The 57,671-nt window shown below is 73.5% G+C and carries 39 protein-coding genes (1 of these 39 running past the window's edge); 11 read left to right on the top strand and 28 right to left on the bottom strand.

Annotated elements, in window-relative coordinates; translation table 11 throughout:
• Window positions 1-713: the 3' portion of a PucR family transcriptional regulator gene (locus RM572_RS07820; RefSeq protein ID WP_311672548.1), read on the top strand. Its footprint begins 619 nt before the window's first position; 713 of the gene's 1,332 nt are visible here — the last part of the coding sequence; its start codon lies beyond the left edge, outside the window; the stop codon is at window positions 711-713.
• A 73-nt stretch (window positions 714-786) separates the two neighbouring features.
• Here the strand turns inward: RM572_RS07820 and serA are convergent, their stop codons facing one another.
• The 6 genes from serA to RM572_RS07790 form a co-directional block, all read right to left on the bottom strand.
• Window positions 787-2,376, bottom strand: coding sequence for a phosphoglycerate dehydrogenase (gene serA / locus RM572_RS07815; protein ID WP_311672547.1), 1,590 nt, complete (start codon window positions 2,374-2,376; stop codon window positions 787-789).
• A 294-nt stretch (window positions 2,377-2,670) separates the two neighbouring features.
• The gene (gene ilvC / locus RM572_RS07810; RefSeq protein ID WP_311672546.1) at window positions 2,671-3,669 is read right to left on the bottom strand and encodes a ketol-acid reductoisomerase; all 999 of its coding nucleotides are present in this window, start codon (window positions 3,667-3,669) and stop codon (window positions 2,671-2,673) included.
• Between the two features lie 122 nt (window positions 3,670-3,791).
• The gene (ilvN, locus tag RM572_RS07805; RefSeq protein WP_027764919.1) at window positions 3,792-4,316 is read right to left on the bottom strand and encodes an acetolactate synthase small subunit; all 525 of its coding nucleotides are present in this window, start codon (window positions 4,314-4,316) and stop codon (window positions 3,792-3,794) included.
• 20 nt (window positions 4,317-4,336) lie between these two features.
• Window positions 4,337-6,193 (bottom strand): acetolactate synthase large subunit, encoded by a 1,857-nt coding sequence (locus tag RM572_RS07800; RefSeq protein ID WP_311672545.1) that lies wholly within the window; start codon window positions 6,191-6,193, stop codon window positions 4,337-4,339.
• Window positions 6,194-6,457: 264 nt separating this feature from the next.
• The gene (locus RM572_RS07795) at window positions 6,458-9,838 is read right to left on the bottom strand and encodes a putative bifunctional diguanylate cyclase/phosphodiesterase (RefSeq protein ID WP_394813547.1); all 3,381 of its coding nucleotides are present in this window, start codon (window positions 9,836-9,838) and stop codon (window positions 6,458-6,460) included.
• A gap of 294 nt (window positions 9,839-10,132) precedes the next feature.
• Entirely contained in the window at window positions 10,133-11,122 is a 990-nt protein-coding gene (locus RM572_RS07790; protein ID WP_311672544.1) for a 2-hydroxyacid dehydrogenase, read from the bottom strand.
• Window positions 11,123-11,205: 83 nt separating this feature from the next.
• On the opposite strand from RM572_RS07790, the gene RM572_RS07785 reads away from it, so the two are divergent.
• The 3 genes from RM572_RS07785 to RM572_RS07775 all read left to right on the top strand — a co-directional run bounded on the left by RM572_RS07785 (window position 11,206) and on the right by RM572_RS07775 (window position 13,795).
• On the top strand, window positions 11,206-12,201 hold the full coding sequence (locus RM572_RS07785) for an aldo/keto reductase (protein ID WP_311672543.1): 996 nt from the start codon (window positions 11,206-11,208) through the stop codon (window positions 12,199-12,201).
• A gap of 99 nt (window positions 12,202-12,300) precedes the next feature.
• The gene (locus RM572_RS07780; RefSeq protein WP_394813546.1) at window positions 12,301-13,488 is read left to right on the top strand and encodes a PQQ-dependent sugar dehydrogenase; all 1,188 of its coding nucleotides are present in this window, start codon (window positions 12,301-12,303) and stop codon (window positions 13,486-13,488) included.
• Window positions 13,489-13,558: 70 nt separating this feature from the next.
• On the top strand, window positions 13,559-13,795 hold the full coding sequence (locus RM572_RS07775) for a DUF6191 domain-containing protein (RefSeq protein WP_311672542.1): 237 nt from the start codon (window positions 13,559-13,561) through the stop codon (window positions 13,793-13,795).
• 56 nt (window positions 13,796-13,851) lie between these two features.
• Here RM572_RS07775 and RM572_RS07770 read toward each other — a convergent pair whose 3' ends face one another.
• The 13 genes from RM572_RS07770 to RM572_RS07710 form a co-directional block, all read right to left on the bottom strand.
• Window positions 13,852-16,944, bottom strand: coding sequence for an ATP-binding protein (locus RM572_RS07770; RefSeq protein WP_449657212.1), 3,093 nt, complete (start codon window positions 16,942-16,944; stop codon window positions 13,852-13,854).
• An 83-nt stretch (window positions 16,945-17,027) separates the two neighbouring features.
• A complete protein-coding gene (locus RM572_RS07765) occupies window positions 17,028-17,213 on the bottom strand; it encodes a hypothetical protein (RefSeq protein ID WP_027764926.1) in 186 nt (61 codons plus the stop codon).
• A gap of 179 nt (window positions 17,214-17,392) precedes the next feature.
• The gene (locus tag RM572_RS07760) at window positions 17,393-19,645 is read right to left on the bottom strand and encodes an MMPL family transporter (RefSeq protein WP_311672540.1); all 2,253 of its coding nucleotides are present in this window, start codon (window positions 19,643-19,645) and stop codon (window positions 17,393-17,395) included.
• 189 nt (window positions 19,646-19,834) lie between these two features.
• The gene (locus RM572_RS07755; protein WP_311672539.1) at window positions 19,835-21,094 is read right to left on the bottom strand and encodes an AAA family ATPase; all 1,260 of its coding nucleotides are present in this window, start codon (window positions 21,092-21,094) and stop codon (window positions 19,835-19,837) included.
• Window positions 21,095-21,222: 128 nt separating this feature from the next.
• A complete protein-coding gene (gatB, locus tag RM572_RS07750) occupies window positions 21,223-22,731 on the bottom strand; it encodes an Asp-tRNA(Asn)/Glu-tRNA(Gln) amidotransferase subunit GatB (protein WP_311672538.1) in 1,509 nt (502 codons plus the stop codon).
• Window positions 22,732-22,746: 15 nt separating this feature from the next.
• Window positions 22,747-22,998 carry a hypothetical protein gene (locus tag RM572_RS07745; RefSeq protein ID WP_027764929.1) on the bottom strand — a complete coding sequence of 84 codons (252 nt, stop codon included), beginning with the start codon at window positions 22,996-22,998 and terminating at the stop codon, window positions 22,747-22,749.
• Window positions 22,995-24,488, bottom strand: a complete 1,494-nt coding sequence (gene gatA, locus RM572_RS07740) for an Asp-tRNA(Asn)/Glu-tRNA(Gln) amidotransferase subunit GatA (RefSeq protein ID WP_311672537.1) — start codon at window positions 24,486-24,488, stop codon at window positions 22,995-22,997. The genes RM572_RS07745 and gatA overlap by 4 nt, the downstream gene beginning before the upstream one ends.
• Before the next feature lie 5 nt (window positions 24,489-24,493).
• Window positions 24,494-24,790 carry an Asp-tRNA(Asn)/Glu-tRNA(Gln) amidotransferase subunit GatC gene (gene gatC / locus RM572_RS07735; RefSeq protein ID WP_136182247.1) on the bottom strand — a complete coding sequence of 99 codons (297 nt, stop codon included), beginning with the start codon at window positions 24,788-24,790 and terminating at the stop codon, window positions 24,494-24,496.
• 224 nt (window positions 24,791-25,014) lie between these two features.
• Complete coding sequence (locus RM572_RS07730) at window positions 25,015-27,114, bottom strand: putative bifunctional diguanylate cyclase/phosphodiesterase (RefSeq protein ID WP_394813544.1); 2,100 nt, start codon at window positions 27,112-27,114, stop codon at window positions 25,015-25,017.
• Window positions 27,115-27,362: 248 nt separating this feature from the next.
• On the bottom strand, window positions 27,363-29,555 hold the full coding sequence (gene ligA, locus RM572_RS07725; protein WP_311672536.1) for an NAD-dependent DNA ligase LigA: 2,193 nt from the start codon (window positions 29,553-29,555) through the stop codon (window positions 27,363-27,365).
• Window positions 29,556-29,587: 32 nt separating this feature from the next.
• Complete coding sequence (locus tag RM572_RS07720) at window positions 29,588-30,634, bottom strand: methionine synthase (RefSeq protein ID WP_311672535.1); 1,047 nt, start codon at window positions 30,632-30,634, stop codon at window positions 29,588-29,590.
• Window positions 30,631-31,338, bottom strand: coding sequence for an SDR family oxidoreductase (locus RM572_RS07715; RefSeq protein ID WP_311672534.1), 708 nt, complete (start codon window positions 31,336-31,338; stop codon window positions 30,631-30,633). Before RM572_RS07715 ends, RM572_RS07720 begins: the two co-directional genes overlap by 4 nt.
• 14 nt (window positions 31,339-31,352) lie before the next feature.
• Window positions 31,353-31,877, bottom strand: a complete 525-nt coding sequence (locus tag RM572_RS07710) for an LOG family protein (protein WP_311672675.1) — start codon at window positions 31,875-31,877, stop codon at window positions 31,353-31,355.
• A gap of 94 nt (window positions 31,878-31,971) precedes the next feature.
• Between RM572_RS07710 and RM572_RS07705 the strand changes: the two genes are divergently transcribed.
• On the top strand, window positions 31,972-33,939 hold the full coding sequence (locus RM572_RS07705; RefSeq protein ID WP_311672674.1) for a potassium channel family protein: 1,968 nt from the start codon (window positions 31,972-31,974) through the stop codon (window positions 33,937-33,939).
• 58 nt (window positions 33,940-33,997) lie between these two features.
• On the opposite strand, the gene RM572_RS07700 is transcribed toward RM572_RS07705, so the two are convergent.
• On the bottom strand, window positions 33,998-35,683 hold the full coding sequence (locus RM572_RS07700) for a glycine/sarcosine N-methyltransferase (RefSeq protein WP_449657211.1): 1,686 nt from the start codon (window positions 35,681-35,683) through the stop codon (window positions 33,998-34,000).
• A gap of 218 nt (window positions 35,684-35,901) precedes the next feature.
• On the opposite strand from RM572_RS07700, the gene RM572_RS07695 reads away from it, so the two are divergent.
• Window positions 35,902-36,378, top strand: coding sequence for a Dps family protein (locus RM572_RS07695; RefSeq protein ID WP_311672532.1), 477 nt, complete (start codon window positions 35,902-35,904; stop codon window positions 36,376-36,378).
• A gap of 93 nt (window positions 36,379-36,471) precedes the next feature.
• Window positions 36,472-37,650 carry a cysteine desulfurase family protein gene (locus RM572_RS07690; RefSeq protein WP_311672531.1) on the top strand — a complete coding sequence of 393 codons (1,179 nt, stop codon included), beginning with the start codon at window positions 36,472-36,474 and terminating at the stop codon, window positions 37,648-37,650.
• Window positions 37,651-37,678: 28 nt separating this feature from the next.
• Here RM572_RS07690 and RM572_RS07685 read toward each other — a convergent pair whose 3' ends face one another.
• The 5 genes from RM572_RS07685 to RM572_RS07665 form a co-directional block, all read right to left on the bottom strand.
• On the bottom strand, window positions 37,679-38,539 hold the full coding sequence (locus tag RM572_RS07685) for a class I SAM-dependent methyltransferase (protein ID WP_311672529.1): 861 nt from the start codon (window positions 38,537-38,539) through the stop codon (window positions 37,679-37,681).
• Between the two features lie 88 nt (window positions 38,540-38,627).
• The gene (locus RM572_RS07680; RefSeq protein WP_311672528.1) at window positions 38,628-39,551 is read right to left on the bottom strand and encodes a carbohydrate ABC transporter permease; all 924 of its coding nucleotides are present in this window, start codon (window positions 39,549-39,551) and stop codon (window positions 38,628-38,630) included.
• Window positions 39,548-40,663, bottom strand: a complete 1,116-nt coding sequence (locus RM572_RS07675) for a carbohydrate ABC transporter permease (protein ID WP_311672527.1) — start codon at window positions 40,661-40,663, stop codon at window positions 39,548-39,550. Before RM572_RS07675 ends, RM572_RS07680 begins: the two co-directional genes overlap by 4 nt.
• Window positions 40,660-41,895 (bottom strand): sugar ABC transporter substrate-binding protein, encoded by a 1,236-nt coding sequence (locus tag RM572_RS07670; protein ID WP_311672526.1) that lies wholly within the window; start codon window positions 41,893-41,895, stop codon window positions 40,660-40,662. The genes RM572_RS07675 and RM572_RS07670 overlap by 4 nt, the downstream gene beginning before the upstream one ends.
• 32 nt (window positions 41,896-41,927) lie before the next feature.
• Window positions 41,928-42,974 carry a LacI family DNA-binding transcriptional regulator gene (locus tag RM572_RS07665; protein ID WP_311672525.1) on the bottom strand — a complete coding sequence of 349 codons (1,047 nt, stop codon included), beginning with the start codon at window positions 42,972-42,974 and terminating at the stop codon, window positions 41,928-41,930.
• A 116-nt stretch (window positions 42,975-43,090) separates the two neighbouring features.
• Here RM572_RS07665 and RM572_RS07660 point away from each other — a divergent pair, with 116 nt between their 5' ends.
• Both RM572_RS07660 and RM572_RS07655 read left to right on the top strand, forming a co-directional pair.
• On the top strand, window positions 43,091-45,199 hold the full coding sequence (locus tag RM572_RS07660; RefSeq protein ID WP_311672524.1) for an amylo-alpha-1,6-glucosidase: 2,109 nt from the start codon (window positions 43,091-43,093) through the stop codon (window positions 45,197-45,199).
• Between the two features lie 358 nt (window positions 45,200-45,557).
• Window positions 45,558-46,469 carry an aminoglycoside phosphotransferase family protein gene (locus RM572_RS07655; RefSeq protein WP_311672523.1) on the top strand — a complete coding sequence of 304 codons (912 nt, stop codon included), beginning with the start codon at window positions 45,558-45,560 and terminating at the stop codon, window positions 46,467-46,469.
• A 420-nt stretch (window positions 46,470-46,889) separates the two neighbouring features.
• On the opposite strand, the gene RM572_RS07650 is transcribed toward RM572_RS07655, so the two are convergent.
• Entirely contained in the window at window positions 46,890-47,612 is a 723-nt protein-coding gene (locus tag RM572_RS07650) for an N-acetylmuramoyl-L-alanine amidase (protein WP_311672522.1), read from the bottom strand.
• A gap of 62 nt (window positions 47,613-47,674) precedes the next feature.
• Here RM572_RS07650 and mnmA point away from each other — a divergent pair, with 62 nt between their 5' ends.
• On the top strand, window positions 47,675-48,880 hold the full coding sequence (gene mnmA / locus RM572_RS07645) for a tRNA 2-thiouridine(34) synthase MnmA (protein ID WP_311672521.1): 1,206 nt from the start codon (window positions 47,675-47,677) through the stop codon (window positions 48,878-48,880).
• 23 nt (window positions 48,881-48,903) lie between these two features.
• Window positions 48,904-49,719 carry a thioesterase family protein gene (locus RM572_RS07640; RefSeq protein ID WP_037792040.1) on the top strand — a complete coding sequence of 272 codons (816 nt, stop codon included), beginning with the start codon at window positions 48,904-48,906 and terminating at the stop codon, window positions 49,717-49,719.
• 19 nt (window positions 49,720-49,738) lie between these two features.
• On the opposite strand, the gene RM572_RS07635 is transcribed toward RM572_RS07640, so the two are convergent.
• Both RM572_RS07635 and RM572_RS07630 read right to left on the bottom strand, forming a co-directional pair.
• A complete protein-coding gene (locus RM572_RS07635; RefSeq protein WP_311672520.1) occupies window positions 49,739-51,280 on the bottom strand; it encodes a condensation domain-containing protein in 1,542 nt (513 codons plus the stop codon).
• Window positions 51,277-57,522: a MupA/Atu3671 family FMN-dependent luciferase-like monooxygenase gene (locus RM572_RS07630; RefSeq protein WP_311672519.1), complete on the bottom strand. Its 6,246-nt coding sequence runs from the start codon at window positions 57,520-57,522 to the stop codon at window positions 51,277-51,279. Before RM572_RS07630 ends, RM572_RS07635 begins: the two co-directional genes overlap by 4 nt.
• Window positions 57,523-57,671 lie beyond the last annotated feature (149 nt).

Below are 57,671 nucleotides of genomic sequence, written 5' to 3'. Positions count from 1 at the left end.
GCGGGCCTGCGGCGTGGCCCGGCGTGGCGGCCCACTGCCTTATGCCCGGCGCCGGTGGCGTCCGGACGGGTGACGTGCCGAGCGGCACCGCAGGCGGGTCCGGGGCCGGGGCGACGGGCGCGGCGGAGGCCGGGACGGCCGGGGGCGCGCTGGCCGTGCTGACCCGTCTGCGTGCCGCCGCCGTACTCGCGCCGGCGCGCGCGGTCGGGCGGCGCCTGCTGGGTCTCCCGCCCTCGGACGACGTGGGCCCGGCCGCGCGCCCGGCGTCCCCGGAGCGCTCGCCGGGCCCGTCCCGTCGGGCCGCCGGAATCGGGGCGGTGCGGGGCGAGTTTGCCGCAGCGGCTCCCACCGCCTGGCGAGAGGCGCTGGTCGCCGCACGGGCGGCGGCGGCCGAACCGGAGCGATTCGGCTCCGTCGCCGAATGGGCGGACATCGGGCCGTACCGCCTGCTCGGACGGCTCCCCGTGGGCACGGCACCGGACCCCTCGGTGCGGGAACTCCTGGAGCCGGCGCACCGCGAGATGGCGCGCACGGCCGAGGCGTTCCTCGACCGCGCCGGTCAGGCCGGCCGGACGGCGGCGGACCTGGGCATCCACCGGCAGACGCTGTACTACCGGCTGGGGCGGGTGGAGCGGCTGACCGGGCTGGATCTCGACGACGGCGCCGACCGGCTGCTGCTGCACGTCGCGCTGAAGGCGGCCCGGCTGTCCTGAGGCGGACCTCCGGAAACCTGACGAGGGGCCGACGCGCTCGCGCCGGCCCCTCGTCAGGCGGGAAACCGCGTGGTCAGTCCTGCAGATTGACCGTGCGGGCGGACGTGGCGCCGATCTCCTCGGCGATCTCCGCCAGCACCGACGCCGGGACGGTGTCGTCCACGGTGAGCGCGACGAGCGCCTCCCCGCCGGCCGCCGACCGGGACACCTGCATCCCCGCGATGTTCAGGCCCGCCTCGCCCAGGGCCCGGCCGACCGTGCCGACGACGCCGGGGCGGTCGCCGTAGCGCAGGAAGGCCATGTGGTCGGCGAGGGCCAGGTCGATGTCGTGCTCGCCGACGGCGACGATCTTCTGCAGGTGCTTGGGGCCGGACAGCGTGCCGGAGACGGAGATCTCCTCCCCGCTGCCGAGGGTGCCGCGCACGACCACCACGTTCCGGTGCTCCGGGGACTCGGAGGAGGTGGTCAGCCGCACCTCCACGCCGCGCTCCTGCGCGAACAGCGGCGCGTTGACGTAACTGACCGTCTCGTCGACCACGTCCTCGAAGACGCCCTTGAGGGCGGAGAGCTCCAGCACCTTCACGTCGTGCTGGGTGATCTCGCCGTAGACCTCGACGTCGAGCCGGTGGGCGACCTCGCCGGCCAGCGCCGTGAAGATGCGGCCCAGCTTCTCGGCGAGCGGCAGCCCCGGGCGCACGTCCTCGGCGATGACGCCGCCCTGGACGTTCACCGCGTCCGGCACGAGTTCACCGGCGAGCGCGAGACGCACGGACTTGGCGACCGAGATGCCGGCCTTCTCCTGCGCCTCGCCGGTGGAGGCGCCGAGGTGCGGGGTGCAGACGACCTGGTCGAACGCGAACAGCGGCGAGTCGGTGCACGGCTCGCTGGTGTACACGTCGAGTCCGGCGCCCGCGACACGGCCCTCCTTGAGGGCGGCGAACAGAGCGTCCTCGTCGACGATGCCGCCGCGCGCGGCGTTGACGATCCGGACCTCAGGCTTGACCTTGCGCAGCGCCTCGTCGCCGATCAGGCCGAGCGTCTCCGGGGTCTTGGGCAGGTGCACGGTGATGAAGTCCGACACCGCCAGCAGTTCGTCCAGGGTGACGAGCTTGACGCCCATCTGCGCGGCCCGGGCGGGCTGCACGTACGGGTCGAAGGCCACGATCTTCATGCCGAACGCGGACATGCGCTGCGCCACCAGCACGCCGATGCGGCCGAGGCCGACCACGCCCAAGGTCTTCTCGCTCAGCTCGACGCCGGTGTACTTGCTGCGCTTCCACTCGCCGTTCTTCAGCGCGGTGTTGGCCTGCGGGATGTTGCGCGCCGTCGCCACCAGCAGGCCGCAGGCCAGCTCGGCGGCGGTGACGATGTTGGACGTGGGGGCGTTGACCACCATCACGCCGGCCTTGGTGGCCGCGGAGACGTCCACGTTGTCCAGGCCGACGCCGGCGCGGGCGACGACCTTCAGCCGCTTCGCGGCGGCGATGGCCTCGGCGTCGACCTTGGTCGCGCTGCGAACGAGGACGGCGTCGACGTCGGCGATCGCGGGGAGGAGTTCGGCGCGGTTCGCGCCGTCGCAGTGACGGATCTCGAAGTCCGGTCCGAGCGCGTCGACGGTGGCCGGGGAGAGCTCTTCGGCGATGAGTACTACGGGCTTGCTCACAGGGGTCTCAGTCCTCACTTGTCCTCTGCGGACGGTGTCCTCGCAGACGGCCGATCCCGACGGCCGAAGGCGGTGGAGGGTTGGCAGCCGCGTAAGACACACGACGCTGTGAGCCTGTGACGCGTTTCTGCTTCGCAGTGTAGCCGCGGCGGGGCGGCTTGTGCCGCTCCTCCGGCCGAAGATCACCCGCGCGTGCGACCCCGGGACTTCGCCCGGGACCGTCCGTCGCGGAAAGGGCGGGGCGCACCGGAGCGGTGTGCCCCGGTGCGCCCTCGGCCGGCGGGCCGGAGGCCGTCAGGCCTCGTCGTCGACCCAGCTCATGAGCTTGCGCAGCTTGCGGCCGGTGGTCTCCAGCAGGTGGTCGCCGTCGGCCTTCTTGTACTCGTTGTACTTCGGCAGACCCGCGTTGTACTCCTTCATCCAGTTGTTGGCGAAGGAGCCGTCCTGGATGTCGGTGAGGACCTTCTTCATCTCCGCCTTGGTCTGGTCGTTGATGATGCGCGGGCCGGTGACGTAGTCGCCCCACTCCGCGGTCTCGGAGACGGACCAGCGCATCTTCTCCAGGCCGCCCTCGTACATGAGGTCCACGATGAGCTTCAGCTCGTGCAGGCACTCGAAGTACGCGATCTCCGGCTGGTAGCCGGCCTCGACCAGCGTCTCGAATCCGGCCTTGACCAGCGCCGAGGCGCCGCCGCAGAGCACGGCCTGCTCACCGAAGAGGTCGGTCTCGGTCTCCTCGGTGAAGGTGGTCTTGATGACGCCGGCGCGGGTGCCGCCGATGCCCTTGGCGTAGGAGAGCGCCAGCTCGAACGCCTTGCCGGTGGCGTCCTGCTCGACGGCCGCGATGCACGGAACGCCGCGGCCCTCCTCGTACTGGCGGCGGACGAGGTGGCCGGGGCCCTTCGGGGCGACCATGCAGACGTCCACGCCGGCCGGGGGCTTGATGAAGCCGAAGCGGATGTTGAAGCCGTGGCCGAAGAAGAGCGCGTCGCCCTCCTTGAGGTGGGGAGCGACGGACTCCTCGTAGACCGTGGCCTGGACCGGGTCCGGCACGAGGACCATGATGACGTCGGCTTCCTTCGCGGCCTCGGCCGGCGTGGTCACCTTCAGGCCCTGCTCCTCGGCCCTGGCCCGGGACTTCGAGCCCTCGTGCAGGCCCACACGGACGTCCACGCCCGAGTCGCGCAGCGACAGCGCGTGGGCGTGCCCCTGGCTGCCGTAGCCGAGCACGGCGACCTTGCGGTTCTGGATGATGGACAGGTCGGCGTCGGCGTCGTAGAACAGCTCGGCCACTTGGGGTCTCTCCTTGTTTCTTCCTGGTGGGTGCCGCCTCACCGTACGGCGGGGCGGCGGTCGACGGGCGGGGCCGCCCGCAGCGTGGACGGGGCGCTGCGGACGGGGCACCCGGTCCGGGGTCAGGCGCTGCGTTCGAGTGCGCGCAGCGAGCGGTCGGTGATGGAGCGGGCGCCGCGCCCTATGGCGATGGTCCCGGACTGCACGAGTTCCTTGATGCCGTACGGCTCCAGCATCCGCAGCATCGCCTCGAGCTTGTCGCTGCCACCGGTGGCCTCGATGGTGACGGCCTCCGGGGAGACGTCGACGGTCTTGGCGCGGAACAGCTGCACGATCTCGACGATCTGCGAACGGGTCTCGTTGTCGGCCCGCACCTTCACCAGAACGAGTTCGCGCTGGATGGCGCCGCCGGGCTCCAGCTCGACGATCTTCAGCACGTTGACGAGCTTGTTGAGCTGCTTGGTCACCTGCTCCAGCGGCAGGTCCTCGACGTTCACCACGATGGTGATGCGCGAGATGTCGGGGTGTTCGGTGACGCCGACGGCGAGGGAGTCGATGTTGAAGCCGCGGCGGGAGAACAGCGAGGCGATCCGGGCGAGGATGCCGGGCGTGTTCTCCACCAGGACGGACAGGGTGTGCTTGGACATCGCTTGCGTGGCTCCGCTCGTCACTCGTCGCTGTCGCCGAAGTCGGGGCGCACGCCGCGCGCCGCCATGACCTCGTCGTTGGAGGTGCCCGCCGCGACCATCGGCCAGACCATCGCGTCCTCGTGGACGACGAAGTCGACGACGACCGGGCGGTCGTTGATGGAGTTGGCCTTCTCGATGACCGCGTCGAGCTGCTCGGGGTCCTCGCAGCGGATGCCGACGCAGCCCATGGCCTCGGCCAGCTTCACGAAGTCGGGCACCCGGGTGCCGCGGCAGGGCTCACTGCCCTCGCCGTCGTGCAGCTTGGTGTTGGAGTAGCGCTGGTTGTAGAAGAGGGTCTGCCACTGGCGGACCATGCCGAGGGCGCCGTTGTTGATGATCGCGACCTTGATGGGCACGCCGTTGAGCGCGGCGGTGGCCAGTTCCTGGTTGGTCATCTGGAAGCAGCCGTCACCGTCGATGGCCCAGACGGTCTTGTCCGGGACGCCGACCTTGGCGCCGAGCGCCGCCGGCACCGCGTAGCCCATGGTGCCCAGGCCGCCGGAGTTGAGCCAGGTGGCGGGCCGCTCGTAGTCGATGTAGTGGGCCGCCCACATCTGGTGCTGGCCGACGCCGGCGGCGTAGACCGTGCCCTCCGGGGCGAGTTGGCCGATGCGCTGGATGACCTGCTGCGGGGCGAGGGAGCCGTCCTCCGGCAGGTCGTAGCCCAGCGGGTAGGTATCCCGCCACCGTTCCAGCAGCTGCCACCAGGCGGTGTGGTCGCCCTTGCGCCCGCCCTCGTGCTCGCCCTGGACGGCGACGATCAGGTCGGCGACGACCTCGCGGGCGTCACCGACGATGGGCACGTCCGCCGCGCGGTTCTTTCCGATCTCGGCCGGGTCGATGTCCGCGTGGACGATCTTGGCGAGCGGGGCGAAGGAGTCCAGCTTGCCGGTGACACGGTCGTCGAACCGGGCTCCGAGGGCGACGATCAGGTCGGCCTTCTGGAGCGCGGTGACGGCGGCGACGGTGCCGTGCATGCCGGGCATGCCCAGGTGCTGCGGGTGGGTGTCCGGGAAGGCGCCGATGCCCATCAGGGTGGTGGTGACCGGAGCGCCGGTCAGTTCGGCGAGCACCTTCAGCTCCGTGGTGGCGCCGGCCTTCAGGACGCCGCCGCCGACGTACAGCACCGGGCGCCGGGACTCGGTGATCAGCCGGGCGGCCTCGCGGATCTGCTTGGAGTGCGGCTTGATGACGGGACGGTAGCCGGCCAGATCGTGCTGCGGCGGCCAGGAGAACGTCGTCCGAGCCTGAAGCGCGTCCTTGGCGATGTCGACGAGGACCGGGCCGGGGCGTCCGGTGGAGGCGATGTGGAAGGCCTGGGCGATCGTCCGGGGGATCTCGGCCGGGTCGGTGACCAGGAAGTTGTGCTTGGTGACCGGCATGGTGATGCCGCAGATGTCGGCTTCCTGGAAGGCGTCGGTGCCGATCGACCGGGAGGCGACCTGCCCGGTGATGGCGACCAGCGGCACCGAGTCCATGTGCGCGTCGGCGATGGGGGTGACGAGGTTGGTGGCGCCGGGGCCGGAGGTGGCCATGCACACGCCGACGCGGCCCGTGGCCTGGGCGTAGCCGGTGGCGGCGTGACCGGCGCCCTGCTCGTGCCGGACGAGGACGTGGCGCACCCGGGAGGAGTCCATCATCGGGTCGTACGCGGGCAGGATCGCGCCGCCGGGAATCCCGAATACCGTGTCGGCGCCGACCTCTTCCAGGGACCGGATGAGGGACTGCGCGCCCGTCACGGTCTCGGGGGTGGGCGCCGGTGCGCCCGGCTGCTGCTGTCCGCCGGTACGGGGCCGCGGCTGCGGTTTGGGGGCCCCGGTGGCCTGCTCGGTCATCGGTTCTCTCTTCCCGGAGAGTGAGGGTGGTGGCGCTCGTGGTGTGGGTGTTGCCGGTGGGTTTTGCTAACGGTCTGTGCCGGGTGGGAGGGGTTTGCTCCCGGGCACCGGTGCAACAAAAAACCCCTCGTGCCGTGAGGCAGGCGAGGGGAGCGCGTCGGTGAGGGTCGCGGGGTCTTCGAGGCCCCGTTCAGCCGACGCGCTTGCCAAGTACGAGAATTCGGGTGCGCATGGCATGACCTTCCTCCTGGCCCCCTCGGAGTGTCAAGTGGGTGGGACGGGTGTCTCAGTATGTGAACTGTACGGTGGTCCGCCGGAGGGGCCGGCGGACGGTGCGCCCGGGGAGCCGAGCGCGGAGTGGTGGGTGAGCGGGTCGGGACCGCTCAGGCCGCCGCGACGGACCGGCAGCCTGCCCGCCGCGACGACGGGACGGTTCCCCCGCGGGTCACCGCCTCGCGCGTCACCGGTTCGCGGTTCACCCCGGCGCGGCTCCCCCGGGCGCGTGTCCGCTCCCCCCGGTTCACCCGTGTGCGCCCCGCCCGCCCCACCCACCCCGCTCACGGACGGCGCGGGGAGCGGATAGCCGCCGACGGTCAGGGCGCGGCGCAGCCGGTGCTCGTCCAGCGCCCCGGAGAACGCGGCGCCCCGGCCGTGGGTGCAGCCCATCGCGCGCAGGGCGAGCACCTGCTCGGGGAGGTCCACGCCGTCGGCGACGGAGGTGAGCCCGAGGTCGTCGGCGATGCGCAGCAGGCCGGAGGTGATCTTCCGCAGGCGCGGGGACTCCACGAGCCCTTCGACCAGACCCTGGTCGAGGCAGAGCACGTCCAGGGGGAGGCGGCGGAGCGCGGCGAGCGCCGCGTACCCGCTGCCGATGCCGTCCAGCGCGACCCGGACGCCGCGGTCCCGCAGACCGGTCAGCCGGTGTGCCAGCTCGTCGAGCGCGGTGCGCGGGTCGCCGACGGAGATCTCCAGCACCAGCCCGCACGGCGGCAGGCCGTGCCGGTCGAGCAGCTCCTCGACGCCGCCGTCCGGCGGCGCGGCACCGGTCAGGCCGCGCGCGGACACCCGTACTGTCACCGGGGCGGTCAGGCCGGCCCGGTGCCGGTCGGCGGCCTGGGCGACGGCCTCCGCGAGCAGCCGCCGGCTCGCCTGCGGGGCGCGTTCCCCGGCCCTCTCCGGCCGGGGGCGCCCGTCGGTGCGCAGGTACTCGCCGGGGGTGAAGAGGATGCCCTGCGGTGAACGCCAGCGCGGCTGTGCCGCGACGGCGGTGACCCGCCCGGTGCTCAGCTCGACCACGGGCTGGTGCAGCAGGGCGAAGCCGCCGTCCCGGGTCGCGCCGGGGGCCGGGACGGCGGCGCCGGCGGGTGCCGCACAGGCGGGGCGTACGGCTGCCGACGCGACGGCCGGTACAGCGGCGGGAGTGGCGGCGGGACCGGTGGCCACGGGACGTTCGGGGCCGGGCTGCTGCGGGAGCAGCGGCACCCCGGAGGCTCGCGCTCCGGCCGCCGGTACTTCCGCAGCTGGTACTGCTGCGGCCTTCGGCTTCGCGGTCGGCGCCTCACCGGCCGCCGCATGACGGGTCGCCTCCGGAGTCTGCGGGCGGTGCAGCTCGACGCGGTTCTTTCCGGACTGCTTCGCGCGGTACATGGCGAGGTCCGCGTGGCGCAGCAGGACGGCCGGGGTGACGCCGGACTCCGCGAACGCGACGCCGATGGACGCGGCCACGCGGACCTCGGTGCCGTCGTGCACCCGATAGGGCTGGGAGAGGGTGAGCCGCAGCCGGTCGGCGATCTCCAGGACGCGGCGCTCGCGGGCCTCCGTGTCGTGCGCGGTGGCCGGATCGCCCAGGATCAGCGCGGCGAACTCGTCGCCGCCGAGCCGGGCCGCGGTGTCGCCGGCCCGCACCGACTCCCGCAGCCGCTGGGCGGCCTGGACCAGCAGTTCGTCGCCCGCGTGGTGGCCGACGGTGTCGTTGACCGCCTTGAAGCCGTCCAGGTCGATGTAGAGGACGGCGGTGTCCCCGTCCCCGCCACGGCGTCCCGCGAGCGCCTGGCGGACGCGGTCGGTGAACAGCGCCCGGTTGGGCAGGTCGGTGAGCGGGTCGTGCGAGGCGTTGTGCTTCAACTGGTCCTGGAGCCGTACGCGTTCGGTGACGTCGCGGCTGTTGAGGATGAGCCCGCCCTGGTAGCGGTTGACCGTCGACTCGACGTTGAGCCAGTGGCCGGCGCCGTGCCGGAAGCGGCACTCGATGCGTGTGGAGTACTCGGACTCCGGTGGCGCGGCCAGGAACCGGCGGATCTCGTGCAGCACGCGCGCGAGGTCCTCGGGGTGGATCAGGGAGGCGAGTTCGGAGCCGACGAGCTGGTCGCCGTCCCGTCCGTAGACGCCGGCGGCGGCGGGCGAGACGTACCGCAGCACGCCGGTCGAGGCGGCGATCATGATGACGTCGCTGGAGCCCTGCACCAGGGAGCGGAAGTGGTTCTCCTTCTGGGCGAGTTCCTGCGTGAGGGTGATGTTGTCGAGCAGCATGATGCCCTGCCGCACCACCAGGGCGAGGACCACGGTGCAGCCGGTCAGGAGCACCACCCGGTCGACGGCGCGCCCGTCGAGAGAGTTGTAGATGATGCTGAGCGTGCAGACGGCCGCGGCCAGGTAGGGGGTGAGGGCCGCGAGGGAGCCGGCGAGGGGGCGGCCCTGCGGCTGACGTGCCTGGGCCGCGCGCCCGGCCCCGGTGTCCGTCCGCGCCGGTTCCCCGGGCTGCGGCGAAGGGGCGCACCCGGCGGCCGCGTCGGGAGCGCCCGCCGGGTGGCGGGCACCGACCCAGGGGGCGTAGGCGAGGAGCAGCGAGCCGGCGAACCAGCCGGCGTCCAGGAGCTGCCCGGAGCTGTAGTGCTCACGCAGCAGGGGCGAGGTGAACAACGCGTCGCACAGTACGGTCAGCGCCAGTGCGCCGATCGCGGTGTTGATCGCGGACCGGTCGGCGGCCGTGCGGCGGAAGTGCAGGGCCAGCACCATGCTGACGAGCACGATGTCGAGCAGCGGATAGGTGAGCGTGAGCGCCGCGTAGGCCACCGAGTCGCCCTGCGGGGAGGCGGTGTGGGCGAGTGCGAGGGACCAGGAGACGGTCAGCAGGGAGCCGCCGATGAGCCAGGCGTCGAGGCCGAGGCAGACCCAGCCGGCCCGGGTCACGGGCCGCTTGGCCAGCACCAGCAGACCCACCACGGCCGGCGGCGCGAAGAGCAGGAAGCAGAAGTCGGCAACGGACGGGTGCGGCACGGGCGCCGCGAGCACCACCTCGTACCAGCCCCACACGCCGTTGCCCAGCGCCGCCATGGCGGAGGACAGCGCGAAGAGGTACCAGGCGGGGCGGAAGCGGCCGCTGCGGTGCGTGCGGGCGTACCAGAAGCAGGAGACGGCGGCGAGCAGTGCGGCTGCGGCGAGGCCGAAGTCCCCCATGATCAGTGCCATACGGGGGGAGCCCCAGCCGAAGGCGGCGCCGGTGGCGTAGGCGCCGCAGACGGCGGCGAGCAGGAGTCGCGGTCCGGCGCCGCAGCGGGGGGCCGGACGGACGTCAGCGCAGTCCCCGCCGGCCGCGCCGTGCGCCTTGGGCCGCACCCGGGTGCCCGGGCCGCTCCGGGTGTTCACCGGTCCTCCCCGGACGGTGGATGCGTCGTCCCGTGCCGGAGGGGCGCTCGTCGTACTCCGCACTGCGCGTGCCGCCTTCGGCGGTTCGTCCCTCGGTCGCGCATTCGCCCGTCGCCCCCCTCGGTGTCCTGGTTCGGCCCCCGTCGGGACGATACACCAGATTCGTCACGCAGGGACATAGTTCCGATACAGAACGTGACGACCTGGGGTGATGAGCGGCTCCCGTGCTGCGGGACGTGATAAGCGCGCGGGCGCGGGGCGTCACCACGTCACCCCCCTCGCCCCGTCTCCCCGTCACCCCTCGCCCTGCTCCCTCCCCGCGGTGGCGACGACGTGCTCCACCGGCTCGCCGGCGACCCAGCGGGTCAGCTGGGCCCGCAGCATCCGCTTCGCGCGGGGCAGGAACGCGCTCGTGGGGCCGCCCACGTGCGGGCTGATCAGCACGCCGGGCGCCCGCCACAGCGGGTGCTCCGGGGGCAGCGGTTCCGGGTCGGTGACGTCCAGGGCGGCGCGCAGCCGACCGGACTCCAGCTCGACGAGCAGCGCCTTGGTGTCGACCACTCCCCCGCGCGCGATGTTGACCAGCAGGGCCCAGTCCCGCATGCGGCCGAGGAAGCCCGTTCCGGCCAGGCCGCGGGTCTCGTCGGTCAGCGGGGTGCACAGGATCACCACGTCGGCGCGCGGCAGCAGTTCCGCCACCTCGGCGAGCGCGTGCACCGGGCCGCGCGCCGTGGTGCGCGCCGTACGCGCGACCCGCAGCACCTCGGCGACCTCGAACGGCAGCAACCGGTCCTCGATGGCCGCGCCGATCGCGCCGTAACCCACGATCAGCACGGTCCGGTCGGCCAGCGCCGGGTAGATGCCCTGGAGCCAGTCGCCGGACGGCTGGGCGCGGACGAACTCCGGGATGCGGCGCAGCGAGGCCAGTGTGAGGGCGAGGGCGAGTTCGGCGGTGCTCGCGTCGTGCACGCCCCGGGCGTTGCACAGCACGGTGCCCTCGGGCAGCCCCGGGACGGCGGGCGCGACGTGGTCGATGCCCGCGGTGAGGGTCTGCACCACTCGGACGTGCGTCATGTCCGGCAGCGGGCGTGCGGCGACGACCGGGCCCTTCATGTACGGCACCACGTAGAAGCCGCAGCGCGCCGGGTCGGCGGGGAACTCCTCGGCGCCGTCCCAGAAGTGGTACGCCGGCCCCTCGGGCAGACCGTCGATCTCGGCGGGCGGTACGGGCAGCCACACGTCCGTGGCCTGCTGTGCGGTGGTCGCGGAGGTATCGGAAGCCATGGCCAGAGGCTATGCGAAACGTCGGCGGAGCCACCCGCTAGTTTGGTGCCGTCGGAGCGGACGCGGGGAGGAGTGGCGGCCAGGTGGAACGCAGGACGATCGGTGCCGCCGCACTGGAGGTGGGGGCCGTCGGGCTCGGCTGCATGCCGATGAGCTGGGCCTACTCCACCTCGGAGCAGGACGGCGAGTCGTCGCTGCGCACGGTGCACACCGCCCTGGACCGGGGGTCCACGCTGCTGGACACCGCCGACATGTACGGCCCCTTCACCAACGAGCTGCTGCTCGGACGGGTGCTGAAGGAGCGGCGCGGGGAGGCGTTCGTCTCCACCAAGTGCGGCCTGCTGGTGGGCGACCAGCACATCGTCGCCAACGGCCGCCCGGGGTACGTGAAACGGGCCTGCGACGCCTCGCTGCGCCGGCTGCAGACGGACGTGATCGACCTCTACCACCTGCACCGCGCCGACCCGGAGGTTCCCGTCGAGGAGACCTGGGGCGCGATGGCGGAGCTGGTGCGGGCGGGCAAGGTGCGGGCGCTCGGGCTCAGCGCGATGGGCGCCCGCGCCGACCGGCGCCCCGGCACGGGCATCCACGAGGCGACGCTGCGGCTGCTGCACCGGGTGCAGCAGGTCTTCCCGGTGAGCAGCGTGCAGGCGGAGCTGTCGGTCTGGTCGCGGGAGGCGCTGGACGCGCTGCTGCCGTGGTGCGAGTCGCGCGGGGTCGGCTTCCTCGCCGCGATGCCGCTGGGCAACGGCTACCTGACCGGCACGCTGACCACCGGCGGCGGTTTCGAGGCGGACGACGTACGCGCCCGGCACCCGCGGTTCACCGGCGAGATGATGGCCGCGAACCAGCCGCTGGTGGCCGGGCTCCGGAGGGTCGCCCGGCGCCACGGCGACGCGACGCCGGCGCAGGTGGCGCTGGCCTGGCTGCTCACGCGCGGACGCCACGTGGTGCCGGTGCCGGGGGCGAAGAAGGCGCGCTGGGCGGCGGAGAACGCGGCGGCCGCCGGTCTGCGCCTCACCGCCGAGGACCTGCTGGAGATCGACACGCTGCCGCCCGCGCAGGGCTCGTGGGACTGACGCGGCCCCGGCGCCGCGGCATGTGGTCTGCTGGAGGGGAAAGCGCTCACCGGTGACGGACCGTCGGTGACCGCCCGGCGACGTCAGGAGGCACTGATCGTGGGGACGCATCGACCGGCCGGACGGACGGTCCGGCCACGCACCCGAACGGCCTGCGCGGCCGCGCTCGCGGCGTTCACGCTGTTCGCGGCGGGCTGCTCCGCGGAGGACGGCGCGGACCCGGACGAGGGTCGCACCGGGCAGGGCGGGCCCACGACGTCCGGATCGGCGTCGCCGACCGGCGACGCGCCGCCGGCGAAGGGCTCCGTCGACGTCGGGAGCACCGTCGCGACCGGCCTGCGGTCCCCGTGGGGTCTGGCACCGCTGCCGAACGGCGATCTGCTGGTCTCCTCCCGGGACACCGGGAAGATCGTGCACGTCGACGGGGAGACGGGGAAGAAGACGCCGGCGGGCAGCGTGCCCGGCGCCGAACCGGGTGGCGAAGGCGGCCTGCTGGGCATCGCCCTCCCCCGCGACGACGCCCGCAGCCTGTACGCGTACGTGACGACGGCGTCCGACAACCGCGTGGTGCGGATGCGGTACGACGACGGCGCGCCGGCCGGCGAACGGCTGAGCGCCCCGGACACCGTCTACAAGGGCATCCCCAAGGGCTCCATCCACAACGGCGGCCGGATCGCCTTCGGCCCGGACGGCATGCTGTACGTCGGCACCGGCGAGACCGGCGACGAGGGGCTCGCGCAGGACGCGTCCTCCCCGGCGGGCAAGATCCTGCGCATGACCCCCGAAGGCGAGCCCCCCGCGAAGGGCAACCCCCGGGACGACTCGGTCGTCTACTCCTCCGGCCACCGCAACGTGCAGGGGCTCGCGTGGGACGAGGACGGCCGGTTGTGGGCCGCGGAGTTCGGACAGAACACCTGGGACGAGCTCAATCGCATCGAGGCCGGCGGCAACTACGGCTGGCCGGAGGTCGAGGGGAAGGCCGGCGAAGAGGGATTCGTCGACCCGGTCGCGCAGTGGCGTCCGTCCGAGGCGTCGCCCAGCGGTGTCGCCGTCGCCGAGGGCTCGGTGTGGATGGCCGGCCTGCGCGGCGAACGGCTCTGGCGCATCCCGCTGAACGGCGGGGAACCCTCGGCAGCCCCGCAGGCGTTCCTGGAAGGCGAGTACGGGCGACTGCGCACGGTCGTGGCCGACGGCGACGGCGGGCTGTGGCTGGTCACCAACGAGACGGACACGCGCGGCACCCCCGAAGAGGGTGACGACCGTATCCTGAGGTTGACGGTGCGCTGAGCGCGCACGAGACCGAGGACACGACCCGCGCACACGACGTTGCCCCGCAGCGGGCACCGGGAGGGCTTGCATGGACCTGGGTGCGGTCAACGAGCTGTTCAACCCGAGCGCCAAGCACACCGAGGACGAGCGGCAGCGGCTGGAGCACACCCGCGTCGCCGAGGGCGACCACGAGCCGGGCTGCGGTCCGGTCGACCTCGACTCCGGCACGGTCCTGATGGTGCCGTCGGACGTCGGCATGATCCTTCCACCGAAGGTACGGGTGGAGGAGCAGGCCGAGGAAGACGAGGACGAGCCGGAGGTCTGAACGGCCCGAAGCCGAACGCCCGGACGTCGGAACGCCCCGGCGTCCGAACGGCCCGGTCAGCGCCGTTCGGACGCCTCCGGTTCCGGCTCCGGCCCCACGAGCCGGAGCCGGTGCGCCATCGCTGCCGCCTCGCCGCGCCCTGCGACTCCCAGCTTCGCCAGGATGCGGGACACGTGCACGCTGGCCGTCTTCGGCGAGATGAACAGCCGCTCCGCGATCTGACGGTTGCTGCGCCCGGCGGCGACCAGTCCGAGCACGTCGCGTTCGCGGGCCGTGAGCCCGAAGGAGTCCGCGGGGTCGCCGGGAGCCGGGTCCTGCTCCTCCCCCCGGGGCGGGTCGCCGTCCACCGCGATGCGGGCCCGTGCGGCGAGCTGTGCGGTCTCCTCCAGCAGCGCCCGGGCGCCGAGGCGCCGCGCCGTTCCGTGCGCCGCGCGCAGCATCCGGGCCGCCTCGGCACGGTCTCCGCCGTCGTCCAGCAGCGCCTCGGCCAGCCGCTGGCGGGCCTGCGCCAGCTGGAAGGGGCGCTCCAGCGGCGCGAGCGCCGCGACGGCGTCCGCCCAGCGCCGCGGGTCCGAGCGGCCCTCCGCCCGGTCGAGTTCGGCGGCGACCAGCAGCGACCACGCCGTCCACACGGGCGCCGGATGCGGAAGCCTGCGTGCCGCGACCCGCAGCCGCGCCAGCAGTTCCGCGCGGCCGTCCTCGGCGTCCGGCAGCCCCAGAAGGTCCGCTTCCGCTCTGACTGCCGTGTGCAGCAGCGGCCAGACGTACGGGTGCGTCCCGACCGGGAGGCCCTCGTCCAGCACCCGGGTCGTCTCCGCCCGCGCGGCCCGCCAGTCGCCCCGGCCGGCGGCGAGGGCGAGGGCGAACCGCCGCAACGGCAGTTCGCTCTGGGGCTCCGGCCGGCGCTGCCGCGCGTACTGCTCGGCTGCGGTGCGGCGGGCGGCCTCGACCGCGGCCAGGTCGCCCCGGTCCAGGGCGAGTTCGCCCGCGTGCACCTCCTGCGAGGCGCGCGTGTGCGGCCACACCGCGAGCTGTCGCGCCTCCTCGACGACCTCTGCCGCCTCGTCCCACCGGCCCAGCGCGTGGAGCGACTCCGCCTGGTTGCCGAGGGCGAAGGCCCGCTGGTTCCGGCGTCCGTGCGCCGCCGCGGTGCGGGCCGCGTCGGCTGCGGCGGCCACGGCCTCCTCCGACCGCCCGACGTACTCCAGTTCGGCGGCCAGGTTGGTCCCCGCGCGGATCACCAGGCCGAACTCGCCCATCCCGGCGGCCCGTTCCTGCGCGATGCCGATCTCCGCCAGCCCCGCTCCCACGTCTCCGCCCTGCACCATCAGCACACCCAGGGTGATCCGGGCGTTCTGCTCGATGTGGCGGGCCCCGACGACGCGGGCGAGGCCGACGGCCTGCAGGGCGGTGGACAGGGTGTCCGGCCCGGGATCGTGCTTCATGCCCCAGCCGGCCGCCGAGGCGAGCACCTCCGCGTGCACCGCGGAGGGCGGCAGGCCGCGCACGAGTTCCTGGGCGCGGGAGATCTCGTCCCAGCCGTCGCCCCGCGCCAGCCCTTCGGCGAGACGGGCGCGCTGCACCCAGAACCAGGCCGCGCGCAGCGGGTCGCGGCCCTCGTCGAGCAACGCCAGAGCCCGCTTGGCGACGGCCAGGGCCCGCTCCAGCTCGCCGCCCACCCGGGCCGCGACCACCGTCTCGGCGAGCAGGTCCATGAAGCGCAGCGACCCCTCTCCCGGATCGCCCGCACACGGCGGATAGACCTCGGCGTGGTCGACGGGCCGCAGCGCGGCCCGTACGTCCTCCGGGACGTCCTCCCACAGCTCGACCGCGCGCTCCAGCAGCTGGTGCTGCTCGGCGAAGGCGTGCCGGGCGCGGGCCTCCACGGAAGCGGCCAGCACCGCGGGCAGCGCCTTCGCCGCGTCACGGCCCCGGTACCAGTAGTGGGCCAGCCGGGTCGCGCGCACCTCCGCGCGGACCAGCGACGGGTCGGCCTCGAGGGCGCGGGCGTACTGCCGGCTGAGCCCGGCGCCCTCGCCGGGCAGCAGGTCCTCGCTGACGGCCTCGCGCAGCAGCGCGTGCCGGAAGCGGTAGCCGTCGCCGTCATCCGTCGGTATCAGCACGTTCGCACCGACCACCGCGCGCAGCGCGCCGCGCAGTTCGTCGGCGGGCAGCCCGCGGACGGCGGCCAGCAGCGCGTGCTCGACCGCGGAGCCGCCCTGCGCCGCGACCTGCACCACCTGCTGGGCCTCCTCGGGGAGCGCCTCGACACGGACCAGCAGCAGGTCCCTCAGGGTGTCGCTGAGCGAGCAGGTCGCGCCGTGGTGGGTCAGCTCCTCGACGAAGTACGGGTTCCCGTCGGTGCGTGCGTAGACCGACGCGACGAGGTCGCGGGGCGGCTCGGCCACGCCCTGGATTCCGGCGATCTGCGCGCGCACCTCGTCCCGGTTCAGCCGGGGCAGGTCGATGCGGCGGACCGTGCGCAGCCGGTCGGTCTCGGCGAGGAAGGGCCGCAGCGGGTGCCGCCGGTGGATGTCGTCGGCGCGATAGGTGGCCAGCAGCACCAGCCGGGACGGCGCCTGGAGCGACCGGTAGAGGTAGCCGAGGAGTTCGCGGGTGGAGCGGTCGGCCCAGTGCAGGTCCTCCAGCGCGAGGACGACCGTGCGCTCGGCGGTGAGGCGTTCGAGCAGCTGGGCGGTGAGTTCGAAGAGCCGGGCCCGGCCGTCCTCCTCGTCCCACGCCTCCCGGAGGGCCCGCCCTTCCGCGGCCGCACCCGGATGCGCGGGGGCGAGGTCGGGCAGCAGCCGGGCGAGTTCGGCTTCGCGCCCGCCCGCCGCGACGCTCAGGGCGTCCGCGCCGAGGGTGCGGTGCAGGGCGCGCAGGGCCGTGGCGAAGGGCGCGAACGGCAGGCCGTCAGCGCCGAGTTCGAGGCAGCCGCCGACCGCTGTGACGGCGCCGGCGGCGCGGGCACGGGTGAGGTACTCGTCCAGCAGGCGGGTCTTGCCGACTCCGGCCTCGCCACCGACGAGCAGCGCCTGCGGCTCGCCGGACGCCGCCCGGGCGAGCGCGTCGAGCAGGGCGGCCAGCTCCTGGGAGCGGCCGACGAAGACCGGGCTCCCGGCGATGTCGTTCAGCACGGACCCCAGCATGACACCGGACGCCGGCATCCGGGTGAGCGCGGATGCCGGCGTCCGGTCGGGGGCGGTGGCGGGTGCGGCCGTCACGACGGGCCTCAGGCCGCGTGCACGAACCGGTCGCGCAGCCGCCTCACCCGCCCCTCCGCTTCGTCGCCGAGCCGGCGCTCCCGCCGGGCGGCGCGTGCCGCGTCGGCGCGGCGCTCGGCCTCGGCCCGGCGCCGGAGGTCGGCGGCGCGGAGCAGGTGTGCGTCGGCGTACGGGTCGTAGTCCTGAGCGAGCATGTCGGGCTTCCCTCCTGGAGTGCGGAGTCCGGTTCTCCCGGACGACCTCCAGCCTCCGCCGTGAGGGGGGTGCGGCACATCGGGCGATCGACGCGTTCCGGGGGCGCCGGGGGCCTTAGTTCCGCGGGCGGAGGTCTTAGGCGGGCTGCGGGGGGCCTCAGAGCGGGCGCGGGCGGGGCTCAGCCGGAGGAGACGCGGTCCCCGTCGCGCTGGTGCGGGACGAACGCCGGCTCGTCGGCGCCCGGTTCGACGGCCTGCGGCCGTTCCGGGGGCTCAATGGTGACCCGGGGCAGGATGCGGTCCAGCCACTTCGGCAGCCACCAGTTCGCGCCGCCGAGCAGGTGCATCAGCGCGGGCACCAGGAGGGTGCGCAGCACGTACGCGTCCAGGGCGACGGCCGTCGCCAGGCCGATGCCGAACATGGCGATGATCCGGTCGCCGCTGAGCACGAACGCGCTGAAGACGGCGATCATGATGGCCGCCGCGCAGTTGATCACGCGGCCGGTCTCGGCCAGCCCCACCCGCACCGAGCGCCGGTTGTCGCCGGTACGGCGCCACTCCTCGTACATGCGGCTGACCAGGAAGACCTGGTAGTCCATGGACAGGCCGAAGAGGACCGAGATCATGATGACCGGCAGGAAGGGCTCGATCGGCCCCGCGCCTCCCAGACCCATCGCCTCGCTGCCCCAGCCCCACTGGAAGACCGCGACCACCACGCCGAACGACGCGGACACGGCCAGCACGTTCATCAGCGCCGCCTTGACCGGGATGCCGATGCTCCGGAAAGCGAGCAGGAGCAGCGCGGAACCGAGGGCGACGACGACACCGAGGAAGAGCGGCAGCTTCTCCAGGATGGTGTCGGCGAAGTCGTCGTAGCTCGCGGTCAGCCCGCCGACGTGCACGGTGAGCGGCGCCCCGTCGAGGGCCCGGGGCAGCACGTCGGCGCGCAGCCGTTCGACGAGTTGCGAGGTCCGTACGTCCTGCGGGGCCGAGTCGGGCAGCACGGTGACGGTGCCGACACCGCCGCGCTCGCTCACCGCGGGGCCGGTGACGCCGGCGACGCCCTGCGCGTCGCGCAGTGCGCCCGGCAGCCGTTCGAGCGCGGAGCGGTCCTCGGGGCCGTCGATCTCGGCGACGAGGGTGAGCGGCCCGTTGATGCCGGGCCCGAAGCCGTCGGCCCTCAGGTCGTACGCCTGCCGGGTGGGGGAACCCGCCGGGGCGGTGCCGCCGTCGGCGGTGCCCAGGTGCAGGCCGAGCACCGGCAGGGCGAGCACCACCATGAGGGCGGCGGCGAGCGCGCCGAGCACGCGGGGGCGGCGTTCGACGAACGCGGACCAGCGCGCGGCCGGTCCGGCGGTCCCCTCCTCGGCCGCCGGACCGGACCACGCCAGCCTGCGCCGCTCGCGGCGGCTGAGGGCCCGCACACCGATGACGGAGAGGAGGGAGGGCAGCAGGGTGATCGAGGCGAGCACGGCGAGCAGCACGGTCACCGAGGCGGCGACCGCGACGCCGACGAGGAAGTCCAGACGCAGCACGAGCATGCCGAGCAGGGCGATGCACACGGTGGCGCCGGCGAAGATCACGGCCCGGCCGGCGGAGGAGACGGCGTCCTCGGCGGCCTCGGCGACGGTGAGTCCGCGGCGCAGCCCGCGCCGGTGCCGGGTGACGATGAACAGGGCGTAGTCGATGCCCACGCCGAGTCCGATCAGGGTGCCCAGCATGGGTGCGAAGTCGGCCAGCGTCATGACGTGCCCGAGCAGGCCGGTGACCAGGTAGGCGGTGCCGACGCTGACCACGGCGGTGATCAGCGGCAGCAGCATGGCCGCCAGGGAGCCGAAGGCGAAGAGCAGCACCACGGCCGCGGCGGCGACGCCGATGGCCTCGCTGAGGCGGGTGGAACCGGTGTCGGCCTCCGGGACGTTCGCACCGCCGACGGCCGTCCGGAGGCCGGGGACGTCCTCGGCCGCGGCCGCGGCCAGGTCGGCGACGCGTGCGGTGTCCGCCTGCGGCACCTCCTCCACGGCCGGGTCGAAGTGCACCGTGGCATAGGCGGTCTCACCGTCACGACTGATCCGGTCGTCCGCGCGGGGGTTCTCGGCGTAGGGGCTGGTGACGCCGGAGACGGTGGGGACGTCCGCGATCTGCCGGAGCGCCTGCCCCATCCGTTCCCGCACGGCCGGTTCGCGGACCCCGCCCCCGTCCCGGTCGGCGGGCACGTGCCACACCACGGTGTCGCTCTCGCCGGCGGTGTCGGGAAAACCCTGGCGCAGCAGGTCCTGGGCGCGGGAGGACTCGGTGCCGGAGACGCCGTAGTCGCTGGTGTACGCGGTCCCGACGGCGGTGACGGCGGCCGCGGTGCCGGCGAGGGCGAGGAGCCACAACGCGGCGACGACGAGGCGGCGTCGCAGACACCAGCGGGCGAGAGCGGCCATACCGTGTGCTTTCCTGGATTTTCCGATTGCGGTTCCCCAGGGTCGTACTGTGCCATCCGGACGTGATCGTTTGCGGCTTTCGTGCCGCTCGTCACACGTGCCGTCCGACACGGCTTCCCCCGGACCCGCACGGGGCGGAATCCGGGGGAAGACGGGCGAAGCCGGGCGAAGCGCCCCTTCCGGCGGAGGTCAGGCCGTGGCGCCGAGCTGGGCGATCGCCTCGTCGACGGAGACGGTCGCGTCCGCGTCCTCGCCGGGGCGGCGCCCGCGCACCGGGCGGGCGCGGGTGACCGTGGACACCGCATGCGAGTCCGCGTCGACGCGGGAGTCCTGCTCCAGGAAGACCAGCCCGCCGGAGGTCTCGTCACGCAGGGCCGAGAGCAGCGCGGGCGAGTGCGTGGTCGCGATGAGCTGGCGGAAGCCGCTGACCTGCGTGGCCCGGCGGGTCAGGTCGTCGTACTCGTCGACCCCGCGGCGCAGCCGCCGCACCAGCTCCGGCAGCCGGGACGGGTGCAGGCCGTTCTCCAGCTCCTCGACGGCCAGAACGCCGGCCCGCCGGGCGTCGTACCAGGCGGCGAGGAGCGCGAGCACGCGGAGCGTGCCGCCGGACAGCATCGGCGGCGACGTCCAGCCGGTGTGGCTGAACAGCACGTCGAAGTCGTACTCGCCGCGCCGCTCGTCGAACAGCGGCCGGATGCCGTCGGTCTCGGGGATCAGCGCGGCGAGGTCCGCCTCCATGGCGCTGCGCTCGTCACGGCCGACGCGGTGCAGCACGGCGGCCAGGTTGCCGCCGTCCGCCTGGAGCGGCGCGACCTCGCTGCCGCCGAACGGCCTGCGCAGCGCGGCCGGGTCGAGGGCGATGGGCTGCCAGGTGGCGCACTCGCGGTGCAGCAGGGCCAGCAGTTCGGCGCCGTCCCGGCCCGCCCCGGCGGACTCGGCGTCCAGCGACACCCAGTCGGTGCCGGTGCGCTTGAGGAACTTCTCGCGCGCCTCGGACAGCGCGGCCTTCAGCTCCTCGGGCATGCCCAGGCGGCCCATCCAGCCGGTGCGGTCCATGCTGCTGACCCAGACGCTGGCGCGCACCGGCAGCGGCGTCGCACGGGACGACTCGGGCGGCCGCGTGTCGCGCTCCACCTCCAGCCACACGACCATCGGCAGCGGACCGTCGGCGGACGGCACGATCATGCCGACCTTGATGCTCATCACGGTGGAGGAGTACGTGCCGTCGCTGCCGGCGGCGTGGTGGAACAGGTGCCGCGGGGCGAGCGGCGGGTCGGTGCCCAGCGACGAGGGGAAGCCGCTGGTGACGGCCTTGCGGACGAAGTCCAGCGCGTCCAGCAGGTTGGACTTCCCCGAACCGTTGGTGCCCATGAGCACCGTGCACGGGTGTACGTCCAACTCGAAATTCAGAAACGACTTGAACCCGTCGATCTCCACCCGGGTGATCACGTTTCCACCTCCTCCTTACGGACCTGCGCGGACAGCCACCGCCACCCTAGCCCCCGGAGTGGCGGAAGGGCGGCTCCGCTGCTGCGGAGCCGCCCTCGACCGGCGTTCTCGTACGCGTCGCCGAAGCGTCAGCCCTCGACTTCGAGCTTCTCAATGATCAGCTCGCGCACGCGCGCGGCGTCGGCCTGGCCGCGGGTGGCCTTCATGACCGCGCCCACGAGGGCCCCGGCCGCCGCGACCTTGCCGCCGCGGATCTTGTCCGCGATCGCCTGGTTGCCCTCGATGGCCTCGTCGACGGCCTTGCCCAGTGCGCCCTCGTCGGAGACGACCTTGAGGCCGCGCTTGTCCACGACCTCGTCCGGGCCGCCCTCGCCTGCGAGGACGCCCTCGATGGTCTGCCGCGCGAGTTTGTCGTTGAGCGACCCCTCGGCGACCAGCGCGCAGAGCCGGGCGACCTGCTCGGGCGTGATGGGCAGGTCGCCGAGTTCGGCCTCCTGCTCGTTGGCACGGCGGGCGAGTTCGCCCATCCACCACTTGCGCGCCTGGTCGGACGGGGCACCGGCGTCGATGGTGGCGACGATCAGGCCGACCGCGCCCGCGTTGAGCACCGACTGCATCTCGTGCTCGGAGATGCCCCACTCCTCGCGCAGCCGGTTGCGGCGCACGCGCGGCAGTTCGGGCAGCTCGGCGCGGAGCTTCTCCACCCACTCACGGGACGGGGCGACCGGGACGAGGTCGGGCTCCGGGAAGTACCGGTAGTCCTCCGCCTCCTCCTTGACCCGGCCGGAGGTGGTCGAGCCGTCCTCCTCGTGGAAGTGGCGGGTCTCCTGCACGATCGCCTGGCCGCCGCCGAGCACGGCCGCGTGCCGCTGCACCTCGAAGCGGACCGCCCGTTCGACGGACCGCAGCGAGTTGACGTTCTTGGTCTCGGAGCGGGTGCCGAACGTCTCCCGGCCGTGCGGGCGCAGCGACAGGTTGACGTCGCAGCGCATCTGGCCCATCTCCATGCGGGCCTCGGAGACGTCCAGCGCACGGATGAGTTCGCGCAGTTCGGCCACGTACGCCCTGGCGACCTCGGGGGCGCGCGCGCCGACGCCGGTGATCGGCTTGGTGACGATCTCGATCAGCGGGATGCCGGCCCGGTTGTAGTCCAGCAGCGAGTGCGAGGCGCCGTGGATACGGCCGGTCGCGCCGCCGATGTGGGTGGACTTGCCGGTGTCCTCCTCCATGTGGGCGCGCTCGATCTCCACGCGGAAGACCTCGCCGTCCTCCAGCTGGACGTCGAGGTAGCCGCCGAAGGCGATCGGCTCGTCGTACTGGGAGGTCTGGAAGTTCTTCGGCATGTCCGGATAGAAGTAGTTCTTCCGGGCGAAGCGGCACCACTCGGCGATCTCGCAGTTCAGCGCGAGACCGATCCGCACGGCGGACTCGACGCCGGTCGCGTTGACGACCGGCAGCGAGCCGGGCAGCCCCAGACAGGTGGGGCAGGTCTGGGTGTTGGCGTCCGCGCCCAGGGCGGTGGAGCACCCGCAGAACATCTTGGTCCTGGTGCCGAGCTCGACGTGCACCTCGAGCCCCATCACGGGGTCGAATTCGGCCAGGGCGTCCTCGTAGGACACCAGTTCAGTGACGGTCACGGAAATTCAAGCCTCTCAGTCGAGGACGTCGTCCACGACGTCTTCCAGGTCCAGGCGGCGCAGTTCGCGGACGAGCAGCGCGACGCCCGTGACGATGCCGGCGGCCGACACGGCCACGTCGACGAGCTGGAGGGTGTCACCCTCCGCGCGGGCCTGCTTGGCACGCTTCACGGTGCCCACGACGCCGAACAGCGAGGTGGCGATGGAGATGTACATGCCGGTCCGGGACTTCTTGAATCCCTTGGCCTTCTGCAGCTTTCCACTCACAGCGACGGAGCCTCCTCGAGCAACGGGTGTCCCCAACGTGCCTGGTACGCGGCCTCGACGGCGGCACCGACACGGTAGAGACGGTCATCGGCCATGGCGGGTGCGACGATCTGCAGCCCCACCGGGAGCCCGTCCTCCGGCGCCAGGCCGCAGGGCAGCGACATCGCGGCGTTGCCGGCCAGGTTGGACGGGATGGTGCACAGGTCCGCGAGGTACATCGCCATCGGGTCGTCGGCCCGTTCGCCGATCGGGAAGGCGGTGGTCGGGGTCGTCGGCGAGACGAGCACGTCGACCTGCTCGTACGCCTTGTCGAAGTCCCGCGTGATGAGGGTGCGGACCTTCTGCGCGGAGCCGTAGTAGGCGTCGTAGTAGCCGGAGCTGAGCGCGTAGGTGCCCAGCATCACGCGGCGCTTCACCTCGTCGCCGAAGCCGGCCTCGCGGGTCAGCGCGGTCACGTCCTCGGCGGAACGGGTGCCGTCGTCGCCCACACGGAGGCCGTAGCGCATCGCGTCGAAGCGGGCCAGGTTGGACGAGCACTCGCTCGGCGCGATCAGGTAGTAGGCGGCCAGGGCCTTGGTGAAGGACGGGCAGGAGACCTCGACGACGTCGGCGCCCAGTTCCTTCAGCAGCTCGACGGCCTCGTCGAAGCGCTGCATCACGCCGGCCTGGTAGCCCTCGCCGCGGAACTCCTTCACGACGCCGACGCGCAGGCCCTCGACGCCGCCGTTCCTCGCGGCTTCGACGACGTCCGGGACCGGCTGGTCGATGGAGGTCGAGTCCATCGGGTCGTGGCCCGCGATGACGCTGTGCAGCAGCGCCGCGTCCAGCACCGTGCGGGCGCACGGACCGCCCTGGTCGAGGGAGGAGGAGAAGGCGACCATGCCGTAGCGGGAGACGCCGCCGTAGGTCGGCTTGACGCCGACCGTGCCGGTGACGGCGGCGGGCTGGCGGATCGAGCCGCCGGTGTCCGTGCCGATCGCCAGCGGCGCCTGGTAGGAGGCGAGCGAGGCGGACGAGCCGCCTCCGGAGCCGCCGGGGATGCGGGTCAGGTCCCACGGGTTGCCGGTCGGGCCGTAGGCGCTGTTCTCGGTCGAGGACCCCATGGCGAACTCGTCCATGTTGGTCTTGCCGAGGATGACCACGTCCGCCTCCTTGAGGCGGCGGGTCACGGTGGCGTCGTACGGCGGGATCCAACCCTCGAGGATCCTGGACCCGACGGTCGTGGGGATGCCCGCGGTGGTGAAGATGTCCTTCAGGGCGAGGGGCACGCCGGCCAGCGGGCCGAGCTTCTCGCCGCGTTCCCGCTTCGCGTCGACCTCGCGCGCCTGGGCGAGCGCGCCCTCGCGGTCCACGTGCAGGAAGGCGTGCACCTTCTCGTCGACGGCGTCGATCCGGGCCAGGTGGGCCTCGGCGACCTGGACCGCGGTGACCTCGCCGGAGGCGATCTTCGCGGCGATCTCCGCGGCGGTGAGCTTGATCAGTTCACTCATGGCGGTCAGTCCTCCCCCAGGATCTGCGGCACCTTGAAACGCTGCTGCTCCTGCGCGGGCGCGCCGGAGAGCGCCTGCTCGGGCGTCAGGCTCGGACGGACCTCGTCCGGGCGCATGACGTTGGTCAGCGGCAGCGGGTGGGAGGTCGGCGGTACGTCCTCGTCGGCGACGTCGGACACGGCGGCGACGGCGCCGATGATGTCGTCGAGCTGTCCGGCGAAGTGGTCGAGCTCTTCGTCCTTCAGCTCCAGACGTGCCAGCCGGGCGAGGTGGGCGACCTCCTCGCGCGTGATGCCAGGCATGCGGATCCTCGAGGGTGAGTTGCGTGTGGTGGGCTCCGCCCAATCCTATGGCGACCGCGGCCTGTGGCCTAAACCGTTTGCCCCGGCGGCGGCTCCCCGACGTGGCGGGAGCGCCGTCGGCCGCCGGCGCGCACCGGGTGGCCGCCGCGGACACGGCACGTGCGCAGGTGCGGGTGCGGCTCGGCCGGCGCCGGTCGACCGGTGCCCTCGGCGGGCGCCGGCCGTCAGAGGGCCGGCTGGTCGGCGCCGCGGAGGGGCGCGGCCGGGAGGGCGCGGGGCTCCGCGGGGCCGGCGCCGCGCGAGCGCAGCCATGCGGTGGCCTCCGCGGGCGGCATGGCCGCGGCCACCAGCCACCCCTGCACCGCGTCGCAGCGCAGGTCACGCAGCCGCTCCCACGTCTCGTCGTCCTCGACGCCCTCGGCGACGACCTGCAGCCCGAGCGAGTGCGCGAGGTCGACCGTGCAGCGCACGATCTCCGCGTCCTCGGGGTCGACGGCGAGGCGGGCCACGAACGAGCGGTCGATCTTGAGTTCGCCGACCGGGAGCCGCCGCAGGTGGACCAGCGACGAGTAGCCGGTGCCGAAGTCGTCGAGCGACATGCGCACCCCGTGGCCGACGAGGGCGGCGAGGGTGTCGGCGGCCCGCTGGGGCTCCTCCAGCAATACGTGCTCGGTGATCTCCAACTGCAGGGCTCTGGGCGGTACGCCGTGCCGGGCGAGGCGGGCGGCGACGGCGCCGGCGAAGCCGGGGCTGCGCACGTCGCGCGGGGAGACGTTCACGGCGACCGGCACGGTGAGTCCGGCGGCGCGCCAGCGGGCGACCTGCGCCAGCGCGGTCTCCAGCACGTACTCGGTGAGCCGCGGCATCAGGCCGGACGTCTCGGCGATCGCTATGAACTCGTCCGGGGGGACCCGGCCGCGGTCCGGGTGCGTCCAGCGGACCAGGGCCTCCAGGCCGAGGACGCGGCCGTCGAAGCCGACCTTGGGCTGGTAGTGGAGTTCGACCTCGCCGGCGTCCAGGGCGCGGCGCAGGTCGGCGAGGAGCCCGAGGCGGTCGGGGGTGTTGCCGTCGCGGGTGGCCTCGTACACCTCGACGCCGGAGCGGTCGCGCTTGGCCTCGTACATGGCGACGTCGGCACGCCGCAGCAGCCCCTCGGCCTCCTGGGCGTGCTCGGGGAAGACGGCGACGCCGGCGCTGGCCTCGAGGACGAGGGTGAGCCCGTCCAGGTCGAGCGGGGAGCCGAGCGCGCCGACCACGTGGCGGGCGACGCGCTGGGCGCTGGTGGTGGAATCGACCCTCGGCAGCAGGACGGCGAACTCGTCGCCGCCGAGCCGGGCCGCCTCGGCACCGCGCGGCAGGACGGTGCGGAGCCGGTCGGCGATCTGGAGCAGCAGCCGGTCCCCCGCGGGGTGGCCGAGGGTGTCGTTGACGGAACGGAACCGGTCGAGGTCGATGAGCAGCAGCGCGGTGCGGGTCTCCGCGCGGCGGGCCTCGCCGAGCGCGGACCGGGCGCGCTGCATCAGCCACTGGCGGTTGGGGAGACCGGTGAGCGGGTCGCGGAGCTGTTCCTCGGCGCGGGCGCGGGCGATCCACAGGGTGGAGTCGAGGGCGATCAGCGGGACGGCGAACAGCGGCAGCACCAGCGGCATGTGGACGCCGACGACCACGATCAGCGGGGAGATGCCGAGTAAGGCGACGACGACCAGGCCCTGCCTCAGCAGCGCGGTGCGGGCGCAGCCGACGAGGTCGGCGGCCGGGGAGGCGAAGCAGCACCACAGCAGGGCCCGGCTGAGGAGCAGGTAGACGGTGGCGGCGCCGACGAGTTCGGGCACCGCGTAGGCGTCCCAGTCGGCAGGCGTCCACGGGTCCTCGACGGAGGCGCTGACCTGGAAGAGCCCCAGCGTGAGGGCGGCTCCGCCGACGGCGAGGATGTCCGAGGCACCGTGGACCAGCGCCTGGCGCCACCGGTGCAGGCGGGCGGCACCGACCAGGGTGACGACTGCCAGGGACACCAGCACCGAGGGCACCCAGCCGTACAGCAGCAGGATGGCCAGGGTGAGGGCGGCGCCGGAGCCGGTGCCGCCCCACCACCGGTCACGTCCGAGGGCGACGAGATGCACCACCACGAGGCCGGTGAGGATCGCGAACGACCAGCCGGCGGCACCGTCGGGAAAGAGGGCGTGTCCGCCGTGCAGCACCCGGTACACGCCGGCCGCGAGGGCGACGGCCGCGACGCCGACCACGGCGGGCGCCACACCGGGCATGCCGAACGGGAAGACGCGCCGCAGCCATGACACGGTCTCGGCACCGCGGGGTTCCTGCATGCCCGTCCCTCTCACGACCGTCCGCGCCTGACGCCGCCACGACAGGCTCACCGTTCAACAGTAGGCCGGAACTGGCTGCCAGGGGCACCGATCTGCCGCGGTTGCCCGAATGCCGTCCGGTCGTGGACTCCCCTCTGGTATAGGCCGATCGGGTGGTGTCCAAACCTCGTTGCGCGAGCTGCCGCCTGCCGGCGCCCCGCCGGGCCGGGCACCGGCGAACGCGCAGGCGGCACGGGCATGCGGGCGGGCTATTCGGGTGGCGCCTGGGCCGCCTCCCGGGCGGCGTCGGCACCTTGGGCCAACAGGACGGCGAAGCCGTCCTCGTCGAGAATCGGCACCTTCAACTGGACCGCCTTGTCATATTTTGAGCCAGGGTTATCACCCACAACGACGAATCCGGTCTTCTTGGAGACCGACCCGGACACCTTGGCGCCCTGCTGCTGCAGGGCCTCCTTGGCGCCGTCCCGGGTGTGCGAGGCGAGGGTGCCCGTGACCACCACGGTGATCCCCTCCAGGGCCCGGACGCCCTCGTCGCCCTCGGGCCGCTCCTCCTCCATCCGCACGCCCGCGGCGCGCCAGCGCTCCACGATCTCGCGGTGCCAGTCCTCCGCGAACCAGTCCTTCAGCGAGGCCGCGATGGTCGGCCCGACGCCCTCGGTGGCCGCCAGCTCCTCCTCGCTCGCCGCCATGATGCGGTCCAGCGACCGGAACTCGCGGGCCAGGGCTTCCGCCGCGACCGGACCGACGTGCCGGATGGACAGCCCGGTGATGATGCGGGCCAGCGGCCGCCGCTTCGCCTCCTCGATCTTCTCCAGCAACGCGAGGGTGTTGCGCTTCGGCTCGCCCTGCTTGTTGGCGAAGAAGGTGACGACCTTCGCCTCGCCGGTGTCGGGGTCGCGCTTGGGGAGTCCGGTGTCCTGGTCCAGGACGTGCGACCGGATCGGCAGCAGCTCCTCGACGGTCAGCTCGAACAGGCCGGACTCGTCGCGCAGCGGCGGCTCGGCCGGCTCCAGCGGCTGCGTCAGCGCGGTGGCCGCGACGTAGCCGAAGTGCTCGATGTCCAGCGCCTTGCGGCCCGCGAGGTAGTAGATCCGCTCACGGAGCTGGGCCGGGCAGAACCGGGCGTTGGGGCAGCGCAGGTCGACGTCGCCCTCCTTCATCGGGCGCAGCGCCGTCCCGCAGTCCGGGCACTCGGCGGGCATCACGAAGGGGCGCTCCGAGCCGTCCCGCAGGTCGGCGACCGGGCCGAGGATCTCCGGGATGACGTCACCGGCCTTGCGCAGCACCACGGTGTCCCCGATGAGGACACCCTTGGCCTTCACCACGTCCTGGTTGTGCAGGGTGGCGAACTCGACCTCGGAGCCGGCGACGGTGACCGGTTCGACCACGGCGAACGGCGTGACCCGGCCGGTGCGGCCGACGCCCACCCGGATGTCGAGCAGCCTGGTGTTGACCTCCTCGGGGGCGAACTTCCAGGCGATGGCCCAGCGCGGCGCGCGGGAGGTGGAGCCGAGCCGGCCCTGGAGCGGGATCTCGTCCAGCTTCACCACGACGCCGTCGATCTCGTGTTCGACGGAGTGGCGCCGGTCGCCGTACTCGGTAATGAACGTCCGCACCCCCGCCAGGTCGTCGACCACCCGGATGTGCGGGGAGACCGGCAGGCCCCAGCCGCGCAGCAGGTCGTACGCCTCGGAGAGCCGGTCGATGCGGAAGCCGTCGCGGGCGCCGATGCCGTGCACCACCATGTGCAGCGGGCGGGACGCGGTGACCCGCGGGTCCTTCTGCCGCAGCGAGCCGGCCGCGGCGTTCCGCGGATTGGCGAACGGCTTGTCACCGGCCTCCACCAGCCGGGCGTTGAGCTCCTGGAAGCCCTCCATCGGGAAGAAGACCTCGCCGCGCACCTCGACCAGGGCGGGAACGTCCGCGCCGGTGAGCCGCTGCGGGATGTCCGCGATGGTGCGGACGTTCGGCGTGATGTCCTCGCCGGTCCGGCCGTCGCCGCGGGTCGCGGCGCGCGTGAGACGGCCGTGCTCGTAGGTGAGGTTGACGGCGAGGCCGTCGATCTTCAGCTCGCACAGGAAGCGGTACGGCACGCCCTCCAGCTCGCGCGCCAGCCGGTCGCCCCAGCTCTCCAGCTCGTCCGCGTCGAAGGCGTTGTCCAGGGAGAGCATCCGCTCCCGGTGCGCGACCTCGGTGAACTCCGTCTCGTACTGCCCGGCGACCTTCTGCGTGGGCGAGTCGGGCGTGCGCAGCCCCGGGTGCTCCTCCTCGAGGGCCTCCAGCGTGCGCAGCAGCCGGTCGAACTCGGCGTCGCTGACGACCGGCGCGTCCTTGACGTAGTAACGGAAGCGGTGTTCCTCGATCTGCTCCGCGAGCAGCTGGTGCTCCTCACGCTTTTCGGCGGGGATGCCGCTCTGCTCCGACTGCTGTGCGCCGACCACCGTCTCGTCCTCCCGTGCGTCCCGTAGCCCCGTCACTCAGGGTTGTCAGCGAGTGATCTCGCGGCCCGTACGCAGTGCTCCAGGGCGGCCCGCGCGTACGCCGGGGAGGCGCCCGCGAGACCGCACGCCGGAGTGACCGTCACCGACTCCGTCAGCAGAGCCGGCGACAGCCCCAGCCTGCGCCACAGCGACCTGACACCCATGACGCTACTCGCCGGGTCGGACAACGACGCGGCATCCGCGCCGTCGCCCGGGACGACGCCGGCGAAGAGCGCCGTGCCCGCCTCGGCGGCCTCGCCGATCGCGTCCTCGACACTCTCCGTGTCCGTGCCGCCCGACGTGAGCCGGCCGAAGTCGAACGACACGCCCGCCGCACCGGCCCGGCGCAGGAGCGCGAACGGCACCTCCGCGGCGCACGAGTGCACGACCACCGGCCCGTCGTGCACCCCCACGAGGTCGCGCAGCGTCCCCTCCACCACGGCCCGGTCCACCGCCCGGTAGGTGCGGTAGCCGCTCGCGGTGGGCACCCGTCCGCGCAGCACGGCGGCCAGCGACGGCTCGTCAAGCTGGAGCACCAGACGCCCGTCCGGCACGCGTCGCCGCAGGTCGTCGAGGTGCGCGCGCACACCCTCGGCGAGTGAGGCGGCCAGGTCCCGGCAGGCACCGGGGTCGGTGAGCATCGCCTCGCCCCCGCGCAGCTGGAGGGCGGCGGCAAGCGTCCACGGCCCCACCACGGAGACCTTCAGGGCGCCGGTGTGGCCCTGGGTGAACTCCTCCAGGGCGTCCAGGTCCTCGCGCAGCCAGGCCCGGGCCCGGCGGGTGTCCCGCCCCGGCCGGTCGGCCAGGCGCCAGCCGCTGGGCTCCAGCTGCGCGTACAGCTCGGCGAGCATCCCGGCGGTCCGGCCGGTCATGTCGGCGCCGGGACCGCGCGCGGGCAGTTCGGGCAGGTACGGCAGCGCCTCCAGCGTGCCCGTGACGGCCTTCGCGGTCTCGCGCGCGTCGCCGCCGGGCATCGAGCCGATACCGGTCGCCGCGCCCGGACCCCACACGTGTCCGGCGGTGCGGTCGGGCGCGCTCATGCGGTCGGGCGCACGGACAGGTCGGTGACCTCGCTGCCGCGCGGCAGGTCCAGGGCGGTGAGCAGGGTCGTGGCGACCGCGTCCGGGGTGATCCAGCGCTCCGGGTCGTAGTCCCTGCCCTCCTGCCGGTGCACCTTCTCCTGCATCGGCGTGGCCGTGCGGCCGGGGTACACGGAGGTGACGCGCAGGCCGTTGCCGCTCTCCTCCCAGCGCAGCGCGTCCGCGAGCGCCTTCAGGCCGTGCTTGCTCGCCGCGTACGCCCCCCACTCGCCGTTCGTTCGCAGGCCGGCGCCGGAGTTGACGAACAGCACATGGCCCTGGGCCAGGCGGAGTTGCGGCAGCAGCAGCCGGGTCAGCTCCGCCGGCGCCACCAGGTTGGCGGCCAGCGTGGCGTTCCAGACCTTCGGCGTCAGGTCGCCCACCGACCCCAGCTCGACCACGCCGGCGATGTGCTGGAGCGAGTCCAGCCGGTCGGGCAGCGTCTGGTGGCTCAGCGCCCAGGACAGCCGCTCCGGCTCGGCGAGGTCGCCGACGACGGTGTGCGCGCCGGGGAACGCGGCGGCCAGTTCCTTCGCGCGGCCCGCGTCGCGGGCGAGCAGCCACAGCACGTCGCCGCGGTCCAGCAGACGGCGGGCGACGGCGGCGCCGATGCCGGAGCCGGCTCCGGTGATCAGGTGGGTGGCGGGGGAGGTGTGGGTCGACATGCCGACATCGTCCCTCACGCGCCGAGCGCGGCGACGGCCGCCTCGGCGTCGTCGGCGAAGGTGACCAGGCCCGGCAGCGGCACCGGCAGGAAGCCCTCTGCGTCCATCCGTTCCATCTGCCGCCGCAGACCGTCGTAGAAGCCGGCGGTGTTGAGCACCACGACCGGCTTGCCGTGCATCCCGTGCTTCTTGAGCTCGAGGATGTCCGTCGCCTCGTCCAGGGTGCCGGTACCGCCGACCATCACCACCACGGCGTCGGCACGTTCCAGCAGCAGCGCCTTCCGTTCCGCCAGCGTCGCCGTGATGGTCATCTCGTCGGCGGCGTGCCGCGCCTTGTGGTGGAGGAACTCCACGGAGATGCCCACCAGCCGCCCGCCGGCGCCCTGCACGCCGTCGGCGACCACCTTCATCAGGCCGCAGTCGCTTCCTCCCCACACCAGCGTGTGTCCGCGCTTGCCGATAAGCTCGGCGAACTCGCGTGCCGCGCCGGTGTAGACCTCGTCGAGCTCGGCGGCGGAGCAGAAGACGCAGATGTTCAGCGGCCGCAGACCCTGCGGGGGCTTCAGGGGGGAGGCACTGTCCGTGGAGACCATGGACAGCAGCGTAGGCGTGCCGGCGGCGCCGCGCCGCCACATGGTGGTGTGCGGGGACAACGCGCTGGCCCAGCGGCTCACCCGGGAACTCGCCGTCGTGTACGAGCAGCGGGTCATCGTGGTGCTGCCGTCGTTGCGCGGCGGTGACCACGGGCCGCAGATCGCGGCCCTCGTCGGCGACCCGGCCACCTCCGTCACCGCCGTCGAGGCACGTGTGCCGGACGACGCGGCGCTGCGCGCCGCCGGGGTCGCGGAGGCCGCCGCGCTCGCCCTCACCTCGGGCGACGACCAGCTCAACGTGCACATCGCGCTGCGCGCACGGCGGCTCAATCCGCGGCTGCGGCTGGTCATCCGGATGTTCAACCGGACGCTGGGCGACTACCTGGAGAACCTCCTGGACCGCGCCGTCGAGGTCGCGCACCCGGAGCTGGACCCCTCCGCCGTCGACGCCTCCACCACCGTGCTGTCCGACTCCGACACCGCCGCGCCGTCGCTGGTGGCCGCGGCCGTGGTCGGCAGCGACAAGATCGTCCACGCCGACGGGATGCTCCTGCGGGCCAAGGAACGCGCGCTGGGGGCCGTCTCACGCCCCGGCGGCCGGGGCGACCGCGAGCCCCTGTGCACCCTGGCGCTGCTCCCCGAGGGCGGGCGGCGGCGCGGCGCCCGGGCGAGGCAGTACGCAGCGGAGGACGCGGCCGAGGAGGACGTGGACGGGGTCGGCCCCGTCCTGCTGCCCGACGAGGCCGAACTGCAGGGCCTCGCGCCCGGCCGCGGCGCCGTCGTGCTGGAGGCCATCACGCCCCGCGACCGGCCCAACCCGGCCACCGGGCGCCTCCCCCGGTTACCCGCCGTCCGCGACCTGGGCACCCTGTTCTCCCCGCGGCTGCGGTTCTCCCTCGGCACCATGGCCCTCCTGGTCACGGTGCTCGCCGGACTCAACTGGCGCTTCGGGCAAGGCGGTCCGCTGCACGCCGCGTACCTCACGCTGCTCGACTTCCTGGCCATCAACGAGCCCAACGTCAAGGAGCCCGACCCGCAGCAGGTCCTGCAACTCCTCGCCAGCTTCGCGGGGCTGATGATGCTGCCCCTGCTGCTGGCGGTCGTGCTGGAGAGCTACGGCGCCTTCCGCAGGGCCACCTCGCTGCGCAGTCCCCCGCGCGGGCTCTCCGGCCACGTGGTGCTGCTCGGCCTCGGCAAGGTCGGCACCCGGGTGCTGGACCGGCTGCTCGAACTCGACATCCCCGTCGTCTGCATCGAACGCGACCCCGAGGCGCGGGGCATCGCGCTCGCCCGGTCGCGGCGGGTGCCGACGTTGATCGCGGACGTCACCGAGGACGGCGGCGTGCTGGAGGAGGCGCGGATAAAGCGCGCCCGCGCGCTGCTCGCGCTCACCAGCGACGACGGCACCAACCTGGAGGCCGTGCTGTACGCACGCCAGGTCAAGCCCGAACTGCGTGTCGCGATGCGGCTGTTCGACGACGAGTTCGCGCTCACCGTGTACCGGACGCTGCGCGACACCTACCCGCTGGCGCAGACCAGGAGCCGCTCCGTGTCCGCGCTGGCCGCGCCCGCGTTCGCCGGCGCCATGATGGGCCGGCAGGTGCTCGGGGCGATCCCGGTCGGGCGCCGGGTCCTGGTCTTCGCCGCCGTCGACGTCCGGGGCAATCCGCTCCTGGAGGGCCGTACGGTCGCCGAGGCCTTCCGGCGCGACGCATGGCGGGTGCTGGCGCTCGACGTCATGGAACGCTCCCGCGAGGGCACACCCCGCCCGGCCCACGCCCCGGGGACCGCTCCGGCGGGTGCGAGCGACGACGGCGCGTCGCACGCGGTCGGCGTCGGCGAGCTGACCTGGCGGCTGCACCCGGGCTACGTGCTGCGGCCGGACGACCGGGTGGTCGTGGCCGCCACGCGGCAGGGCCTCGCGACGCTGCTCGCCGGGGCGCCGCCCGAAGCGCATGCCGCCGCCGCGGCCGAGCCTCCTGGCCTCCCCCGCCAGCCCCGGCCCTGACCGCCCTCCGCCGTCGTGACCGGACACCGCGACGGCGGGGCGGGGCGGGGCCGGGGGATCAGCGGCGGAAGTGGAGGATGCCCCAGGTGAGGTCGGCGGCGCGCCCGCCGCGGACCCAGTCGGCGAGCCCTTTCTTCATCCGCGTCAGATAGTCCGCGCTGACCTTCGTGCCCAGGCCCTCCGCCTCCTGGCGTTCGGTCTCCTCCAGCACGCGCGCGTAGTGGCGGACCAGTTGCTCGCGGTATTCGGCGAAGCCGCCGTCGTCGCCCACCGGCGTGAAGCCGAGCTTCGCCAGCTCGCGGCGGTAGAAGCCGGGTGATCCCATCGTGTCGAGGTGGATGCGGTCCAGGACCGGCTGCAGCCGGGTCTTGGGCACGCCGTCGGCGGCCATCGGGTCCGTGAAGATCAGCTGCCCTCCCGGCCGCAGCACGCGCGCCGCCTCCTGGAGGACCCGCAGCCGGTTGCCGCTGTGCAGGAACGCGTCCTGCGACCAGACCACGTCGACGCTCGCGTCCTCGAACGGGATGGCCTCGAAGGAGCCGTCGACGACGTCGATCCGGTCGTCGAGGCCGCGTTCCGCGTTCAGCGCGCGGTGCCGCGCGTTCTCCACCTCGCTGAGGTTGAGCGCCAGCACCCGGCACCCGAACTCCGTCGCGAGGTGGCGCGCGCTGCCCCCGAACCCGGAGCCGAGGTCGAGGACCACCGTGCTCTCCCCCAGGCCCGTCCCCGCCTCCTCCCCGGCCGGGCCCAGCCGCGCGGCCATCCGCGCGACCGTGCGCCGGCTCGCGTCGGCTATCGGCTCGTCGGGGTGCTCGTAGAGGCCGATGTGGATGTCCTCGCCGCCCCACACCGAGGCGTAGAACGCGTCGGCGTCCGCCGAGTTGTAGTAGCTGCGGGCGGTGGTCACCGCCGGCGAGTAGGCGGCGCCGAGGTCTGCGGTGTCCATCCGGTACTCCTTCTCCGCGACATGGACGAAGAAATCGGGCTGTTCCTCACGGTAGGTGTGCTGGAAGTCGCCGTACGTCTCGACGTGCTGGAATCCGACCTCCGTCATGAGCCGCCGCGTGTAGTCCTTCCGCAGCGGAAACATGTTGAGGTGGTAGACCGAGTCGTCGGGGAAGGTGTACCGCATGCGGCACAGTCCGTCGTCGAGGTATTCCGGTTCCACCGCGACGTCCTCGCCGCAGTAGTAGTAGGTGTGTTTCGTGGAGAATCCGCGGTCGAGCATCGCGTCGTAGTTGCGCTGATCGAGAACGAGAATTCCGTCGTGTTTCAGCATGGCGTAGAACTCGGCCAGCGCCCTGCGCCGGTCGCGTTCGGAGAAGAGGTGCGTGAAGGAGTTGCCGAGACACACGATCGCGTCGTACTGGCCGTGCACGTCGCGGTTGAGCCAGCGCCAGTCGGCCTGCACGACGCGCAGGATGTGGTTCCCGTAGCGTACGCCGTTGTCGAACGCCTGGGCCAGCATGTCCGCGCTGCCGTCGGCGCTGACCGTCTCGAATCCCGCGTCGAGCAATCGCACGGAATGGAATCCGGTGCCGGTGGCCACGTCCAGGATGCTCTTCACGCCGCGCTTTCGCAGCAGGTCGACGAAGAAGCTTCCCTCGCTCTGTCTCCTCCTCTCCCAGTCGATCAGGGAGTCCCATTTCTCGACGAAGCCGGGTATGTACTCCTCGGTGTAGTGCCCGGTGTCCCGGACCTCCACGGGGTTCTCACCGAATTCCTGTGCGGGGCGCGCTGAAATGACGAGACCTCCCGGTTGTCGACGGCGGCGGGAGCACCGCGCGTTCCCGCCCTCACCCGGAGGTCCGCGGGGAACCACGCCGGGAGCCCCAAGGCGATCCCTGTCCAGTGCGGGACGGATCCATGCCTTCGAATCCCTGGTGTGTCGGCCTGCGACGCCCGGGGCACCCGGGGGACGAAAGAGACCCAAGGGTGCAGTTCGAGAGAAAGTGAACCATCGTGTCGTACGCAGTCAAGAGCACGCTCCCGGAGGGGGACCTCAAGGTCGTCGGCGAGGCGCTGCAGGGTGCCCTCACCGACCTGGTGGACCTCTCTCTCGTGGCCAAGCAGATCCACTGGAACGTGGTCGGCCCGCGCTTCCGCTCCATCCACCTCCAGCTCGACGAGGTCGTCACGGACGCCCGCGAGTACACCGACACCGTCGCCGAACGTGCGTCCGCGCTCGGCATCGCGCCCGACGGACGTTCCTCCACGGTCGCCTCGGGCACCGCCATCGACACGGTCAAGGAGGGCTGGCTCCAGGACTCCGACGCGGTACGGACGATGGCCGACGCCCTCTACGCCGTGATCACCAGGGCGCGCACGCGGATGACGGCGGTCGGCGAGGTGGACCCGGTCACCGAGGACATCTTCATCCAGCTCACCGGTGACCTCGAGAAGCACCGCTGGATGTTCGAGGCCGAGAACCAGCGCTGACAGGGCACTCCTGCCGGCCTCCGGCCCCGGGGCGGACTCTTCCGCCGCCGGGGCCGGGGCGCGCCCCCGACGGCTCGTAGAATCGGGGGCATCATGGCTGACTCCGCCTACTTCGATCACGCCGCCACCACTCCGATGTACGCGGAGGCGGTCCGGACGATGACCGAGCACCTCCCGGTGACCGGCAACGCCTCCTCGCTGCACGCGCCCGGAAGGCTGGCGCGCCGCACTGTCGAGGAGGCGCGGGAGACCGTGGCCGCCGCGCTCGGCGCCCGCCCCAGCGAGGTGGTGTTCACCGCGGGCGGCACCGAGTCGGACAACCTGGCCGTGAAGGGCCTGTACTGGGCCCGCCGGGCGGCGGACGCGGCGCGTACGCGGGTGCTGGCGAGCCCGGTGGAGCACCACGCGGTGCTCGACGCGGTGCACTGGCTGGCCGACCACGAGGGCGCGGTGGTGGAGTGGCTGCCGGTCGACTCACTGGGCCGGGTGCACCCCGAGGCGCTGCGCGAGGCGATCGCCCGCGATCCGTCCGACGTCGCCCTGGCGACGGTGATGTGGGCGAACAACGAGATCGGGACCCTCCAGCCGGTGACCGAACTGGCCGCCGTCTGCGCCGAGTTCGACGTCCCGCTGCACTCCGACGCGGTGCAGGCGGTGGGGCAGGTACCGGTCGACTTCGCCGGCTCCGGTGTCGCCGCGCTGACCATGACCGGCCACAAGATCGGCGGCCCGTACGGAGTGGGGGCGCTGCTGCTGGGGCGGGAGTACGCACCGGTGCCGCTGCTGCACGGCGGAGGGCAGGAGCGGGACGTGCGGTCCGGCACGCTGGACGTGCCGGCGATCGCCGCCCTGGGGACGGCCGCCGAGCTGGCCACCGCCCGTACCGCGGACTTCGCCCGGGACGTCGGTGCGCTGCGGGACCTGCTGGTGGCGGCGGTGGCCGGGGCCGTGCCGGACGCGGTGCTGAACGGTGACCCCGACCCCGCCGGGCGGCTGCCGGCGAACGCGCACTTCTCCTTCCCGGGCTGCGAGGGCGACTCCCTGCTGCTCCTCCTGGACGCCCAGGGCATCGCCTGCTCGACGGGGTCGGCGTGCACGGCGGGCATCGCGCAGCCCAGTCACGTGCTGCTGGCGGCGGGGGCCGCACCGGACCTCGCCCGCGGCACGCTGCGCTTCTCGCTGGGCCACACCTCGACGAAGGACGAGGTGGAGACGCTGGCTGCGGTGATCGGCCCGGCCGTGGAGCGGGCGCGTTCCGCGGGCCTGAGCTGAGCCGCGCGGCGGCCGGGGGCGCGTCCGCTCAGCCCGCCCTGCGGGCCACGACCAGCAGGTACTCCAGTTCGTAGCGGGCCGGTTCGCCGGGGCGGCCGCGGTTGGTGCTCCGGGCGTACTCCAGGTAGTCGCGGTCGAGTTCGGCGGTGCGCGCCGGGTCGTCGGCGAGACCCCGGTAGACGTTGATCACCGGCCCGAAGTTCTCCTTGTAGAACGCGCACATCGCCTCCGGGTCCTCGAACGGACCGCTGGTGATCACCTCGCGTGAGGTCTCCACCGCACGCGCCCGGCCGCCGAGCATCCGGCGTACGTGCTCCTCGGTGCCCCAGAGCAGCGGCGACTCGGCGTCCGGCGGGGGCGGTGGCGCGTACGCCCCGAGGGTGCGGAAGAAGCGGCCGATGGTGCCCTCGGGCGTCCAGTTGATCATCCCGATGACGCCGCCGGGGCGGCACACGCGCAGCATCTCGCCGGCGGCGGCCTCGTGGTGGGGCGCGAACATGGCGCCGACCGCCGAGGTGACCACGTCGAACGCGCCGTCCTCGAAGGGCAGCGCCTCCGCGTCGGCCTCCCGCCACTCCAGCGTGAGGCCGCGGGCCTCGGCCTCCTGCCGGCCGGCCGCCAGCAGTGCGGGAGTGAGGTCGGACGCGACCACGTCGGCGCCGGCCTCGGCGGCCCGGAGCGCCACGTTGCCCGTGCCGGCGGCCACGTCGAGCACGCGCATGCCGGGCCCGATCCCGCAGGCGCGGACCAGGCGCGGGCCGAACTCGTGGATGACGGTGTGAACGATCTTCGGGTAGTCGCCCAGGGCCCACATCTCGCGGTGAGCCGCCTTCGTCGCCCGGTCGTCGACGGGGGCGGCGGCCGCTCCCCTGGTTCCTCCGGTGGTCATGGCTCCTCCTTGGCCGAGGGCCCCTCCTCTCAGCCTGGCACCTGAGCCGTGGGCGGCAACCGGAGGAGACCGGCGGGCGCCGCAGGGCTCACTGCTTGACGGCTCCGGCGTTGGCGCCGCGGATGAAGTGCCGCTGGAAGAAGAGGAAGAGCAGGGCCACGGGAATCGTGGACAGCAGCGCCGCGGCGAGCTTGAGCGGGTACTGCGTGCCCTGTCCCAGCCCTCCCGCGACGAAGCGTGCGAGGCCGGTGGTGAGGGTCTCGTACTCGGGGGACTGGGTGGCGGCGAGGAAGTGGGTGAACTCGTTCCACGAGCCCTGGAAGGACAGGATGGTCAGCGTGATGAGCGCCGGGCGGGCCATGGGCAGCACGACGGACCAGAAGGTGCGGACGACGCCCGCGCCGTCGATCCGGGCCGCGTCCTCGATCTCGCGCGGGATGGACGTGAAGAACTGCTTCATGATGAAGATCCCGGCCGCGTCGGCCATCAACGGCACGATCATGGCGAGGTAGCTGTCGAAGATGCCCAGCGTGTTGAACACCAGGAACTTCGGGATGAGCAGGACGACGCCGGGCACCGCCATCACCGACAGCAGCGCGGCGAAGAGCAGCGAGCGGCCGCGGAAGTCGAGCCGGGCGAGGGCGTATCCGGCCGCGGAGTCGAACAGCACCCGGCCCGCCGTGACGAGCAGGGTGACGACCACCGAGTTGCCGAGCCAGCGCAGGAACGGCACCCCGTCGACGCCGCCCAGCCCGAACAGCCGCCGGTACGCGTCCAGGGTCGCGGCGCCGGGGATCAGGGACAGCGGGTCGGCCGCGGCCTCCGGGGTGGTCTTGAACGAGGTGGCGACCTGGACCGCGAAGGGGAAGACGTACAGCAGCGCGCCCAGGGTGATCAGCAGGTAGCCGGCCAGGCGCAGCGGCCGTCCGGAGGTGCCGCGGGCGACGGGGCGACGACGGGGGGCGGCCGCCGCCGGGCGGGTACGGGCGCGGGTGGGGGTGTCGGTACTCACCGGGTGCGGCTCCTCTGCTTCCGTGTCGTCCCTTCCGCGTCCCGGTCGCGCAGCACGTACCGCTGGAGGGCGGTGAAGACCAGGATGATCGCGAGCAGCAGGAAGGCGATGGCGGCGCCCTTGCCGTACTGCGCGTTGTCGAAGCCCTCGGTGTAGGAGAGGTAGGCGGGTGTGAGCGTGGTGTTGGCGGGGGCGCCCTGGCTCATCACGTACACCTGGTCGAAGACCTGCCAGGTGGCGATCAGTCCGAGGGTGAGGACGAGGAAGGTCACCGGCCGCAGGGCGGGCAGGGTGACGTGCCGGAAGACGCCCCAGCGGCCGCAGCCGTCGATGCGGGCGGCCTCCTCCAGCTCGGCGGGAACGTCCTGGAGGGCGGCCAGGAAGATCAGCATGAAGGTGCCGGAGGTGGTCCAGACGGCGAGCAGGATGATGGTGGTCATCGCGACCGAGGGCCCGGCCAGCCAGTCCCACCAGCTCAGCCCCAGCACCTCGTTGCCGGCCAGCGCCTGCGGCGGGCGGGCGGCGTCGACGAGGCCGAGGCCGTCCAGGACGACCCAGGTGAGGCCCCGGGCGTCGGTGAACCAGTTCGGTCCGTCCACACCGACGTGGGACAGCGCGGTGTTGACCGCGCCGCTGCCCTGGAAGAGGAACAGGAAGATGGTGGAGATGGCGATGGAGCTGGTCACCGACGGGAAGTAGAAGGCCGTCCGGTAGGCGCTCTTCGCCTTCAGCACGCGCTGGTTGACCGCGAGGGCGAGGCCCAGCGAGACGACCGTCTGGAGCGGGACGACCAGCAGGACGTAGAAGAAGTTGTTGCGCAGGGAGGTCATCAGCTGTTCGCGGTCGAGGCCGTCCCGGGTCAGCAGGTCGGCGTAGTTGTCCAGGCCGACGAAGTTCTCCGTGCCGGTGAACGGGTTGGACTGCCCGTCCCAGTCGAGGAGGCTCACCCACAGCGCCATCAGGATCGGCGCCAGCAGGAAGAGGCCCAGCACGGTGACGGCCGGGGCGACGAACAGCCAGCCCCACAGGCCCTCGCGGCCGCGGCGGCCGCCGTTCCGCCCCCCGGGGAGCGGGCCGGAACGGCGGGCCGACGGTGTGGTGAGCGCGCTCATCGGTCGGCCAGCGCCTGCTCACCGTTGCGCTGCAGCTCGGCGAGGATCTTCTCCGGATCGCCGGTGCGCAGGCCGGCCAGGTCGGTGTCGAACTGCTGGAGCACCTTGGCGAACCCCGGCAGCGTCACCGGCCCTTCGGCGTACTCGGTACCCGCGACGAACGCGGCGCTCTCCGGGAACGCCGTCCCGTACTCCCCCAGCGCCTCGGTGCGCGAGGGCATCACGCCGAACGCCTCGGCGAACGTCATCTGCTGGTCCGGGGCGGTCAGCGCCTTCACCAGGTCGACGGCCGCCTCGTGGTGGGCGCTCTTCTTGGCGACGCCCCAGCAGGTGCTGAAGGAGAGCGTGCCCCGGCCCTCCGGGCCCCCGGGCAGCTCGACCGTCCGGTAGTCCAGGTCCGGGTAGTCGTTGCGCAGCGCGCCGGTCAACCAGTTGCCCTCGATGGCCATGGCCGCGCGCTCCTTGCCGAACGCCTCACCGCCCCAGCCGGAGTCGACCTGCTTGGAGTACTTCAGCGAGCCGCTGCGCAGCATGTCCTTGACGTAGGTCAGGGCGCGCAGGTTCTCCGGGGTGTCGGCAGCCATCTTCTGCTGCCCGTCGTCGGTGATCCAGCCGCCGCTCTGCCGCATGAAGGCGCCGACCCGGTTGTAGGTCGGGTCGAAGACGAGGCCGGTGACGTCGCCCTTGGTCAGCTTCCCGGCGACGTCCTCCAGTTCCTGCCAGTCGGTGGGGACGTCGTCGTCGGTGAGCCCCGCCTTCTTCCACAGGTCCTTGTTGATGGCGAGGGCGAGCGTGGAGGAGTCCTTGGGCACGCACACCAGCTCGTCCTCGTGGCTGAACGAGGCGCGCAGCCCCTCGACGAAGCCGTCCGCCTCCACCTGGTCGCCGTAGGCGTACAGCGAGCCGCCCTCGGCGTAGTTGGCGAACTGGTCGGAGGTGACGTAGAAGACGTCCGGCGGCTCGCCGCCCGCGAGGGCCTGCCCGAGCTGCTGGTTGAGGTCCTGCGCCACCTGGACCCTGACCTGGTGGCCGGTCTTCTTCTCCCAGCGGGCGACGGCCTTCTTGAGGGAGTCGGCCTCGGCGTCGGTGGAGGCGGCGATCATCATCGCCAGCTTCTGCCGGGCCGAGTCGTCCTGTTCGGTCTTCTCGTTGCTGCCGAACTGCGATCCGCAGCCGGAGAGGACGAGCGCGGCACAGGTGAGCAGTGCGGCGGTGCGTATCGGGGGTCGCATGGGTCTTCCTCCGTCACAAGGGGGTGGGCGGTTCAGTCGGTGGGAGGCGCCGGTGAGCTGTCGCGCACGACCAGTTCGGGCGCGACCAGCGCGTGCCGGTCGGGGGCGTCGGGTTCGCCGATGCGCTGCAGCAGGAGCCGTACGCACTCGCGGCCGAGGAACTCCAGCGGCTGCCGCAGGGTGGTCAGGGAGGGCCGCAGCAGTGGGGCGAAAGGGGCGTCGTCGAAGCCGACGACGGCCAGCCGGGCGGGCGGTTCGCCGCGTACGTCGAGCGCGCGGTAGCAGCCCATGGCCAGCGAGTCGCTGGCGGCGACGACGGCCGTGGCCGGGGTGTCGTCCAGCAGCCGGTGCGCCGCGTCGGTCGCGGCCTCGATCGAACCGTCCGCCCGGGCGCGCAGGCCCTCCGGCGTCAGTCCGTGCCGCTCCAGGGCCTCGCGCCAGCCCCGCGCGCGGTCGTCGCCGACACCCGAGCCCTCGGGCCAGCCGAGGAACGCGATGTGCCGGTGCCCCCGCGCGACGAGATGGTCGACGGCCGCGGTCGTGCCGTGCGCACCGTCGACGTCCACCCAGTCCCCGGCGTCCCGGGTGCCCCAGGCGCGGCCGAAGGCGACGAACGGGACTCCGCGTTCGTGCAGCCAGCTCTGCCGCCGGTCGCCGACCACGGTGTTGGTCAGCACGAAGGCGTCGACCGTGTCCTCGCGGAGCAGTTCGGCGTAGGTGCCGGTCTCCTCCTCGCCGCCGGGCGAGGGGAAGAGCAGCACCCGGTAGCCGGCGTCGTCGAGGCTTTCGGTGAGGGCGTGCAGGAAGCGGTCCAGCACCGGGGTCGGCGCGGCGGCGGCCACCGGCCGCACGGCGTACCCGATGAGCCGGCTCGACCGGGTGCGCAGCGAACGCGCCGCCCGGTGCGGGCGGTAACCCAGCTCGCGGATGGTGGCGTTGACGCGCGCCAGGGTCTCCGGGCGCAGCAGCTCGGGGGTGTTGATCGCGTTGGAGACGGTCTGCCGGCTGACGCCCGCCCGTGCCGCGACGGTGGCCATCGTGACGGGTCCCCCGTCGCCCTTCACGTCGTCCCTCGGCATGCCCGGCCTCCTCAGTGGTCTGAATTGGATCGATCAAACCTCTTCCCCCATGCGTGGACGGGGAAATATCGTCAGGGCGGTTTGATCGATCCAATGAGCGAAGAGATTGGCCGCCGATGGACACCACTGTCAAGAGTCAGGCGCCCACGGGTTCCGGCACCGCGTCAGGACTGCAGCCCTTCCTGCACGACGCCTGCGTGGTGCTGGCCGCGCCCGCCGTGGCGCTCTCCCGGCCCGCCGGCGCCATGCGCTCCGGCGCGGACGGCTTCTTCCGCGGCGACCGCCGCTTCCTCTCCCGCCTGGTCGCCGACGTCGAGGGCGTACCCCTGGCGCCCGTGCGCACGGGACACTCCGACGCCTCCACGGCCGCCTTCCGCACCGTGCTGCGCGGCGTCGGCGAGCAGACCGCCGACCCGGCCGTGACGCTCCGCCACACCCGCACCGTCCACGCCGACGGACTGCGCGAGTCGTTCGAGTTCCACAACGCCGGCCCCCTCGACGTCACCGTGCCCCTGGCCCTCTCCCTCGACGCCGACTTCGCCGCCATGGACGACGTGAAGGCCGGCCGTCGGGCCGCACCCCCCGGCGTGCGCCGCGCCGACGACGCACTGCGCTGGCACTGGCAGGAGTGGGAGTCCCGCCTGACCTCCACCCCCGCCCCCGACTCCGTCGACGACGAGGGCGGCACCGCCGTCCGCGCGCACTACCGGCTGACGCTGCCGCCGGGCGGCCGAGCCCGCGTGGACCTCGACTGCGCGGCCGTCGACCGCGACGGCTTCCCGTTCGCCCCGGCACCCACCCGCCGGGTCCCGTGGAGCCGGCCGCGGCTGCGCGTTCCGGACCACCGCTTCCCCCGCCTCCTCGACCGCTCCCTCGACGACCTGGCCGGCCTCCTGCTCACCGACCCCGAACACCCGCAGGACACCTTCCTCGCCGCCGGCGCGCCCTGGTTCCTCACCCTCTTCGGCCGCGACGCCCTGTGGGCGGCCCGCATGCTGCTGCCGCTCGGCACCGACCTGGCCGCCGGCACGCTCCGCACCCTCGCCCGCCGCCAGGGCACCCGCGACATCCCGGCCACCGAGGAGCAGCCCGGCAAGATCCTGCACGAGGTCCGCCGCACGTCGCAGCTGCTGGACGAGGGCACCACCCTGCCCCCGCTCTACTACGGCACGGTCGACGCCGGCCCCCTCTGGGTCGCCCTGCTGCACGACGCGTGGCGCTGGGGCCTCGCCGAGACCGAGGTGGAAGCCCTCCTCCCGCACGCCGAACGCGTCCTGGCCTGGATGGCCGAACACGGCGACGCCGACGGCGACGGCCTGCTGGAATACGTCGACAGCACCGGCAAGGGCCTGGCCAACCAGGGCTGGAAGGACTCCGGCGACTCGATGCGCTGGCGCAGCGGCCGCCTGGCCGTCGCGCCGGTCGCCCTGAGCGAGGTCCAGGCCTACGCGCACGAGGCCGCGGTGGGCGGCGCGGCACTGCTGCGGGCGTTCGGACGGCCGGATGCGGACCGCTGGGAGGAGTGGGCGGCCCGGCTCCGCGACCGCTTCCGCGACCGCTTCTGGCTCGACGACGCGCGCGGCCCCTACTGCGCGGCGGCGCTCGACGGACAGAAGCGCCCCCTCGACACGGACACCTCCAGCCACGGGCACCTGCTGGGCACCGGACTGCTCACGGAGGAGGAGAGCGGGCTGCTCGCCCGCCGCCTCGCCTCCCCCGAACTGGACTGCGGCTTCGGCCTGCGCACCCTGGAGACCGGCGCCACCGGCTTCAACCCGCTCGGCTACCACATCGGCAGCGTCTGGCCCCACGACACGGCCATCGCCGTACACGGCCTCGCACGGGCAGGCTTCCCCGACGAGGCCGACTCCCTGGTGCGCGGCCTGCTCGCGGCGTCCGAGACGTTCGACGCCCGCCTGCCCGAACTGTTCGCCGGGCACGGCAGCGGGGTGGACACGGGGCCCGCCCCGTACCCGGCGGCCTGCCGGCCCCAGGCGTGGGCGGCGGCGTCCTCCGTCCACCTGCTGCGGGCGCTGCTCGGGCTGGAGGCCGACGTCCCGGGCGGCACGCTGCGGGTGGCGGACTCCGTCGCGGAGAGCTGGCGTCCGCTGCGGGCCGAGGGGTTGTCCGTGGCGGGCCACGCGTTGTCGGTGGCGGTCGACGTGGGGGGTGGTGTGCGGGCGGAGACGGCGGCGCCGGTTTCCGCCGCTTCTCGGCGGGGGTGAGGGGGTGGGGGGTGTTGGGCTCGGTGTGGGCGCGGCGTGCTGTCGGGGTGCGGGTCGGGGGCGTGGGCTCCGGTCCGGGCCGACGACCCGGAAACCCATGATTTACGGGCCGCGTTCTCGGTGAACGGTGGGCACGACTCTTACTTCGCGGCCCACAAATCACGGGCAAGTGTTTCCGGGCGCATCGGCCCTGCCCTCCACCCACGCCCCCTCACGTCCCGGTTCCCTCGGCCCACCCCCGTGCCCCTGGGGAGGGGAGGTTGCAAGGGGTGCCCGGCGCAGGCCCGTACCCTCCCCCCGGGCGACCCCGGGGGAGGTGTCGGCGCTTGCGGGCCGGGGCTCGCTAGGGTCGCACCGCATGGGACACGGGGAGATCGACATCGATGCGGGACTGATCCGGGCATTGCTGCGGGAGCAGCATCCGGACTTGGCCGGGCAGCCGTTGCGGCTCGGGGCGCGGGGCTGGGACAACCAGTTGTGGCGGCTGGGGGACGATCTGGCTGTCCGTCTGCCGTGGGCGACGGAGTCCGCGGACGAGCTGCTGCGCAAGGAGCATGCCTGGCTTCCGGCTCTCGCCCCGCACCTTCCGCTGCCCACTCCGGTTCCGCAGCGGCTCGGGGAACCCTGCGAGCGGTTTCCGCGGCCGTGGATCGTCACCACCTGGGTGCCGGGCGAACCTGCCGACCGTGCGCCCGCCACGAACGGAATCGGTGCGGCCGACTCCTTGGCCGCCTTCCTGACGGCTCTGCACAGGCCCGCTCCTGCCGGGGCGCCTGCCGGTCTCCGCGGAGGTCCGCTGGCCGACCTGGCGGAGGGGTTCGACCGGCATCTTGCTACGGCGGACGGGCTGGGGCTGATCCCCGAGCCGGACGCCGTCCGCGCGATCTGGGAGGACGCCGCCGCCGCGCCCGCATGGGACGGGCCCGCGCTGTGGATTCACGGCGACCTGCATCCGGCCAACGTCCTGACCGCGGGCGGCACCTTCTGCGGGGTGATCGACTTCGGTGAGCTCTGCGCGGGAGACCCCGCCTGCGACCTCGCTGCTCCGTGGGTGCTGCTGCCGGACGGTGCCGTCGACCGGTTCTACGGTGCCTATCGGCCGACCCCGGACGCGGCGACCCTGCGGCGCGCCCGGGGCTGGGCGGTGCTGCGGGCCCTGGTATGCATCCTGATCGGCGATGCCGGAGTCCACGGCCGTCCAGGCGGCAAACCGTCCTGGGGCCCACCTGCCCACGCCACCCTGCGCCGCCTCACCACGACGACTGGCTGAGAGCCCACCTTCTGCGGTGCCCGGCCCATGTCCAGGCGTCTTCGCCAGGGCTCCTCGGAGGGCTAACTCCCCTCGGGAAGGTGCCTCCGGTGACTTCCCGAGGGGTCGCCCGACAGGAGGGTACGGTCCTGCGCCGGGCACCCCTTGCAACCTCCCCTCCCCCAGGGGCACGGGGGTGGGCCGAGGGAACCGGGACGTGAGGGGGCGTGGGTGGAGGGCAGGGTCGATGCGCCCGGAAACACTTGCCCGTGATTTGTGGGCCGCGAAGTAAGAGTCGTGCCCACCGTTCGCCGAGAACGCGGCCCGTAAATCATGGGTTTCCGGGTCGTCGGCCCGGACCGCAGCCCACGCCCCCGACCCGCACCCACACACACCAGCCACCGCCCCGCGCCCACACCGAGCCCCAACACCCCCACCCCCTCACCCCCGCCGAGAAGCCGTGGCGCGCCGTACGAGCGACAGGTACCGGTCCCAGTCCCAGTGCGGCCCCGGGTCGGTGTGGTCGGCCCCCGGCACCTCGTGGTGGGCGATGATGTGCTCCCGGTCGACGGGGATGCCGTACCGGGCGCAGATGCCGGCGGCGAGCTGCGCCGACGACTCGTACATCGCGTCCGTGAACCCCTCGGGCCGGTCGACGAAGCCCTCGTGTTCGATGCCGATGCTGCGCCGGTTGTACTCCATGTTGCCGGCGTGGTGGCCGACGTCGAGTTCCCGGATCGTCTGCGCGACGTGCCCGTCCTCGGCGCGCACCACGTAGTGGGCGGCGGCGCCGTGTTCCGGGTCCTGGAAGACCTTGAGCGCCACGGCGTAGCTTCCCTGCACGACGTGGACGACGATCTTGTCGATCTCCCAGTCGTACGGGCGGTCGGCGAGGTTGTAGTTCTCCTCGGAGGCGGGCACCCATTCGGCGCCGGGGTGGTCGACGGCGCCGGGCTTGCGGTCGCGCTGGTTGCCGGGCATTCGCCACCACCACCGTTCGAGGTCCTCGTGGACGAGGTAGCCGGCGCCGCCGAGTGTCGCGGCGACGGCGCCGAGAACGACGGCGCGGCGACCGGGCCCTCGGCCGGGCCCCCGGCGGCGCTGCTGGTGACGGCCGTCGGCGCGGCGGGAGGATCCGGACTGGGATTCTGTGGTGCGGCTCACGGCCGGAACAACGCGGACGGGGCCCCGTTCGGTTCCACGGCGGGCCGTACCCTGGAGGGGTTATGGCTGACTCCCCCGCTGTCCCCACCGAGACCACCGCGCCGTCGAGCCGGTCCGCGCCGTCGAGCCGGTCCGCGCCGTCGAGCCGGTCCGCGCCGTCGAGGCGGCTGAAGGTGCTGGCCGCCATGTCGGGCGGCGTCGATTCGGCGGTCGCCGCCGCCCGCGCCGCCGAGGCCGGGCACGATGTCACCGGCGTGCACCTCGCGCTGTCGGCGAACCCGCAGTCGTTCCGTACGGGTGCGCGCGGCTGCTGCACGCTGGAGGATTCGCGGGACGCGCGCCGTGCGGCGGACGTGATCGGCATCCCCTTCTACGTGTGGGATCTGGCCGAGCGCTTCCGTGAGGACGTGGTCGAGGACTTCGTCGCCGAGTACGAGGCGGGCCGTACGCCGAATCCGTGCCTGCGCTGCAACGAGAAGATCAAGTTCGCGGCGCTGCTGGACAAGGCGCTGGCGCTGGGCTTCGACGCGGTGTGCACCGGTCACTACGCGACGGTCGTGGTGCGGGAGGACGGCTCGCGTGAGCTGCACCGGGCGAGCGACGAGGCGAAGGACCAGAGCTACGTGCTGGGGGTGCTGGACGAGCGGCAGCTGGCACACGCGATGTTCCCGCTGGGCGAGACGCTGACGACGAAGGACGAGATCCGGGCGGAGGCGGAACAGCGCGGTCTGGCGGTGGCGAAGAAGCCGGACAGCCACGACATCTGCTTCATCGCCGACGGCGACACCCGCGGGTTCCTGGCGGACCGGCTGGGCCGCGCGGAGGGCGACATCGTGGACGAGGCGGGGACGAAGGTCGGCTCGCACGAGGGTGCGTACGGTTTCACGATCGGCCAGCGCAAGGGCCTCAAGATCGGTCACCCGGCGGCGGACGGCAAGCCGCGGTACGTGCTGGACATCTCGCCGGTGGACAACACGGTCACGGTGGGGCCGGCGGCGGCGCTGGACGTGGCGGGTCTGACCGCGGTCCGGCCCCGGTGGTGCGGGACGCCGCCGCGCGGTCCCGGCCGGTACACCGCACAGCTGCGGGCGCACGGCGGGGAGACGCCGGTGGCGGCGGAGTGCGCCGGGGACGAGCTGCGGGTGCGGTTCGACGCGCCGGTGCGCGGCGTCGCCCCGGGGCAGGCGATCGTGCTGTACGACGGCACGCGGGTCGTCGGTTCGGCCACCATCGCCACCACCGAGCGAGCGGTACCTACCCACCGGTAACAACTGCGGTGTACGGTGCACGCATGAGCCTCAGCGAGTTCGACCGGGACACCGCCGTCACCCTGCGGGAGCCGGGCGTGTACGACGCCGACCTGTCCGGCGGGTGGGCCATCGGGAGCGCCCTCAACGGCGGTTACCTGCTGGCGACGATGGCCCGTGCGCTCGGCGACACGATGCCGCACCCGCATCCGTTCACGGTCAGCACGCACTACCTGACGGCCACGGCGGCCGGGCCGGCCACCGTGCGGGCGGAGACCGTACGCGCCGGGCGCACCCTGTCCACCGGCGCGGCCTCGCTGTTCCAGACCGGCCCCGACGGCCGGGAGGTCGAACGCATCCGGGTGCTGGCGACGTACGGCGACCTGGCCACGTTGTCCGAGGACGTGCGGACGGCCGCGAAGCCGCCGGAGATGCCGCCCTACGAGCACTGCCTCGGGTCGGAGCACGCGCCGAGCGGATCGTCGCCGGCGATGGCGGACCGGCTCGACATGCGGCTGGACCCGGCCACGGTCGGCTGGGCGGTCGGCGCGCCGTCCGGGAAGGGTGAGATGCGGGCCTGGTTCGGCCTGGCGGACGGCCGGGACCCGGATCCGCTGTCGCTGCTGATGACGGTCGACGCGCTGCCGCCCACGGCGTTCGAGCTGGGCATCGGCGGCTGGGTGCCGACCGTCGAACTCACCGCGCACGTGCGGGCGCTCCCTGCTCCGGGACCGCTGCGCGTGGCACTGAGCACGCGGAACCTGGCCGGCGGCTTCCTGGAGGAGGACGCCGAGGTCTGGGACAGCGCGGACCGGCTGGTCGCCCAGTCGCGCCAGCTGGCCCGCGCCGTACGGGGCTGACACCGGCGCGCGGCCCGCGTCAGGTGGTCGGGGGCCCGGTCGTCGCGCGCGGTGCCCGGGGCTCGGTGACGGCCTCCCGCAGCAGACCGACGTAGGCCGTGGCCCAGCTCTCGGCGGTCGCCGCGTCGAACAGGTCCCGGGCGTACCGCAGATGACCCCGGATCCGGTCCGTCTCCGGCACGAGGACGAGGCAGACCTCCGAGCGCATGCCGTCGACGGTGAGGTCGTGGACCTCGCCGGCCACGTCCGGCAGGTCGAGTGCGGGCGCCGCCTGGTTCTGCATCACCACGACGGCCTGGGGGAACCGGTCGTCCGCCGGCCGGCCCTGGGCCGCCCGGTCCTCCAGGAGCAGGGCGAGCGGGTGGTCCTGGTGTGCGGCGGCGCCGAAGAACGCGCGGGCCGCCGCGTCGACGGGCACCACGGGCTCCTCGTCCCCGCCGGAGCGCAGCCGCAGCGGCACGTTGTTGGTGAACGGTGCGACGAGCGGCTCGTGCTCCAGCCGGATGCGGTTGGCGATGTTGCAGGCGACGACCACCTCCGGGCGGCCGCTCAGCCGGCACAGCAGGGTGCCGTACGCGCTGAGCATCACGGTGAAGACCGTGGTGTCCCGTCGGCGGGCGAGCGCCTCCACCTCGGCCGACAGGTCCGGGGGGACGGTGAACTCCACCGTGGCGCCCCGGTTGGTGTGGCGCTCGGGGCGGGGGACGTCGAGCGGAAGCGGGAGGTCGAACGGCGCGTCCGCGAGTTCCTCGTCCCAGTAGGCGCGCAATGCCCGGATCCGCGGGCCGGAGAGGTGGTCCCGCTGCCAGCGGCCCACGTCGGGGTAGGTGACGGCGAGCGGGGGCAGGGAGGCCTGCTCGTCGGTGGGCGGGGCGTCGCCGGGGTGACGTAGCGCAGCGGTGTAGAGGGCGGTCAGGTCGCGCAGCAGGACGTCCAGTCCCCAGCCGTCGATCACGATGTGGTGGACCACCAGCAGGAACGTCCACTCCTGGGGGCCCCGGCGGAGCAGTGCGGTGCGCAGCAACGGCGCGACGGCCAGGTCGAACGGTTCGCCCGCGGTGCGCCGCACCCAGTCGTCGCCCGCCGTGCCCCGTTCCCCGGGTGGCAGGGTGGACAGGTCGGTGACGGGCAGCGGGACCGGTGCGACGGGCAGCACCTCCTGCACCAGTTCCTCGCCGTACTGGACCAGGCGGCAGCGCAGTGTGCCCTGCCGGGCGGTGAGGGCCGTCAGGGCGCGGCCGAGGGCGTCCACGTCGAGTGGGCCGGTCAGTTCGATGCGCTGGGCGACGTTCAGCCCGGCGGGCAGCCTGCCGGCGTGGTGCTGCGCGTGCATGCGGCGCTGGAAGTACGTGGCGGGCCCGCTGGACTCGACCGGCGGCTCGTCGGTGTGCGCGGCGAGCCGGCGCAGCAGCCCGGCCTTGTGCGTGCGCAGCCGTTCCAGCAGGTCGCCGGTCATCGCGTGCTCGGGCGCGTCGTAGTGCAGGCTGTCGCCGTCCGGGTGGAGCCGGACGTCGCGGGCACGCAGCGTGCCGAGCAGGTCGGTGAGAGCGTCGACGGTCATATCGTGCCCCTCACCCTCGCATCGCCGTTCGCGGCTGCGCTCTGCTCCGGTGGCCCGGCGGGGATGTCGGCCTCCGCCGGGACCGGGTCCTCCCGGGTCATCCGGTCGGCCGCGGCCCGCACGGTCGGCGCGCGGAAGAACTCCAGCACCGACATCTCCGCGCCCAGCGCGGCCCGCATCCGGTTCAGCAGCCGCACCACGTTCAGTGAGTGCCCGCCGAGGTCGAAGAAGGAGCGCTCCACCGAGAGGCGCTCCAGCCCGAGTTCGGCGGCCCACAGGTCGTGCAGGCGCCGTTCGAGGTCGGTACGCGGCGGGGCGTCGCCCGCGTCGGCCGACAGGTCCGGCAGCGGCAGGTTCAGCCGGTCGACCTTGCCGCTGGACCCCTTCGGCAGGGACGGCGGGAACACCCAGGCACGCGGCACCAGGTGGTCGGGGAGCCGGTCGCCGAGCGCGCGCACGAGCCGGGTGCGTGTCCGCTCCTCGCCGGCCGGGTCCGGCGGGCCGCCGTCGAGGGCGGCGTGGGCGACCAGGTACGGCGCTCCGTCCCGGTCGGTGCAGGCGACGACGGCCGCCTCCCGCACGCCGGGAAGTTCCGTCAGCACCTGCTCCACCTCCCCGGGTTCGACCCGATGGCCGCGGATCTTGACCTGGCGGTCCGCACGGCCGAGGAACTCCAGCGTGCCGTCGTTGCGGCGCCGGACCAGGTCACCCGTGCGGTACAGCGGTCCGGCGACACGTCCGTGCGGGTCCTTGAGGAACCGCTCCCCGGTGAGCCCGGGCTGACCGACGTAGCCCGCCGCCAGGTGGGCGCCGGCCACGTACAGTTCGCCGGCGACGCCCACCGGAACGCCGTCCAGCTCGTCGTTCAGGACGAACGCCTGGGTGCCCGGCACCGGCAGCCCGATCGACGGTACGCCGGAGCGGGTGCCGCGCTCGGGCACCTCGGTCCAGGTCGACACGACCGTGTTCTCGGTGGGCCCGTAGATGTTGACCAGCCGGAACGGCGCGCCGTCCGGGCGCCAGCTGCGGAGCCGGTCGCCACCGGTGATCAGCAGCCGCAGCGCGGCGTCCTGCGGCCATCGCGCCGCCAGCAGCTGCTCGGCCAGCGGGGTGGTGAAGAACGTGCTGGTGATCCGTTCCGCGACCAGCCAGTCGCGCAGCGCCTCGGGGTCCGCCCGGACTTCTTCGGGAACGACGTGCAGGCTCGCGCCCGCAGCGAGGTGCGCCCACAGCTCCAGCCCGCAGGCGTCGAAGGCGGGGCTGGAGATCCATGCAGCCCGGTCCGCGGCGGTCGTGCCGAACTCGCGGTGGTGCCAGTCGGTCACGTTGGCCATGCCGCCGTGGCGGATGCCCACGCCCTTGGGCCGTCCGGTGGAGCCGGAGGTGTGGAGCACGCACAGCAGTGCGTCCGGTCCGGCGACCGCCTCGTCCGGCCCGAGGTCGCCGTCGCCGTCCCGGTCCGCGTCGCCGGCCTCGTGGGAGCCGGGGGTCACGGTGAGGACGGGGTACTCGGCGCCGGGGAAGTGGTCCGCGTACTGCTCGTCGGTGAGCAGCGCGACGGCGCCGCTCTCGGCCAGCACGGACGCGTGCCGTTGCCGGGGGTGGCTCACGTCGAGCGGGAGGGCCGCGGCGCCCGTGCGCGCCACGGCGAGGAGGGCCGCCGCCAGTGCGGGGCCGCGGGGCAGAAGCACGCCCACCACGTCGCCCGGTGCACACCCCCGGTCGAGCAGGGTGCGGGCCGTCCGGGCGGACCGGGCGGCGAGTTCGCCGTACGTGAGCCGGGTGTCGCCGCACCGCACCGCGAGTGCGTCCGGCTGCGCCGCGGCGCGCCGCAGCACCCGGTCGTGCACCGGTTCGCCGGGCTCCGCCCCGTCATGCGTGCCGGTGTAGGCGGGGGTCGCCTCGGTGCGGGCCAGCAGCTCGCGGTCCTCGGGCAGGGGCATGTTCAGCGCGGAGAGCGGGCGTCCCGGATCGTCGGCGGCGGCGGCGAGGATCTGCCGGAAGCAGTCCAGGAAGCGCCGTACGGTGGCCTCCTCGAACAGGTCGGTGCTGTACTCGGCGCGGCAGCGCAGCCCGTCGTCCAGGTCGGTCAGGAACAGCGTGAGGTCGAACGGCGCCTTGCGCAGGCGGAGGTCCATGGCGGTGGCCCGGACGCCGGGCAGGTCCATCTCCAGGACCGGCTTGGTCTCGTACTCCAGGAAGACCTGGGCGATCGGTGCCCGGGCCGGGTCGCGTTCCGGTTCGAGTTCCCGCACCACTTCCTCGAACGGGCACTCCTGGTGCTCGAACGCGTCGAAGGCGGTGTCCCGCACCCGGCCCAGGGCCTCCAGGAAGGTCGGATCACCGCCGAGGTCGGTGCGCAGGGCGAGGGTGTTGACGAAGAATCCGACGCGTTCCTCGGTGCCCGGCGGCCGGTTGGCCACCGGTGTGCCCACCACCAGGTCGTCCCGCCCGGTGAAGCGCCGCAGGGTGGCGTAGAAGGCGGTCAGCAGCACCATGAAGGCGGTGGCCCGGCGTTCGCGGCCCAGGGCGCGCACGGCGTGGGTGAGCTGAGGGTCCAGCCGGAGGTGGACCGAGTCGCCCTGCCCGGTGGGCGCAGCGGGGCGGGGCCGGTCGGCGGGCAGCTCCAGGTACGGCGGGGCGCCGTCCAGGCGGTCGCGCCAGTGGGCCAGGCTGCGCCGCCCCTCGGGGGAGTCCAGTGCCTGCCGTTCCCGCTCCGCGTGGCGGCCGTCGCCGGCGGGTGCGGGCAGGCGGTCGGGCCGGCCCTCGACGGCCGCGGAGTACAGCTCACCGAGGTCGCGGGTGAGCACCTCGGCCGACACGCTGTCGAAGACGAGGTGGTGAGCGGTGAGCACGAGGACGTGCCGGTGCGGGGAGAACCGCAGCAGCCGGGTGCGCAGCAGGGGGCCGCGGCCCAGGTCGAAGGAGTGCGCGCACTCCTCCGCCACGATCCGCTCCAGCTCCTCGGCCTCGTCAGCCTCCGGTGCCGTGCCCCGCGCGGCGTCGTCGGTGGCGAGGTCCAGCAGCGGAAGACCGGCGTGCGGCGTGCGGGTGACCACGAGGCGGGGTTCCCCCTCGACCTCGCGGAACACGGAGCGCAGCGCGGGATGGCGCTCGACGGCGCGGGTCACGGCGGTACGCAACGCCTCGGCGTCCAGCGGTCCTTCCAGGCGGACGGCGGAGCACTCGTTGTACGCGGTGAGGCCGGGGTGCATGCGGTCCAGGAACCACAGGCGCTGCTGCGCGAACGTCAGCGGCTCGCCCGCCTGCTCGGGTTCCGGTTGCCCTTCCGTTTCCGGTTCCGGTTGCGGTGCCGGTTCCGTCTGCGCCGCCGGGTCGGACTCCGGCTCCTGGTACCTGCGCCGGAGCCGGTCGAGGTACGGAAGGCTGTCCCTGGCCTGCTGCGGGGTGACGCCGAAGTCGACGAAGTAGGCGATCTCGTCGACGCCTGCCGCGAGGACGGAGTCCACGACCCTCGCGGCGCCGTCGGGGGTGCCGATGAGTGCGCGGGACTCGCAGTAGCGCCGGTAGGCGCGTTCGAGGAGGAACTCCAGGTCGTCCTCCGGAGTGTTCTGGTAGTCGATCTCCATTCCGAGGCTGTTGCCGACCTGGCCGAACAGGGACAGGGAGGAGCGCATGTAGCGGCTGAAGGCGGGGAGCGCCTCTTCTCGCGCCCGTGTCTCGTCGGCGCCGAGGTAGCTGTGCAGCAGCACGACGACGCGTCCCGCCGCAGGGTCCAGACCGGCCGCCGCGCGCTCGCTCCGGTACAGGGCGATGTTCTCCGCCAGGTCCTCCACGGACTGCGTCATCAGGTTGGTGATGACGCCGAGGTCGTTCCGGGCGGCCTGCCGGTAGCTGTCCGGATTGCCGACGATCGCCGTGTAGAAGGGCGGCGTCTCCTGCAGGGGCCGGGGGTAGAGGCGCACCGCCACGTCGTCGCCGTGGCCGTTCGGCGCGGTGATCTCCTCGCCCCGCCACAGGCGTCGGACCGTGTCCAGGTGGTCGTACATGACCTCCTTGTGCCGCCCGTAGTTCTCCGGCCGGAGCACGAAGTCGTTGGCGTGCCATCCGCTCGCGCAGCCGATGCCGACCCGGCCGCCGGAGAGGTTGTCGATGACCGACCACTCCTCGGCGACCCGTACCGGATGGTGCAGCGGCAGTACGACGCTACCGGCGTTGATACGGATTTGGCTGGTCTCGCGGGCCAGCGCGGCGCCGAGCACGGCCGGGTTGGGGAAGACGCCGCCGAAGGAGTGGAAGTGCCGTTCGGGCAGCCACACCGCGTGGAAGCCGTTCCGGTCGGCGAAGCGGGCGCCGTCCACGACGATGGCGTACTTGTCGTCGGTTTCGCTCTCGCGCGGGTAGTCGCCGAAGAAGTACAGGCTGAAGTCCGGCGCGCCCGCGGCCTTGGGCCGGAGCTCGCCGCGGCGGGGTGCGGGAAGCGGACGGCCGCCGGCGGACTCCTGCCGCGGCCGGGGGGCGACCGGCGAATCCTCCGCCACCGGTGCGGACGTGTGCTGCGGCGGCTCGGGCACGTGCGGCACGGGCAGCGGCGGCGCGTAGGCGGGGACGGGCCGCGCGGCCCCCTGCGGGGCGAGGAATCCGCCGCGGCGCATGTCCCACAGGGCGTTGCGCACGGCGTGTTCGAGGAACGCGAGGTCGTCGTCCGTGTGGGCGGTGGAGAGGAAGAAGTTCCGCCACTCCCACACGTACACCCCGCGCAGCAGCAGGTGGTGGAAGAACAGCTCCAGGTTGCCGCGGTACTCGAAGCGGAACATCGACCCGAAGCGGGCGATGCGGACCGGGAACTCCTCGTCCTCGAAGTACCGGTTCAGGCTGCCGGTGAGCCGTTCGGTGCGGGTGTTCAGGTCGTCCTGCAGGCCGGGACCGGCCTGCTCGAGCCGGCCGAGCACGGCCTCGGCCGCGGCCATGGCCACGGGGTGCTGGATGTAGGTGCCGCCGAAGAAGGTGGTGTCGCGCGGCGGGTAGCTGTCGTCGCCGTAGGACCAGTGGCCGCCGTCGATGCCGTCCATCAGGTCGGCGCGGCCCGCGATGGCACCGACCGGGTAGCCGCCGCCGAGTACCTTGCCGTAGGTGGCCAGGTCGGGGGTGACGCCGAAGACGCCCTGGGCACCCTGGAGATGGGGCCGGAAGCCGGTGAGCATCTCGTCGAAGAGCAGCACGATCCCGTGCTGCCGGGTGATCCGGCGCAGCGTGTGCAGGAACTCTCCCGGTTGCAGCCCGGGGTGCCGGCTCTGCACCGGCTCGACCAGCACGGCGGCCACCCGGTCGGCGATCGCCTCGATCGTGTTCAGCGACTCGGGCGCGCCGTAGTCGAGGACGACGAGGTCGCCGACGGCGCCGACCGGGATGCCGGAGGAGGCCGGAACGGTCGTCCGCCGTCCGTCCTCGACCACCGGCTGGCCGAGCACGTTGTCCGCGTGGCCGTGGTAGGAGCCGCGGAACATGACGACGGTGTCGCGGCCGACGGCCGAGCGGGCGAGACGGATCGCCGCGGAGTTCGCCTCCGTGCCGGAGTTGGCGAAGGCGACGCGGTCGAACCCGGTGATGCGGGCGAGGAGTTCGGCGGTCCGGCCGGTCTCCTCGCTACGCGGTCCGAGGCGCAGCCCTCCGGACAGGTGGCGGCGTACGGCCTCGTCCACGAAGTCCGGTTCGTGGCCGAACAGCAGCACGCCGAAGCCCATGGTGATGTCCACGTACGGGTTGCCGTCGACGTCCACCAGCCGGGCCCCGCGCGCGGACCGGGCCGCCAGCGGGTACTGCATCTCCTTGGTGGCGCTGCGGAAGCCGACCACGGCACGGCTGTCGGCGAGCACCCGCCGGTGCTTCTGCGTGAGTTCCTTGGAGGTCGCGGTGCGCCGGGTCAGCCGGGCGGTCAGGTCCTCGACGTGGGCCCGCTGTGCGTCGGTGAGTCTCCCGGCGGCCATACCGGCGGTGCGCGGGACGCTGACCCGGGGGCCGAGGGCCGTGGATGCGGACGTGGCCCGCTCCGGCGACGCCTCCGCGGGTGACTGCGGCGAACGGGGTGCGGGCTCGGGTTCCGGTACGGCCGGGGTCTCTGGGGCCGGATGCGGGGTGCGGTCGGCGTGCCGGACGGAGGGCTGCGGCGGGGTTTCGGACGCCCCCGCGACGGGACCGCGCATGCCCGCGCCGCCGAGCAGGGCGAGTTGGTCCCCCATCAGCCGCGAGAAGCCCGACATCAGGTCGAGCTGGCGTTCCACCAGCCTGCCGACCTCCGTGTCCGCTGCGACGGGTGGAACCGGTGCGGGGGCGGCCGGGGTGGAGACGGCGGGGGGAGCGGGAGCGGGAGCGGGGGCGGGGATGGTCGGCTGCGCCGGTGCCGCAGCCGACGCGGGTGCCTGTGCCGAGG

The sequence above is a fragment of the Streptomyces hazeniae genome (assembly GCF_031845485.1).
In the GTDB taxonomy this organism is placed as follows: Bacteria; Actinomycetota; Actinomycetes; order Streptomycetales; family Streptomycetaceae; genus Streptomyces; species Streptomyces hazeniae.
This window is presented reverse-complemented; position numbering and strand designations above follow the sequence as displayed.

Excerpts from the sequence above, each read along its gene's own strand:
- RM572_RS07720 (WP_311672535.1), bottom strand. The coding sequence starts at position 30,634 with ATGAGCGCGCCCGACCGCACCGCCGGACACGTGTGGGGTCCGGGCGCG.
- RM572_RS07640 (WP_037792040.1), top strand. The coding sequence starts at position 48,904 with ATGAGCCTCAGCGAGTTCGACCGGGACACCGCCGTCACCCTGCGGGAG.
- RM572_RS07705 (WP_311672674.1), top strand. The coding sequence starts at position 31,972 with ATGGTGGTGTGCGGGGACAACGCGCTGGCCCAGCGGCTCACCCGGGAA.
- RM572_RS07775 (WP_311672542.1), top strand. The coding sequence starts at position 13,559 with ATGGACCTGGGTGCGGTCAACGAGCTGTTCAACCCGAGCGCCAAGCAC.
- RM572_RS07715 (WP_311672534.1), bottom strand. The coding sequence starts at position 31,338 with ATGTCGACCCACACCTCCCCCGCCACCCACCTGATCACCGGAGCCGGC.
- RM572_RS07800 (WP_311672545.1), bottom strand. The coding sequence starts at position 6,193 with ATGACCGAGCAGGCCACCGGGGCCCCCAAACCGCAGCCGCGGCCCCGT.
- RM572_RS07665 (WP_311672525.1), bottom strand. The coding sequence starts at position 42,974 with ATGCCGAGGGACGACGTGAAGGGCGACGGGGGACCCGTCACGATGGCC.
- RM572_RS07690 (WP_311672531.1), top strand. The coding sequence starts at position 36,472 with ATGGCTGACTCCGCCTACTTCGATCACGCCGCCACCACTCCGATGTAC.
- RM572_RS07675 (WP_311672527.1), bottom strand. The coding sequence starts at position 40,663 with ATGAGCGCGCTCACCACACCGTCGGCCCGCCGTTCCGGCCCGCTCCCC.
- mnmA (WP_311672521.1), top strand. The coding sequence starts at position 47,675 with ATGGCTGACTCCCCCGCTGTCCCCACCGAGACCACCGCGCCGTCGAGC.
- RM572_RS07660 (WP_311672524.1), top strand. The coding sequence starts at position 43,091 with ATGGACACCACTGTCAAGAGTCAGGCGCCCACGGGTTCCGGCACCGCG.
- gatA (WP_311672537.1), bottom strand. The coding sequence starts at position 24,488 with ATGAGTGAACTGATCAAGCTCACCGCCGCGGAGATCGCCGCGAAGATC.
- RM572_RS07760 (WP_311672540.1), bottom strand. The coding sequence starts at position 19,645 with ATGGCCGCTCTCGCCCGCTGGTGTCTGCGACGCCGCCTCGTCGTCGCC.
- RM572_RS07765 (WP_027764926.1), bottom strand. The coding sequence starts at position 17,213 with ATGCTCGCTCAGGACTACGACCCGTACGCCGACGCACACCTGCTCCGC.
- ilvN (WP_027764919.1), bottom strand. The coding sequence starts at position 4,316 with ATGTCCAAGCACACCCTGTCCGTCCTGGTGGAGAACACGCCCGGCATC.
- RM572_RS07685 (WP_311672529.1), bottom strand. The coding sequence starts at position 38,539 with ATGACCACCGGAGGAACCAGGGGAGCGGCCGCCGCCCCCGTCGACGAC.
- RM572_RS07730 (WP_394813544.1), bottom strand. The coding sequence starts at position 27,114 with ATGCAGGAACCCCGCGGTGCCGAGACCGTGTCATGGCTGCGGCGCGTC.
- RM572_RS07770 (WP_449657212.1), bottom strand. The coding sequence starts at position 16,944 with ATGCTGGGGTCCGTGCTGAACGACATCGCCGGGAGCCCGGTCTTCGTC.
- gatC (WP_136182247.1), bottom strand. The coding sequence starts at position 24,790 with ATGCCTGGCATCACGCGCGAGGAGGTCGCCCACCTCGCCCGGCTGGCA.
- RM572_RS07655 (WP_311672523.1), top strand. The coding sequence starts at position 45,558 with ATGGGACACGGGGAGATCGACATCGATGCGGGACTGATCCGGGCATTG.
- RM572_RS07635 (WP_311672520.1), bottom strand. The coding sequence starts at position 51,280 with ATGACCGTCGACGCTCTCACCGACCTGCTCGGCACGCTGCGTGCCCGC.
- RM572_RS07670 (WP_311672526.1), bottom strand. The coding sequence starts at position 41,895 with ATGCGACCCCCGATACGCACCGCCGCACTGCTCACCTGTGCCGCGCTC.
- RM572_RS07790 (WP_311672544.1), bottom strand. The coding sequence starts at position 11,122 with ATGGCTTCCGATACCTCCGCGACCACCGCACAGCAGGCCACGGACGTG.